The organism is Hymenobacter siberiensis (genome assembly GCF_018967845.1).
Lineage (GTDB): Bacteria > Bacteroidota > Bacteroidia > Cytophagales > Hymenobacteraceae > Hymenobacter > Hymenobacter siberiensis.
Genome location: NZ_JAHLZZ010000001.1, coordinates 3,793,699 through 3,851,369, shown reverse-complemented (window position 1 = coordinate 3,851,369; position 57,671 = coordinate 3,793,699). Strand labels below are relative to the sequence as shown.

At 61.2% G+C, this 57,671-nt stretch carries 46 protein-coding genes, 2 tRNA genes and 1 pseudogene (1 of these 49 running past the window's edge); 13 read left to right on the top strand and 36 right to left on the bottom strand.

What is annotated here, in order from left to right; translation table 11 throughout:
• Positions 1–1,086, bottom strand: the start of a protein-coding gene (locus KQ661_RS16795) for a D-alanine--D-alanine ligase family protein (protein WP_216727552.1). Its footprint begins 1,710 nt before the window's first position; the window shows 1,086 of its 2,796 coding nt (coding positions 1–1,086); its start codon is at positions 1,084–1,086; its stop codon lies off the left edge, out of view.
• Positions 1,087–1,253: 167 nt separating this feature from the next.
• Here KQ661_RS16795 and KQ661_RS16790 point away from each other — a divergent pair, with 167 nt between their 5' ends.
• Entirely contained in the window at positions 1,254–2,444 is a 1,191-nt protein-coding gene (locus KQ661_RS16790; RefSeq protein ID WP_216726533.1) for a phosphoglycerate kinase, read from the top strand.
• Between the two features lie 85 nt (positions 2,445–2,529).
• Here the strand turns inward: KQ661_RS16790 and KQ661_RS16785 are convergent, their stop codons facing one another.
• The 7 genes from KQ661_RS16785 to KQ661_RS16755 all read right to left on the bottom strand — a co-directional run bounded on the left by KQ661_RS16785 (position 2,530) and on the right by KQ661_RS16755 (position 8,942).
• The gene (locus KQ661_RS16785) at positions 2,530–3,537 is read right to left on the bottom strand and encodes a hypothetical protein (protein ID WP_216727551.1); all 1,008 of its coding nucleotides are present in this window, start codon (positions 3,535–3,537) and stop codon (positions 2,530–2,532) included.
• An 18-nt stretch (positions 3,538–3,555) separates the two neighbouring features.
• Entirely contained in the window at positions 3,556–4,599 is a 1,044-nt protein-coding gene (locus tag KQ661_RS16780; protein WP_226915618.1) for a cytochrome-c peroxidase, read from the bottom strand.
• Between the two features lie 7 nt (positions 4,600–4,606).
• Positions 4,607–5,377 (bottom strand): MbnP family protein, encoded by a 771-nt coding sequence (locus KQ661_RS16775; protein ID WP_216727550.1) that lies wholly within the window; start codon positions 5,375–5,377, stop codon positions 4,607–4,609.
• Between the two features lie 133 nt (positions 5,378–5,510).
• Positions 5,511–5,888 carry a hypothetical protein gene (locus KQ661_RS16770; RefSeq protein ID WP_216727549.1) on the bottom strand — a complete coding sequence of 126 codons (378 nt, stop codon included), beginning with the start codon at positions 5,886–5,888 and terminating at the stop codon, positions 5,511–5,513.
• A 298-nt stretch (positions 5,889–6,186) separates the two neighbouring features.
• Positions 6,187–6,825: a hypothetical protein gene (locus KQ661_RS16765; protein ID WP_168673918.1), complete on the bottom strand. Its 639-nt coding sequence runs from the start codon at positions 6,823–6,825 to the stop codon at positions 6,187–6,189.
• Between the two features lie 211 nt (positions 6,826–7,036).
• Entirely contained in the window at positions 7,037–8,320 is a 1,284-nt protein-coding gene (locus KQ661_RS16760; RefSeq protein ID WP_317196125.1) for a site-2 protease family protein, read from the bottom strand.
• Positions 8,283–8,942, bottom strand: coding sequence for an HAD family hydrolase (locus tag KQ661_RS16755; protein ID WP_216689375.1), 660 nt, complete (start codon positions 8,940–8,942; stop codon positions 8,283–8,285). Before KQ661_RS16755 ends, KQ661_RS16760 begins: the two co-directional genes overlap by 38 nt.
• 98 nt (positions 8,943–9,040) lie before the next feature.
• Between KQ661_RS16755 and KQ661_RS16750 the strand changes: the two genes are divergently transcribed.
• Positions 9,041–9,114, top strand: a tRNA-Ile gene (locus KQ661_RS16750).
• Positions 9,115–9,242: 128 nt separating this feature from the next.
• On the opposite strand, the gene KQ661_RS16745 is transcribed toward KQ661_RS16750, so the two are convergent.
• On the bottom strand, positions 9,243–9,509 hold the full coding sequence (locus KQ661_RS16745; protein WP_168673920.1) for a hypothetical protein: 267 nt from the start codon (positions 9,507–9,509) through the stop codon (positions 9,243–9,245).
• 225 nt (positions 9,510–9,734) lie between these two features.
• Between KQ661_RS16745 and KQ661_RS16740 the strand changes: the two genes are divergently transcribed.
• Both KQ661_RS16740 and KQ661_RS16735 read left to right on the top strand, forming a co-directional pair.
• A complete protein-coding gene (locus tag KQ661_RS16740) occupies positions 9,735–10,154 on the top strand; it encodes a hypothetical protein (RefSeq protein ID WP_216689374.1) in 420 nt (139 codons plus the stop codon).
• 224 nt (positions 10,155–10,378) lie between these two features.
• Positions 10,379–11,146: an SDR family oxidoreductase gene (locus tag KQ661_RS16735; protein WP_216689373.1), complete on the top strand. Its 768-nt coding sequence runs from the start codon at positions 10,379–10,381 to the stop codon at positions 11,144–11,146.
• Positions 11,147–11,200: 54 nt separating this feature from the next.
• On the opposite strand, the gene KQ661_RS16730 is transcribed toward KQ661_RS16735, so the two are convergent.
• From KQ661_RS16730 to KQ661_RS16690, 9 genes are all read right to left on the bottom strand, one after another.
• On the bottom strand, positions 11,201–11,533 hold the full coding sequence (locus tag KQ661_RS16730; protein ID WP_216726529.1) for a DMT family transporter: 333 nt from the start codon (positions 11,531–11,533) through the stop codon (positions 11,201–11,203).
• Positions 11,534–11,568: 35 nt separating this feature from the next.
• Complete coding sequence (locus tag KQ661_RS16725) at positions 11,569–12,564, bottom strand: sterol desaturase family protein (RefSeq protein WP_216727548.1); 996 nt, start codon at positions 12,562–12,564, stop codon at positions 11,569–11,571.
• Positions 12,565–12,744: 180 nt separating this feature from the next.
• The gene (locus tag KQ661_RS16720) at positions 12,745–13,635 is read right to left on the bottom strand and encodes an N-acetylneuraminate synthase family protein (protein ID WP_216689370.1); all 891 of its coding nucleotides are present in this window, start codon (positions 13,633–13,635) and stop codon (positions 12,745–12,747) included.
• Between the two features lie 106 nt (positions 13,636–13,741).
• Complete coding sequence (locus KQ661_RS16715; protein ID WP_216727547.1) at positions 13,742–14,548, bottom strand: SDR family oxidoreductase; 807 nt, start codon at positions 14,546–14,548, stop codon at positions 13,742–13,744.
• Between the two features lie 152 nt (positions 14,549–14,700).
• Positions 14,701–16,035: an aminotransferase class III-fold pyridoxal phosphate-dependent enzyme gene (locus KQ661_RS16710; RefSeq protein WP_216689368.1), complete on the bottom strand. Its 1,335-nt coding sequence runs from the start codon at positions 16,033–16,035 to the stop codon at positions 14,701–14,703.
• A 235-nt stretch (positions 16,036–16,270) separates the two neighbouring features.
• On the bottom strand, positions 16,271–17,224 hold the full coding sequence (locus KQ661_RS16705; RefSeq protein WP_216690727.1) for a transketolase family protein: 954 nt from the start codon (positions 17,222–17,224) through the stop codon (positions 16,271–16,273).
• 76 nt (positions 17,225–17,300) lie between these two features.
• Positions 17,301–18,158, bottom strand: coding sequence for a transketolase (locus KQ661_RS16700; protein WP_216689367.1), 858 nt, complete (start codon positions 18,156–18,158; stop codon positions 17,301–17,303).
• A 118-nt stretch (positions 18,159–18,276) separates the two neighbouring features.
• On the bottom strand, positions 18,277–19,083 hold the full coding sequence (locus tag KQ661_RS16695) for a cytidylyltransferase domain-containing protein (RefSeq protein ID WP_216727546.1): 807 nt from the start codon (positions 19,081–19,083) through the stop codon (positions 18,277–18,279).
• A 117-nt stretch (positions 19,084–19,200) separates the two neighbouring features.
• Positions 19,201–20,277, bottom strand: a complete 1,077-nt coding sequence (locus KQ661_RS16690) for a hypothetical protein (protein WP_216689365.1) — start codon at positions 20,275–20,277, stop codon at positions 19,201–19,203.
• Positions 20,278–20,778: 501 nt separating this feature from the next.
• Here KQ661_RS16690 and KQ661_RS16685 point away from each other — a divergent pair.
• Complete coding sequence (locus tag KQ661_RS16685) at positions 20,779–21,099, top strand: hypothetical protein (RefSeq protein WP_216689364.1); 321 nt, start codon at positions 20,779–20,781, stop codon at positions 21,097–21,099.
• Between the two features lie 27 nt (positions 21,100–21,126).
• Here KQ661_RS16685 and KQ661_RS16680 read toward each other — a convergent pair whose 3' ends face one another.
• The gene (locus tag KQ661_RS16680; RefSeq protein ID WP_216689363.1) at positions 21,127–22,614 is read right to left on the bottom strand and encodes an OmpA family protein; all 1,488 of its coding nucleotides are present in this window, start codon (positions 22,612–22,614) and stop codon (positions 21,127–21,129) included.
• A 238-nt stretch (positions 22,615–22,852) separates the two neighbouring features.
• Here KQ661_RS16680 and KQ661_RS16675 point away from each other — a divergent pair, with 238 nt between their 5' ends.
• Complete coding sequence (locus KQ661_RS16675) at positions 22,853–23,503, top strand: sce7726 family protein (protein WP_216689362.1); 651 nt, start codon at positions 22,853–22,855, stop codon at positions 23,501–23,503.
• Between the two features lie 39 nt (positions 23,504–23,542).
• Here the strand turns inward: KQ661_RS16675 and KQ661_RS16670 are convergent, their stop codons facing one another.
• The 3 genes from KQ661_RS16670 to KQ661_RS16660 form a co-directional block, all read right to left on the bottom strand.
• On the bottom strand, positions 23,543–24,322 hold the full coding sequence (locus KQ661_RS16670; protein WP_216689361.1) for a GDSL-type esterase/lipase family protein: 780 nt from the start codon (positions 24,320–24,322) through the stop codon (positions 23,543–23,545).
• A 137-nt stretch (positions 24,323–24,459) separates the two neighbouring features.
• Positions 24,460–25,944: a glycoside hydrolase family 30 protein gene (locus KQ661_RS16665; protein WP_216689360.1), complete on the bottom strand. Its 1,485-nt coding sequence runs from the start codon at positions 25,942–25,944 to the stop codon at positions 24,460–24,462.
• Between the two features lie 720 nt (positions 25,945–26,664).
• Positions 26,665–26,740, bottom strand: a tRNA-Asp gene (locus tag KQ661_RS16660).
• A 248-nt stretch (positions 26,741–26,988) separates the two neighbouring features.
• Here KQ661_RS16660 and dinB point away from each other — a divergent pair.
• On the top strand, positions 26,989–28,029 hold the full coding sequence (gene dinB, locus KQ661_RS16655; protein ID WP_235726999.1) for a DNA polymerase IV: 1,041 nt from the start codon (positions 26,989–26,991) through the stop codon (positions 28,027–28,029).
• A 228-nt stretch (positions 28,030–28,257) separates the two neighbouring features.
• Positions 28,258–30,390, top strand: coding sequence for a carboxy terminal-processing peptidase (locus tag KQ661_RS16650; protein ID WP_216689358.1), 2,133 nt, complete (start codon positions 28,258–28,260; stop codon positions 30,388–30,390).
• A 419-nt stretch (positions 30,391–30,809) separates the two neighbouring features.
• On the opposite strand, the gene KQ661_RS16645 is transcribed toward KQ661_RS16650, so the two are convergent.
• The gene (locus KQ661_RS16645) at positions 30,810–31,697 is read right to left on the bottom strand and encodes a transposase (protein WP_216727544.1); all 888 of its coding nucleotides are present in this window, start codon (positions 31,695–31,697) and stop codon (positions 30,810–30,812) included.
• A 47-nt stretch (positions 31,698–31,744) separates the two neighbouring features.
• On the bottom strand, positions 31,745–32,188 hold the full coding sequence (locus KQ661_RS16640; RefSeq protein ID WP_216727543.1) for a helix-turn-helix domain-containing protein: 444 nt from the start codon (positions 32,186–32,188) through the stop codon (positions 31,745–31,747).
• Between the two features lie 75 nt (positions 32,189–32,263).
• On the opposite strand from KQ661_RS16640, the pseudogene KQ661_RS16635 reads away from it, so the two are divergent.
• Together KQ661_RS16635 and KQ661_RS16630 are read left to right on the top strand one after the other, a co-directional pair.
• A pseudogene (locus KQ661_RS16635) lies at positions 32,264–32,449 on the top strand (ATP-binding protein); the annotation flags it as partial.
• Positions 32,450–32,569: 120 nt separating this feature from the next.
• Entirely contained in the window at positions 32,570–33,223 is a 654-nt protein-coding gene (locus KQ661_RS16630; RefSeq protein ID WP_216727542.1) for an HAD family hydrolase, read from the top strand.
• A 235-nt stretch (positions 33,224–33,458) separates the two neighbouring features.
• Here the strand turns inward: KQ661_RS16630 and KQ661_RS16625 are convergent, their stop codons facing one another.
• The 4 genes from KQ661_RS16625 to KQ661_RS16610 form a co-directional block, all read right to left on the bottom strand.
• Complete coding sequence (locus KQ661_RS16625) at positions 33,459–35,357, bottom strand: CocE/NonD family hydrolase (protein WP_216727541.1); 1,899 nt, start codon at positions 35,355–35,357, stop codon at positions 33,459–33,461.
• 173 nt (positions 35,358–35,530) lie between these two features.
• On the bottom strand, positions 35,531–38,830 hold the full coding sequence (locus KQ661_RS16620) for an AsmA-like C-terminal region-containing protein (RefSeq protein WP_216727540.1): 3,300 nt from the start codon (positions 38,828–38,830) through the stop codon (positions 35,531–35,533).
• Positions 38,831–39,068: 238 nt separating this feature from the next.
• A complete protein-coding gene (locus KQ661_RS16615; protein ID WP_216726513.1) occupies positions 39,069–39,779 on the bottom strand; it encodes a hypothetical protein in 711 nt (236 codons plus the stop codon).
• Positions 39,780–40,011: 232 nt separating this feature from the next.
• Entirely contained in the window at positions 40,012–41,460 is a 1,449-nt protein-coding gene (locus KQ661_RS16610) for a sensor histidine kinase (RefSeq protein ID WP_216727539.1), read from the bottom strand.
• 258 nt (positions 41,461–41,718) lie between these two features.
• On the opposite strand from KQ661_RS16610, the gene KQ661_RS16605 reads away from it, so the two are divergent.
• Positions 41,719–45,273: a PAS domain S-box protein gene (locus KQ661_RS16605; protein ID WP_216727538.1), complete on the top strand. Its 3,555-nt coding sequence runs from the start codon at positions 41,719–41,721 to the stop codon at positions 45,271–45,273.
• A gap of 269 nt (positions 45,274–45,542) precedes the next feature.
• On the opposite strand, the gene KQ661_RS16600 is transcribed toward KQ661_RS16605, so the two are convergent.
• Positions 45,543–46,904 (bottom strand): sigma-54-dependent transcriptional regulator, encoded by a 1,362-nt coding sequence (locus KQ661_RS16600; protein WP_216727537.1) that lies wholly within the window; start codon positions 46,902–46,904, stop codon positions 45,543–45,545.
• Between the two features lie 115 nt (positions 46,905–47,019).
• Here KQ661_RS16600 and KQ661_RS16595 point away from each other — a divergent pair, with 115 nt between their 5' ends.
• Positions 47,020–48,486 (top strand): hypothetical protein, encoded by a 1,467-nt coding sequence (locus tag KQ661_RS16595; RefSeq protein WP_216727536.1) that lies wholly within the window; start codon positions 47,020–47,022, stop codon positions 48,484–48,486.
• Here KQ661_RS16595 and KQ661_RS16590 read toward each other — a convergent pair whose 3' ends face one another.
• From KQ661_RS16590 to KQ661_RS16580, 3 genes are all read right to left on the bottom strand, one after another.
• Positions 48,487–48,852: a transposase family protein gene (locus KQ661_RS16590; protein ID WP_317196152.1), complete on the bottom strand. Its 366-nt coding sequence runs from the start codon at positions 48,850–48,852 to the stop codon at positions 48,487–48,489. It abuts the gene before it with no gap.
• Between the two features lie 41 nt (positions 48,853–48,893).
• The gene (locus KQ661_RS16585; RefSeq protein WP_216686216.1) at positions 48,894–49,385 is read right to left on the bottom strand and encodes a transposase family protein; all 492 of its coding nucleotides are present in this window, start codon (positions 49,383–49,385) and stop codon (positions 48,894–48,896) included.
• A 451-nt stretch (positions 49,386–49,836) separates the two neighbouring features.
• The gene (locus KQ661_RS16580; protein WP_216727535.1) at positions 49,837–50,667 is read right to left on the bottom strand and encodes an ATP-binding cassette domain-containing protein; all 831 of its coding nucleotides are present in this window, start codon (positions 50,665–50,667) and stop codon (positions 49,837–49,839) included.
• A gap of 102 nt (positions 50,668–50,769) precedes the next feature.
• Here KQ661_RS16580 and KQ661_RS16575 point away from each other — a divergent pair, with 102 nt between their 5' ends.
• Entirely contained in the window at positions 50,770–51,366 is a 597-nt protein-coding gene (locus KQ661_RS16575; protein WP_216727534.1) for a transposase, read from the top strand.
• Between the two features lie 68 nt (positions 51,367–51,434).
• On the opposite strand, the gene KQ661_RS16570 is transcribed toward KQ661_RS16575, so the two are convergent.
• From KQ661_RS16570 to pulA, 4 genes are all read right to left on the bottom strand, one after another.
• Positions 51,435–52,217 (bottom strand): ABC transporter permease, encoded by a 783-nt coding sequence (locus KQ661_RS16570; protein WP_216727533.1) that lies wholly within the window; start codon positions 52,215–52,217, stop codon positions 51,435–51,437.
• Between the two features lie 211 nt (positions 52,218–52,428).
• On the bottom strand, positions 52,429–54,207 hold the full coding sequence (locus KQ661_RS16565; RefSeq protein ID WP_216727532.1) for an OmpA family protein: 1,779 nt from the start codon (positions 54,205–54,207) through the stop codon (positions 52,429–52,431).
• 137 nt (positions 54,208–54,344) lie between these two features.
• Positions 54,345–55,334 (bottom strand): PspA/IM30 family protein, encoded by a 990-nt coding sequence (locus KQ661_RS16560; protein WP_216727531.1) that lies wholly within the window; start codon positions 55,332–55,334, stop codon positions 54,345–54,347.
• A gap of 296 nt (positions 55,335–55,630) precedes the next feature.
• The gene (pulA, locus tag KQ661_RS16555) at positions 55,631–57,622 is read right to left on the bottom strand and encodes a type I pullulanase (protein WP_216727530.1); all 1,992 of its coding nucleotides are present in this window, start codon (positions 57,620–57,622) and stop codon (positions 55,631–55,633) included.
• Positions 57,623–57,671 lie beyond the last annotated feature (49 nt).

The following is a 57,671-nucleotide window of genomic DNA, read 5'->3' as shown; positions in this document are numbered from 1 at the left end:
CAGGTATTTCGAGCGGTAGTCAAACATCTCCTCGCCCTTCACAATCTCGGTGGGCGGCAGGGCCAGCGGCAGGCCGTTGGGGTCTTCCACCACAATGCAGCTGAACTCGCGGCCGGCCACGAAGCTTTCCACGAGCACCTGCGTTTCGCCGTCCACGTTGGTCAGGCGGATGGTATCGGCCGTTTCAAAAGTCTGGTCGAGGGTGAAGAGCAGGGTTTCGGGGTGGTAAATGGTCGCTTCGCTTAATGAAGAATTATCGCCTTCCAATTCTTCATTAAGCGCCAGCGTCACCGGCAGGCCGATGCCGTCACGGATATCGGTGAGCTGCTGCACCCAGGCCACTTTGTCCTGCTCGCCCAGGCGCTGCCAGTCGGTGCGGGTCAGGGTTTTGCGGAACAGGCTTTTTTCGATGGCGGCCTCGAATTTGGCGAGGTCGTCGGTTTTTAGAATGCTCACGCCGATGCTGGAGCCCTGGCGCGGCGCTTTCAGCACCAGCGGCAAGCCCAGCTCGCGCACCAGGTAGGCGAGGGTGGCGGCGTGGTCGGCGCGGTCCCACTCCTCGGCCGTGATGACGCGGAAGTCGGGCGTGGGCTGGCCCAGCGCTTTCAGCAGCTTCTTCTGCGCGATTTTATCAATGCCAAATGCCGAGGGCAGAATACCGGAGCCCGAATATGGAATCCCCAGCCACTCCAGCATGCCCTGAATGGCCCCGTCCTCACCACCCGGCCCGTGCAGGGCCAGAAAGGCGAAATCCATGAGCAGCGGCAGCTGTTCGGGCTGCACCTGCCGCCCCACTTTGGCAATGGCCTCAAACTTCTCATCGTGGCTGAGCTCGCCCAGGCTTTCGATATACACCTGCAAATGGTGCAGCGACGGCGGCTGCGAGCTCACCGGCGGGTAGAAGTCGCGGATGGTACCTTTATAGATAAATTGCCAGTCGAGCAGAATGAACTGCCCCAGGCTATCGACGAAGATGGGCACGGGCTGAAACAGGGCCTTGTCCAGGTTATCAAACACGGTGCGGCCGCCGGCGAAGGAAATTTCCCGCTCGCGCGAAGTGCCTCCGAAAAAAATACCGATTTTCATAAGTGCAGCAAAGGTAAGGGAGTGCGGTAAGCTTTAGCTTGCCGTTATCGTACAAGGCAACGCCACTGTGGCCTCACGGTTCGGAGTGTACCCGCCGGGTTTACTTTGTGGTCTGATTACGTTTTCTCCACGGCAAGCTAAAGCTTACCTCACATTCCTTCATTCCCATGAACACCCTCGATACCTACAACTTCGCCGGCAAGCGCGCCGTGATGCGCGTCGATTTCAACGTGCCCCTTGATAAGGACCTGCGCATCACCGATGACACGCGCATCCGCATGGCCACCCGCTCGGTGATGAAAATCCTGAACGATGGCGGCTCCGTGGTGCTGCTTTCACACCTGGGCCGGCCCAAGGGCGGTTACGAGCAGAAGTTTTCGCTCGAAGCCCTCATGGCGCGTCTCTCGCAGGAATACGGCCGCGAAGTGCAGTTTGGTGGCGACGTGCTTGGGGCCGAAGGCGCCCAGAAAGCGGCCGCTCTGCAGCCCGGCGAAGTGCTGCTCATGGACAACGTGCGCTTCTATAAGGAGGAGGAAGCCGGCGACCCGGTCTTCGCCGCCAAGCTGGCCACCCTGGGCAATGTGTACGTGAACGATGCCTTTGGCACCGCGCACCGCGCCCACGCCTCCACGGCCGTGATGGCCAATTCCTTTGCTGCGCAGGACCGTGTGGGCGGCTACCTGCTGCAATCCGAAATCGACAACGCCCAGAAGGTGCTCGAAAATGCCGAGCGGCCCTTCACCGCCATCATGGGCGGGGCCAAGATTTCAGACAAGATTCTCATCATCGAAAAGCTGCTCGATAAGGTTGACAACCTGCTCATCGGCGGCGGTATGGCCTACACGTTTGCCGTGGCCGAGAATGGCCACGTCGGCAGCTCGCTGCTGGAAGCCGACAAAGTGGACCTGGCCCGCCAGCTCATCCAGAAGGCCAAAGACAAGGGCGTGAACCTGATGCTGCCCGCCGACTCGCTCATCGCCGATAAATTCGCCAACGATGCCAACGTGGACGTGGCCAGCAACCTCAGCATCCCCGACGGCTGGATGGGCCTCGACCTCGGTCCCGAAAGCCGCGAAGCCTTCGCCGCAGTTATTCGCAACAGCAAAACTATCCTCTGGAACGGCCCGATGGGTGTGTTCGAAATGAGCAACTTCTCGCTCGGCACCGAGTACGTGGCCCAGGCCATTGCCGAGGCCACGGCGGCCGGCGCCTACTCGCTCATCGGCGGCGGCGACTCGGCGGCGGCCGTGCAGCAGCTTGGTTTTGGCGACCAGGTGAGCTACATCAGCACCGGCGGCGGCGCGCTGCTGGAGTACATGGAAGGCAAGGCGCTGCCCGGCGTAACGGCGCTGGGTTAGGATGTAGCGAAGAACCAGTATAATAACGCAAAAAGGAGCCCCGGTCGCGCAAGCAACGGGGGCTCCTTTTTGCGTTGTGTAATCGTCAGCTTTTGCCGTGCAGCAGGTATTTGGTCTGCTTGAAGCTGTAGCCGACGGATACCACCATTCGGCCGGCGCTGGCCGGGTGGTCCGTAGTGGCGGTGTAGATGGGCAGCTGGAAGCTGGTGTTGAGCGAGAAGTTTTTGTAGTACACATCTAGCCCGGGGCCCAGCAGGGCGTTGTTCATGGCGTGCTCGCCGGTGAGCTGGCCGTCCAGCATCTCGCCCTTGGTTTTCTCGTAGAAAAACTGCGCTGAGGGGTACACCTGCCAGTTTTCGCCCAGCGGCACGCGGTAGAACAGGCTGGCGTAGGTGGCCGTGCTCGGGGCCAGGCTGTTGCGGAATGTGTTTTCCGTGGAGCGGCGGTAGCTGCTGTTCACGCTCAGCCCGAAGCTATGGAAGCTGCCGATGTAGTTGGCGTACACGAAGCCGTCGGTGGTGCCGGTGCCCACCTGGTTTAGCAGCGGGTAGCGCTGGCCCTGGGCATTCTGGCGGGTGTACTCGCCGGTGGGCAGCTTCAGGCCGCCGCCCACAATGAGCCGGCTCTGCACCCCGGCCGTTTCGATGGCCCGGATGAGGTGGTAGCCGGTAAAAACTGTCACGTCGCCCACACCGGCCGAGTTCAGCTGCCGGCCGTTTATCTGCGAGGTATTCATCATGTAGGGCACGAAGGCGTTCAGCTCCACGCGTTGCGAGAGGAAGTATTTTCCGCGCAATTCGATGACGCGGAAAGCTTCGAAATCGGTCGGTTCGCCGTGGTGGCTGTGGGCGTAGCCGTTGTCGCCGTTGAGGGGCGAGGGGAAAAACGGCCGCGCCCCGGCCGGGAAAAACTGCGGCGACTGCCCCAGCGCCTGGTAGCCGTTGAAGATGCGGTAGCGGTGCATCAGGCTGAAACCGCTCTGGTTGTCGTAGGGCGTGATGCCCATGAAGCAGCCGCAGATGTCGCAGGCCCGGCCGGGCAGCGCCAGCCCACTCAGCAGCAGGCTTATGAGAATAGATTTCTGAGAGTTCATCGAAGTAAATGCTGAAGCCTAGGGCTGCGCCGCCAGTCGCACATCGTGAATAAACGAGTCGTCGGTGAGCGTGTGCAGGAAGGCGATGATATCGGCTTCTTCTGTTGCGGTAAGGGGAATGCCCGCCGGGCGAAGGGCCGGGTCGAGAGTGGGGGAGGCCACCACGCCGTGGTCGTAGTGAGCCAGCACCTGCGCCAGCGTGGCAAAGCGGCCGTCGTGCATGTAGGGGGCTGTGAGGGCCACATTGCGCAGGCTGGGTACTTTAAAGCGGCCCACGTCGGTGGTGCGCCGGGTGATGTGGGCGCGGCCCGAATCGGCTTCGAAGGTGGCACTGAGGCCGTTGTTGCGGTAGGTTTCGTCGGTGAATAAGTCGGTGGCATGGCAGCTGGCGCATTTTTGCGCCACCAGTACCCGGCCGCGCCCTTCGCCGGCCGTGAGTACGGCCCCGGCCTCGCCGCGCACCACTTTATCGTAGCGCGAGTTGGCCGAGGTGAGTGCGGCCGTGTACTGCGCCAGCGCCCGCAGAAACTGGTAGGAATCGATGGGCCCCGCCCCGTACACCGCCGCGAAGCGCCGTGGGTAATCGGCATCGGCATTGAGCCTGGCTAGGACGCGGGGCAGTGTTTCGTCCATTTCCAGCGGATTGGTGAGCGGGGCCAGGGGCAGGGTTTCGAGGTTTTTGGGTCCGCCGTCCCAGAAAAATTCCGATTTCCAGCGCAGGTTCTGCAGGGCCGGGGCGTTGCGGGTGCCCAGGCGGTTGGCCACGCCGTGGCTCAGGCGGTGGTCGGCGTTGGCGAAGGCCACGAATTGCTGGTGGCAGCTGCCGCACGACACAGACCCGTCGCGCGAGAGCCGGACATCATAAAATAAGCTGCGGCCTAGCCCAAACGCCGCCGCCGTGGGCGGGTTGGCATCCGGGGCATACACGGGGGCGGGGAAGTTGGCCGGGAGGGTGGTGCCGGGTACCGGGGCATCCGGCTCCACCACGTCGCCGAGGCCGCAGCCCGCCAGGAGCAGCCCCGCTAGCCCACAGGCCAGCGAGGCAACCAAGGTGCGGCGCATGGCCGGACTAGTTGGCGTGGATGTGCTCGACCGAATACATGCCGGCCGCGTAGTTATTGGCCACTTTTACCGCATTGCTCCCCGGCGACTGCACGTCAGACAGCGTCGCAAATCGAATGGTGCTCGGCCCACTGAAGAGCTTGAGCAAGTCCACATTCAGGTGGATTTCGGGGCTGTGGTCGGCGCGCACCAGCAGGGTCATTCCGCTGGGAAAAGCCGGCGAAACGGTCCGGATGGTGTTGTTTGGCGCTTTAAAGCCCCCAATGTGGAACGTGAGGGCCGACGTGGTGGACTGTGCGGAGTACCCTTCGAGCTTGGTGAAGATGTAGCCCGAATTCCAGGTCCAGAACATGTTGTTGTTGGGGTCGAGCGCGCCTTTCTGCACGCCCGAAACATTGTGCACGCTATCGACCCCAATGGTGAAGGTGATGCCCTTGTAGTCGCCGGCCGGCACGCCGGTGAGGGTGAGGTGGCGGGAGTCGGGCTTGGCGGCGTCCAGCAGGTAGTAGCTGTCGGGCACGGCATACGTCGAGCCGTCGGTTTTTGTGAAGACGATGTTGGAGATGTACTGCCGGAAAATGCTGATTCTGAACTGGTCGCCGGCCAGCGTAGTATAGGTTTTGGTGTCCAGTACCAGCAGGTCGGCCCCCACGGTCTGCTCAAATTCGAGGGATACCGTGGGCGGAGCGGCCACTACTTCATCTTTCTTGCAGCCCGCAAGCGCGAGCGTAGCAAGGGTTAACGTACAGAAAAGGGTGGAAATAGAAAAGCGTTTCATCGGAAAAGCGGGGGAGGGGGAAATCAACAACTGATTGAAAAGCAGCGCGTATGCGCGCATCCGGTCCGCCGGGAAACCCGACGGAGTCACCAAGTTGGCCGGCCTTCTGCCGCGCAGAAAGCCAAAGCCACAATCAGGCTGATAACAGGGGCGGGCGAAACACGCCCCGGCTGGGCACTGCCGCACAGTGCGGCACAGGTCGGCGGGCATAGGGCCGGGCGGCCACCGGCCAGCGCCGGGGCCGGGGTAGCAGCAGGGCGGCCATGGGCAGCACTTCGTACTTCATCCTGGCCAGCATTTCGGGGGCTTTTTTGTCGCCGCCCTCGGCTTTGCGCAGCTGCTGGGCCAGGTGGCACTTGCCGTTGCAGTGCAGCTGCGGCCTGGCCTTGTTCACGCAGTACAGTTCCGTGATGCGGGCCTTATTCAGCTGATAGTCCACGACCAGCACCTCTTGCCCCAAGGTCTGGAGCAGCACGAGCGTGACGAGGAAAAAAGCCGGAATGCGGTGCATAAAGCGGGAAGCTGTCCGGGCAAAGGTAAGTCGGTAGCTTAGGATTCAACTTGTCAGAATTGTTCCGAGATAGTCGCGCGTCACGCGCCGCACGACGCGGTTTTTAGCGCCTGTTCGGATAGGCGCTAAGTATCGTTGCTCCGGTCCGACCGCTCTAGGCGGTCCGACCGGTTATCGTGAGAACGAAATCGGGGAGCTTCAACCGGTCTGACTGGTTGTCGTGAGAACGAAATTGGGGGTGCTTCAACCGGTCCGACCGCCTAGGGCGGTCGGACCGGAGTATACGATTACTGCTGGGTTAGTTGAGATAGGGCGACTCCAGCTCCTGGCCCATGCTGCGGAGTGTATCGGTGCCGCGCCGGCCGGTGAGGCGCGTGCTCAGGGCCTGGGCTTCGCGGGCGCTGAGTACGTCCAGCTCGTGCAGCCAGGCCACGCGGCGCAGCTGCGGCTCGATGAAGCCGAGGGGGTTTACCTGGCCGTACTCGTCGCGCAGGTAGGTTTTGGTGCGGCGCTCCAGCTCCGCCACTAAAGTGCGGAACTGCTTGCGCTGCCAGGGCCGGCCGGCCAGCGTGATGGCCAGATGCGCCGTGCGCAACCGGAACGTGCACCACTGCTGCTCGAAGCGCAGCCAGCTGGCCAGCACGTTTACCCCAAAAATGAGCCACCACGAGTACAGTGCCACCCCGGTATGCCCCGTGGCCAGCCACTCGCGCCACGGGCCGTAGCCCAGAAACACAAGCAGCAGCCCCGTGAGCAGCAGCTGGTTGGTGGGGATGTGGCGGTGCTCGCCGGACTTGATGGGCAGAATTTCTTCGTAAGGCACCTCGGTTTCGAGCGTGGGCACGCCCTGGGGGTTGCGCTTGCACACGTACAGGCTTTCGGCCCGCAGCTCGATGTGCGTGGTACCCAGAAAAAGCTGTTTTTGGCTAAAAATCATTCAGGGGAGGGGTGGGGAGTGGGTAGAATGAGGGGGAGCGGAGGGTGGTGTTATGAAGTGGCTGGTTGGGTTGAGTTACGAGAATTCCGGAACGATGTAGAGACGCATCTTTGCGTCTTGGCTATGAACCAATTTCAGCCACGCGGCGCGGACGCCGAGACGCAAAGATGCGTCTCTACACCGTTCACCGGCTAACTCAACTAGCCAGCCGCTAAGCAAATGGGCTGGGGGTGAAGCAGAGTACAAAAATAGCCACCATCAGCCAGCCCAGCAGCTGCCGGCCCGGGCTCAGGGGGCGCTCATCGGGTGCGGGCGGGTGATAGATGCCCGTGAAGCGCCCCAGCAGCAGCCCGAATACCAGCCAGCCGGGGTTGCCCACGATGCCCGGCAGCAGCGCGGCCCCCGCCACCTGCCCCGCCCAGATGCCCGCCGCCAGCAGCAGCCCCTGGCGCGGCCGGGGAAATACCCGCCAGAATATCAGCGCCAGATACCCCGCGTACACCGGCCCGCCATACAGCCAGGTCTGCCAGTCGTCGTGCAGCGAAAACAGCCCCAGCCCGGCATAGAAAATAAAACCTGTGAACAGCACCGGCACCATTCGATTAAAGCGCCCCGGCCCCAGCAGCCCGTACAGAATGTGGCCGCCGTCGAGCTGGCCCATGGGCAGCAGGTTGAGGGCCGTGAAAAACAGGCTGAGCGAGCCGGCCAGCAGCACGGGGTAGTGCAGCAGCTCCAGCGGGTGGGGCAGGCGGGCGTGGTCGGCAAAGGCGCTTTCCAACCATTGATAGAGCAGCGGACGGGCCAGGGTGAGGCCGTTGGCCAGCTCCTTGGCTCCATACACATGCCGCGCATAGTCGGCCCCATATTGGGCGTAGTCTGGGTGGATGGCGTACAGATACGCCAGCGGCGGCAGGTGCGTGAAGCCGTAAATCAGCAGCGGCACCGCCACCAGAAAGCCCGCCAGCGGCCCGGCCAGCCCGATATCGAAAAACTCGCGCCGCGAAAAAATCCGCTCCCGAATCCGGATGATGGCCCCAAACGTGCCCAGCCCCATCGGAAACGGAATGTAATAGGGCAGCGAAGCGCGCACCCGGTTGTAGCGCGCCGTGAAATAATGCCCGAACTCGTGCACCGTGAGTACCCCCAGAAACGGCAGCGCAAACCACAGCCCGCGCCGCAGCTCCACCCACAGGGCCGCCCCACGCAGCTGAAACACATCGAGCGGCAGGAAATCGACCGCACCGCGCGTGAGCTGAATGCCGGCCAGCGTAGTGGTAACCAGCGTGACCAGGAATAGCCCGATGTGCAGCGCCGCCGTGCGCCCAGCCGACGGCTCCGGCCGCTCGAAGCGCCGGAATAGCCCCCGCGCCCGGGCCAGGCGGCCGGGCGCATCGGTGGCCAACGGGGCGGCCACATCGGCCGGACCGTGCCCGGCAGGGAAGCCCGTAAAATCAGGTTCAGGACTGGGCAGGGGCGTATTCTCGGGGAAAGGCACGGAGGGCTTCGGGCAGGGCGGTGAGGAGGGTGAGCGGCGGGGCCAGGTGCAGCACCTGCAGCCCCAGGCGGCGGGCGGTGGCAATGTGCTGCGGGCTGTCTTCGATAAACAACACGTCTTTGGGCTGCCAGTTCATTTCGCGCAGCGCGTGCCGGAATATTTCCTCGCCCGGCTTGCGCAGGCCCATCTCCTGGGAGTAGAACACGCGGTCGAGTACGTCGGCAATGCCGTTTTGGAAGCCGTATTGGCCGGCCAGGCGCTGGTTTATTTCGGTAATGTGCAGCTTGTTGGTGTTGGAGAGCAGCGCCGTTTGGTGGCCCTGCCGGCGCAGCTCGCCAATGAGGGCGAGACGCTCGGCGGGCACGTCGAGCAACATGGCGTGCCAGGCGGCATCCAGCTCGGCATCGGTGGCATCGAGGGCGTAGGCGGCGCGCAGGCCGGCCCGGAATTCGGCGGGCGTGAGGTGGCCGGTTTCGAAGCGGTCGAACAACTCGGCCTGGCTAGCCTGCGAAAAGGCTATGGTGCTGCCCGCGCGGCTCAGCCGGCGCATGGCGGTGGGGGTGGCATCGTAATCAATGTCAATGATGACACCGCCGAAATCGAACAATAAGTGGGGAAGCATGGGCTGGCTTGTTTTTCCATCCACGAAGGTCGTACTTTTGCAGCGTTGGAGGGCTGGCAACGGCAGGGTTGAGGTGAAAGATGACTGCCTCCGGCACCGGGCCCATAGCTCAATCGGTTAGAGCAACTGACTCATAATCAGTAGGTCCTCGGTTCGATTCCGAGTGGGCCCACAAAAAAGCCTCTCACGATATTGTGAGAGGCTTTTTTGTTGATGATATGCGAAAAACGGGTGCCGCCGATGCGCGGTCGATAAAGGCTATGCGACTTATCGCCAGCTTGTGCAGCACCCCGAAAGCCGCTAGTTGAGCCACATGCGCTCAATGAACTCGAAGCGGTGCGGGGCGAAAGCGTTGAAGTACGGCGCCTCGCCCTCGAAGCCTAGTACGTGAACCAGGTCCAGGCCTTCGGTGCGGCTTTCTACCACGCGCACGGCGTAGGCTTGGCCCTGCACGGGCCAATCGCCTACGTGGTTGGCGGGCCGGTTGTCGGCATCTACACAAATGGCATAATCCAGAAACGGAGCCGCCGAAGTGGCTTCGGCAAAAGTGTGGTTAGCTATTTCCATAAAATAAAGGTATAGAAAAAGCTCAACCAACGGGGCTTGGCTTTGGTGCAATTTCGCGGGCGCTTTTCATATCGGGGCCGATACGGGAGCTAAGCCGGTTCCGGGCTGCCGCTGCCCGGTGGCTCCACCCGCCTGGCTGCATAGCGGGTGTAAAAAAGAGTAAATAAGCCTTGAATTAGGGTTTTTGGGCGCGTTTTCCATCTTGGGAGTACCTTTGTGGTCCTTATGGCTTCTGGTAAACAACGCATCCACTTTCGCAATCCTGCCGGCCAGCTGCTGGAGCAGCCTGTCGGCGAATACATTATTATCCGATACAGCCCCGGCCCGCGCCAGCTGGCCGACCTGCAAACCCTGCTCGGCTACGCCAAGCAGGTACTGGCGCTCCGTCGCTGGCACAAGGTTATTGCCGACCATAGCTGCATGGTGCCCTTCACTCCCGAAGAATCTGCCTGGGTCACCGATTACTGGCTGAGTATGCCCAGCACGCGCATGCCCGATTTCTACGGGGCTATCCTGTTGCCCGCCGATGTGCTGGCGGGCCTTTCCATCGACCAGGCCACCGGCGAAGCTACTGCCCGGGCCATGACTTACCGCCTGTTTGGGGAGGAAGCCGAGGCTGCAACCTGGCTGGCGCAGCTGGCATAGCCGCAGCAGTAGTGGTACGAGACTTAGCGGGCAATTCGGGCCACCAAAAATACAGCGCCTAATAGCCACAGGCTCAGTTGCTGAGCCGGTTGGGGGCGGAAGCCCTGCTGCGGCAAAACTGGTTCGATACGTTCCGCATGCCGGGCTTTATCCAGATTTCGCCCGGCCGGTTCGGGCGCTTTTACGTTTGGTGTGGTTATACCCATTCATCAACCAACGTGAAAATGACCAATCGCTGGAATCTAAACGGCCGCCGCGCCCTCGTGACAGGGGGCACCAAGGGCATTGGCCTGGCCATTGCCGAAGAGCTCCTGGCCCTGGGCGCCGAAGTGCTGATAGTAGCCCGCAACGAAACCGAAGTAGCCGCTGCCGTGGCCGACTGGACTGCCCGCAGCCTCCCCGCCACCGGCCTGGCCGCCGACGTGAGCACCGAGGCCGGCCGGGCCGCCATCATGGCCCAAATCCAGGCCCAATGGCAGGGGCTCGACCTGCTCATCAACAACGTGGGTACCAACATCCGCAAGGGCTTCAACGACTATACTACCGCCGAATACGAGCGGCTGTTTCAGGTGAACCTGTTCAGCATCATTGAGATGTGCCGGGCCGTCCACCCGCTCCTGAAAGCCTCCGGGCACGCGGCTATCGTGAATGTGGGCTCGGTGGCAGGCCGCTTCGACGTGGGCACCGGTGCCTACTACAGCATGACCAAAGCCGCCGAAGAGCAGCTCGGCCGCAACCTGGCCGTGGAGTGGGCCCCCGACGGCATCCGGGTGAATACGGTATCGCCGTGGTTCATCCGCACGCCGCTCACGGCGGGGCTTATGGCCCGGCCCGACTTCATGGCCAAGGTGGAGGCCCGCACGCCCATGGGCCGCGTGGGCGAGCCCGACGAAATTGCCGCCGCCGTGGCCTTCCTGTGCCTGCCCGGTGCGGCCTACATCACCGGGCAGTGCCTGCTGGTAGATGGCGGCATGAGCGCCAAAGGCATGTAAAAGCCACGGCACTGCGGGCGCAAATCGTCCTTTGGCGGGGCTGGTGGCAGAAGGCTATTCTATTCGCCGCAGGCCCAGTACGCCAATGATAATGAGGCTGGTGTAAAAAACGCTCAGCCAGGAAAACGGCTGTTTGAGGTAGAACAAATCCACCAGTTTGATGCCGACCACGGCCAGCGCCATCCAGGCCGAGTAGGCGGTGGCCGTGGGAATGCTGCGCATGGCCTGCGAGAGGAAAATGACGTTGGCCAGCCCAAAGCCTACGTAGGCCAGCAGCGGCAGCACCGGTAGCAGCAGCGCCGGCTGGCCCAGGCTGTGCGCCCAGGCTATCTCCTTGATGCGCTGCATGCTCAGTGCCTTGAGGCTATACGTCCAGCAAACTTCCATGAAGGAAGCCAGAAACAGGGAAAACCAGGGATTAATCAACGAGACGAGGCGGCCGTGGTGGGCGGATGAGATGAAGCGGCCGGGGCCGGATTTTGGCCGAAATTACCGCCTGGCCGCTGCGCGGGAATGGTTTCGGAATAAGCCTCGGGCACGGGCCAGCCGTGCAGCGGGCGCAGGGCCGGCACGCGGTCGGTCAGGCGCTTTAACACCCGCAGCCGCACGCCGTGGTAGGCGCGAAACAACGGCGAGCGCTGGGCTAACTCGTCTTCATCGAAGCGGGCCACGGAAAAGACGTGCTGGCTGAAATAATCCTTCGGGAAAGCGTAGGGCAGGCCCCATTTCAGGGGCTTGTGGTCGGGGCGGTAGGCAGTGCCAAAAATCCAGTCCCAGAAAGCAAATTTGGTCGAAAAGTTGGCGTAGAATACTTCCTCGTGGTCGGCGTGGTGCCAGAGGTGCATCTCGGGGCCGTTGATGACGTATTGCAGGCGGCCCGAGCGCACATCAATGTTGCAGTGAATCCAGATGCCCCACACGGCATCGATGCAGGCCTTGATGGGCACCACCATGGGGTCGGCTCCCAGCAGAATAATGGGGGCAAACTCAATGGTCTGGTTGATAATAATTTCCAGGGCGTGCGAGCGGGAACCGGCCAGCCAGTCGACCTGCTTGCCGGAGTGGTGCGCCTCGTGGGTGCGCCAGAACAGCGGGCTGCTGTGCTGAAACCGATGAAACCAGTAGATGTAGAAATCGTGGGTAACCACGAAAAACAGCACCTGCGCCCAGATGGGCCAGCCCGTCACAAAATGCAGCTTCGAGAACCCAAAATGCTGGTCGAGCGGCAGAATGATGTAGTCGAAAATGATGATTTTCAGCGCGAAGCTCTGCACGAAGGTGTAGAGCACGAGGTCGGTCCAGAAGCCCTCGCGGAAAAACGGCAGGCCCTTGCGGTACGGGATGATACGCTCCAGTGTAATCACGATGGCCACCCAAACGAGCAGAATGGCCGTGGTGATGAGTTCGACGTGATGCATGGTGTGGAGGATTCTGGGTTATTAAAAGAACGTCATACCATCCAACGTCATGCAGAGCGCAGCGAAGCATCTTTACCGCAGCAGTAAGCTAAATTACTATTGCGGTAAAGATGCTTCGCTGCGCTCTGCATGACGTTCTGCTATTTTCGTTCAGCAGTTCAGCAGTTCAACCGAAACGCCCTACTCCTGGTTCGGCGTTAGCTCGCGGCGCAGGCGGGCGCGGGGCTCCAGCTCGGAGTCGTACACGCGCTTCACGCCATCGCCGAGGCCTTCCTCCACGTCGCGGATGTCGCGCACGAGCTTGGCCATGCCGCCCGGCTCCACCGAGGCGGCGTGGTCGGAGCCCCACATGGCGCGGTCGAGGGTGAAGTGGCGCTCCACGAAGGCGGCTCCCAGCGCAACAGCGGCTACGGTGGTAGCCAGGCCGGTTTCGTGGCCCGAGTAGCCGATGGGCGTGGCCGGGAACATGCCTTGCAGTACGGGCACCATGCGTAAGTTCAGCTCGGCGGGCGGGCAGGGGTAGGAGGAGGTGGAGTGCGCAATCATCAGCTTATCCAGCCCCACCCATTTCACGGCCTGGTGGATTTCGTCCATGGTGCTCATGCCGGTGCTCAGCATCAGCGGGCGGCCGGTGGCGCGCACGCGGTCGAGCAGGGGCTTGTCGGTGAGGGAGGCGGAGGCCATTTTATAGAGCACGGGCGCAAACTGCTCCATGAAATCCACCGACGGCTCATCCCAGCACGAGGCAAACCAGTCGATGCCCAGGGCGCGGCAATAGTCGTCGATGGCGGTGTATTCGGCCTGGCTGAACTCGGTTTTGCGCTTGTAGTCGATGTAGCTCATCCGGCCCCAGGGGGTGTCGCGCTGCTTTTCCCACTGGTCTTTGGGCACGCACAGCTCGGGCGTACGCTTCTGAAATTTTACGGCATCGCAACCGGCCTTGGCGGCTTCCGAAATCAGTTGCTTGGCCAGGTCGAGGGAGCCGTTGTGGTTGATGCCGATTTCGGCAATGATGTAGGCCGGGTGGCCCGCGCCGATAAACCGGTTTTTACGGATTTCAATAGCTTGCATAGGTCTAGGGTATGAGGGTACAAGGGTCTGAGGGTAGGAGGGAAATAGTTAAAAGTTGAGAGTTAAAAGGTAAAAGGGAACCTACCGTATTTTAACTTTTAACTGCTTAGATGGCCGTCCAGCCGCCATCCACGACCAGGTTGGCCCCGGTCATATAGGCCGAGGCATCCGAAGCCAGAAATACGACCGCGCCCTGGTAGTCGGTGGGCGTGGCCATGCGGCCCAGCGGGGTTTTGGCACTGTATTGTTTGATGAAAAACTCGTCCTGGCTATTTTCCACGCCGCCGGGCGAAAGCGTGTTCACGCGCACGCCGGCTGCGCCCCAGTAGGCCGCCAGGTAGCGGGTGAAATTCACCACCGCGCCCTTGGTCATGGGGTAGGAGGGCGACTTGTAAAACGTCTGTTCGCCGGCCTCGTTGCGGTAGATGCTCTGGTCGGGGCCAACCATGCCATAAGTGCTGGCCACGTTGATGATGGAGCCGTGGCCCTGCTGCGCCATGGGGGTGCCGAACACCTGCGCCGCCAGAAACACGCCCGTCACGTTCACCTCCAGCACTTTCTGGAAAGTGGCCAGCGGGAAGTTTTCAAACTTGCTCAAATCGGCCGCCAGCGCGGGGTTCTCAAACATGTCGTTGATGGCGGCATTGTTCACCAGCACATCAATGTGGCCGAAGCGCGCCAGAATCTGGTCGCGCGCGGCAGCCAACGACTCCGGGCTGGTCACGTCAACGGCCAGGGCCAGGTGCGGGCCGCCGCCCAACCCGAAGGCCACAGCGGTAGCGGCTTCGGCATTCAGGTCGGCTACTACCACATTGGCCCCGGCCTCGGCCAATGCGGCGCAGTGCTTCTGGCCGATGAGCCCGCAGGCCCCGGTGACGATGGCAGTTTTACTGGTGAGTGAGAAGAGGTTCAAAGGGGGGAGAAGTAGGGTAAAATATTGAACGTCATGCTGAGCGCAGCCGAATCGACTCGCGTGCCACAACTAATCCGTGCAATCTGAGTTGCTACCACACGCGAGAGGCTTTGGTTGCGCTCAGCATGACGTACTTTTTACAACGTTCTGTCTTACTTCGCCTTCGCCGGCGCAGCATTGGTCACTTTGCGGAACACAGCTTCCACCGGCTCGCCCAGCAGGCGCGCGGCTACGTCGCCGGCTTCGATGGCTTCCTTCAGCAGCGGCAGCACCTCGCGGTAGGTGGCCAGTGTATAGGCCACGTCCTCATCCGAGTGCGAGAAGCACATGTTGTGGAAGCCGCCCCACATGATGCCGCGCTTGAATAGCTCCTGCTGCATGAAGGCCTTCAGCTCCATGCCGTTGCCAGCCGAGGGGTCGAAGGTCACGATGCTGCGGCAGTCGTAGCCGTAGCATTTCGTGTAGCTGGTCAGGCCCAGCTCTGCGGCGATTTCGTTGTAGCCATCCTTGAGTTTTTTGCCCTGCTCGGCGAGGCGGGCGGGCACGTTCTTTTCGCGCATCTCGGCGATGGTCGCCACGGCGGCGGCCATGCTCAGCGCCTCGCCGCCAAAGGTGGTGAAGAAGAAGACATCCTGCTCAAATAGCTCCATCACATCGCGCCGGCCGGTGAGCAGGGCAATGGGCATGCCGTTGGCAAATGCCTTGGAATACACCGCCAAATCGGGCGTGATGCCGAAATACTCCTGCGCGCCGCCCACGGCCACCCGGAAGCCGGTCCACATCTCATCGAAGATGAGCAGGGTGCCGTTTTCCTTGCAGAGTCGTTCCACTTCGTGGAGGAAGTTGTCCTTGGGCGCATCGAAAATAAACGGCTCCAGAATCACGCAGGCCACGTTTTCATCGAGCAAGGCTTTGAGTGAGTCGATGTTGTTGTACTCAAAAGCAGCGGTCAGGTCCTTGGTTTCCTGCGGGATGCCCTTGTCGCGGCTGGTGGTGCCGATGTACCAGTCGTGCCAGCCGTGGTAGCCACAGCACAGCACCTTGTCGCGGCCGGTGAAGGCCCGGGCCACGCGTACCGCCGCCGAGCACACATCCGCGCCGGTCTTGCTGATGCGGATGCTCTCGGCGTTCGGGATAATCTCATGAATCAGCTCCGAGAGCTCCACTTCCAGCTCGTGCATCATCGAGAAGGTGATGCCGTCTTCGAGTTGGGCCCGGATGGCATTATCAACCCGCTCGTAAGCATAGCCCAGCGAAATGGGGCCGATACCCATCTGAAAATCAAGGTACTCGTTGCCGTCCACATCCCAGATATGGGAGCCTTTGGCGCGCTTCACGTACTTGGGGCTCACGCCTTTGGTGTACTGGCCGGGGCCTTTGGCGAGGGTCTGCGTCACCGGCGTCATGATTTTCTGCGCCCGGGCGTACAGCTCATCCGATTTGGTGATGTCGGGGTAGTTTTCGTTGGAGGAAACGGTGTTTGGCATGGGGTGGGTTGTTGTTAAGTGGGGTTAGCGAAGTACTCCAGCCGCTCCGCCCAGGCGTCAACCTCACCCCCTGCCCCCCTCTCCAAAAAAGAGGGAGCACCGGCTCGTGAGGACGATTCATGTGCTGGGTTTAGCATCTGCGATTAATACGCTTTATAAAGGCAAATCCGGTGCCCCCTCTTTTTTGGAGAGGGGGGCAGGGGGTGAGGTTGACGCCTGGGCGGAGCAGCTGAAGCTACTCGGCAAACTGGTTTTCCAGCACGGCCGGGCCGGCGGCAATACTCGCGCCCGACTCGCCCAGATGCTCCGTAATACGCCGGGCAATGTGGTGGCCGGTGAAGCCTTCGTACTCCAGCACCGCGCTCAGGCGGCCGGGGCGGTACCAGCGCTCCTCCAGCGCCAGCGGCAGTACGCGGGCCGTGAGCTGGTGGCGCAGCAGCACTTCGGCCAGAATGGAAAAGAGGCCGCCGGTTACAAAATGGTCCTCCACCGTTACCAGGAGGCCGCCGCGCCGTGCCACGGCCAGCAGCGCTTCCTCATCGATGGGCTTGAGGCTGCGCAGGTTAATCAGGCCCACCGACTTACTCTGCTGCATCAGCAGCTCGCGTGCCACCAGCGTTTGTTCGAAGAGCATGCCGTAGGTGAGGATGGTGATGTCGGTGCCCTCGGCCACGATTTCGGCCTTGCCCATCTCGAAAGGGGTGTGCTCATAGGTGGCGGGGCGGGTGTTGATGCGCACGTAGGCCGGCGCGGGCGAGGCCCAGATGGCGGGCAGCATGGCCAGCATGTCGGCCTCGTCGGCGGGGGCAAAAACCGTCATGCCGGGGATGCCGCGCATCAAACTCACGTCCTCAATGGCCTGGTGGGTGGGGCCGTTGCCGTCGGAAAGGAAGCCGGGCACGAAGCCGCTTAGTTTCACCGGCAGCTGGCCGATGCCCACATCGGTGCGGATGAACTCAAAGGCCCGTAGCGTGAGGAAGGTGGCCAGCGCGTGCAGAATCGGCACGCGGCCGCGCAGGGCCAGGCCGGCGGCCGCGCCAATAAGGGTTTGCTCGGTGATGCCCGTATCGATGAAGCGCGGGCCGAGCACGGCCGGGAGGTTGCGGATGAGGGCGCGGTTTTCGGCGGTCATCACCACGATGCGCTCATCGGCGAGGGCGGTTTCTTTAATTAGCTCTTCGTAGGTCATGGTCATCGTGCGGCAAGTTTTAGCTTGCCGTAAATGGGTTGGTTCGATGGAAGGCGAAAAGACGGCAAGCTAAAGCTTACCGCACAGTTAACGTTTCGCTGGTCAGGCGGGTGGCTTCTTGGGTGTGCAGCTCCTTCAGCAGCTCTGTCACTTCCTCCGAAGAGAAGTTGCAGAACCAGCGGTCGGCCCGGGCCTCAATGCTGGGCAGGCCGCGCCCGCGCACCGTGTCGCAGATGATGACTGAGGGCTTGGTATCGGAGAAGGGGAGGGCAGCAAACGCTTCTTCCAGCTGCGCGAAATCGTGCCCGTCGATGCGCCGCACTTCGCAGCCGAAGGCTTCGAACTTGGGGGCCAGCGGCTCCAGCGGAATCAGGTCTTCGGTGGCCACGTTGGCTTGGAAGTGGTTGCGGTCGACCACCAGGGTCAGGTTATTGACTTTGTGGGCGCTGGCCACCAGCAGGCTTTCCCAGACGGTGCCCTCGTTCAGCTCGCCATCGCCGGTGATGACGATGACTTTGTTGTCCTGGCCGCGCATGCGGCAGTCCATCGCCACGCCCAGGGCTACGCTGGGCAGGTGGCCCAGCGAGCCCGAGTGGAATTCCACGCCCGGCACATTGCGGTTGGGGTGCCAGTAAATGTGGTCGTCGGTGCTCAGGTGCTGGTCGAGGCGGGCTTTGTCGATGAAGCCGAGCTCTACGAAAGTGCCATAGAGGGCGGGCACATCGTGGCCCTTGCTCAGGAACAGGTAGTCGCGGGTAGGGTCGGTGAGGTTGTCGGGCCGCACGTTCAGGCAGTCGGCGTAGAGGTACACCAGCAGGTCGGCGCAGCTCAGCGACGCGCCGGTGAAGCAGCCGCCATCGGTGCTCAGGCGCACGATGTGCTCGCGCACACGCAGGGCCAGGGCTTCTAGTTTCTGTTGTTTTTCAGACGTCATAAGTAGGGTGCGGGGTCCAACCCGGCAGGGCTTGTTCCCGCCCGTCGTTGAACGAAGGAGGGCAATAATGTGCAAAAGCAAATCGGGCAGGCGTTCGGGTGGGGGCTGACCCCCGCCCCTACACCGTTCTTGTTTGCGAGGAGTCCACGGTTTTCAAGTCAGCCAAATGGTTGCGGTACCAATTCACGCCGGCCAGGTGAGCGTTGAGTTGAGCAATATCCGGGCGCTTATTCAGCAACTGCAGAATATCATCAAGGCCAAAGGTTGGGTTGGTCGGGTACAGCGCGTCATAAACGGCCTTTATGAAATTGTAGTCTTCCGGGTAGTCGATGGTCCAGCGGTGGCTCATTGAGAAGTCCTGACCCGTATCCCACTTCACATTGGCCAGCCGGAACCGGTCGGTGTTTTCCCAGAAAAAGGGCGTGGTGTGCTCGCGCTCCAAGGGCCGTTGGGCCTCGCGCCAGGCGGTTTCCAGCGCGGCGATGGGCATCACTTCTACATCATTGCCATCGGGGAAAGTAGCGGGGTGCAGGTTGCTCACAAAGTCGTAGCGGTCGGCAAAGTGCAGGTAGAAACCCACTACTTCGTCAATCACGGCCGGGTCGATGAGCGGGCAGTCGGACGGGATTTTCAGCACCACATCGGCCTGGTAGTGGCGGGCGGCCTGGTAGTGGCGGTCGAGCAAATCGAGGGCATCACCCCGGAAATATTCGAGGCCGTGGGTGGCGCACAGCGCGGCAATGGCGTCGTCGGCGGCCTCCGTGGTGGTGGCTACTACCACGGTGCCGGCCAGGTGGGCGCGTTGCACCCGCTCCACCATGCGCACCAGCAGGGGCTGGCCGGCCAGCGGCAGCAGCACCTTGCCCGGCAGGCGCGATGAGCCCATGCGGGCCTGCATAACGGTCAGAATCTTGGGAACGGACATAGGCAGCAAAGTCAGCTAACGGGTAGTCGCCCCTTCAACGTGAATACTCTAAAAAGTCAGGTGAAATCAGCCAAAAATCAGGTAGCAGCCTGAGGCTTAAATAAATAAAAAAATGGATTAATGAACGGCCAATGAACCATTGGCGGCCGGTGGTGCGGCAAAGGCCCCGGCATCGAGCTGCCGCAGAAAGGCCGGCCCGCTGCCCTCGAAGTGGCTAAAAACTCGGCAAATGGTCGCGATGCGCTGGGCCGAGGTACCGTCGTTCTGCCAGGGCAGCTTGCGGCGCAGGTCGTCCACGTCGAAGTAGGAGTGTACGGGCTTGCCCAGGGCCAGGCCCACGTACACGACAGTCGAGTACTGGGTGATGAGCTCCACGCAGTTGGCAATCATATGGTCGGTATTGCCTTCGGTGAAAATCATGGTGCCGGCCGGGGCATTGGCGTTGATTTCGTCCACGGCGCGGGGCAACTCCTCGTTGGGGTGCAGCTTGAAGGCCAACGGCCGGCCGGCCGCAATGCGAACGCACTCGCGGATGAACTTGGGGCGGTTTTCGGGCGTGAAGGTTTCGCGCAGGTCGGAGGTGGCCACCAGCACGTAGCCGTGGTGCGGGAAGTTGTTGTGCCGCACCTGCTCGATGTGGTCGAAATTGGGAATGCCCGTCACGATGAGCTTGTCAGCATCCACGCCCACACGCTCAAAGTGCTGCTGATAGCCTGCCGACGCCACGCAGTAGATGTCGCAGCAATTATTCATGCCATTCAGGGCCGTGCCAATGGCCAGTATGGGGTAGCGGGTGAAGCGCTTCACCAGCCGCGCCCAATAGTTGAGCGGGTCGGTCATTCCTTCCTGCACGAAAATGGTTTTGGTGCGGCGCATCAGCGGCCAGGGCACCACCACGTCGGAACAGCACACGATGAGGTCGTAGCTGTTGCCGTATACCCGGGCCTCGAAGTCATTTCGCAAGTCATGCTCAGCCAAGTACTTATCGGCCTTGGCTTTTATTTTTCCGGTGACGATGGTTTTGTCTAGCCCGCCGCTCCAGAGTAGGAATTTGTAGAAGGGCCGCTGCCAGCCATCGTAGTAGAGCTGGCTGAAGTAGGGCTCAAACTCGTTGGCCAGCAGCTGCGCAATCTGGTGCATCTGCGTGGTCTGGTTGGGCGAGCCGATGAGAAAAAGAACCTTTTTTCGGGACATGCAGGACGAAAAATTGAGGCAACCGAACTGCCGGCGGGCTGCCCCACGGCAGGGCCGGCATACTGCCAAGGTACTGTATGAGGGGCGAAATACCACCCCCGCCCATCGTTTGCGCTACTGCAGCCGGTGCCAGATGGCGACGGTTGGCCCTGGCGCATTTCACCACGGCCGGCACCGGCCGAAAACGCCCGGCCCGGCCGCCGTAAGGGTACCGCGTACGCAGCTTCAACTAAATCAATTCCAACAGTTTTTCAATGGTTGACCTTAACCGGGGCCGTGCCGAAAGACTCCTGCATATCAACTGCATTAAGAATCCAAAAGCGCCGTAAGTAGCTAAAACGACGCTACATTTAAGGGCTTTTATTCCCTGAATAGCTTAGCCACTAACTACTTACTTCTGCCATAATTCTGAGCTTTCTTCCCGATGCCGATGGCAGTCGGTGCGCCCTCTCGCAAGAGCCCGGCGGCTGGCTGCGGGCTACCTGGCGCGGCTTCGTCGACATGCAGGAAGCCCTGCGCAGGGCCGACAACTACCTGCACATCCTGCAAGGGCTTCGCAACCCCTGCCTGCTCAACTACAACGTGGCGCTGATGGGGCCGTGGTTTGACTCCATTGAGTGGCTGGAGCGCGTGTGGATGCCGCAAGCCACCGCCATGTGCCTGCGCTACGTAGCCCATGTAGTGCAGGCCGACTCGCTGTCCGATATTCTCACCGTGCATTTCGACCACGGGGCGGGCGGCCCGCTGGAGCTTTTTCAGGACGTGGCCCAGGCCGAAGCCTGGCTGCGCGCCTGCCAGCAGGAGCGGCACGCCCGGGTGTAAGCCCCCTCCGGCAGGGCCCAAGGGGGCCTACTTGCGCAGCACCCGAATACTGACGCGCCGGTTCAGGGCGCGGTTGGCGGGGGTGTTGTTGGGCCGCACGAAGTATTTGGGGCCGTAGCCCTTGGCTTGCAGGCGGTCGGCGCTCACGCCCATGCTGGCCAGCGTGAGCATGGCCGCGCGGGCGCGGTCTTCGCTGAGCTGGTAGTTCACCAGGGCCTCGCCGGTGCTGTCGGTATAGCCACCTATTTTCACCACAGACTGCGGAAACGTGGTGAGAATGCTGGCAATGTTGCCCAGCTGCAGCGCCGACTCGGGCGTGAGCTGGGCCTTGCCGGTTTCGAAGTTGATGCGGTCGAGATTAATCCAGCCCTTGGTCCGGTTCACCGAATCGACCTGGAAGGCGGGCGACGAAAGGAAGGTGTAAAGCCGGTTTTCGGTCGAGTTGGCCCCCACTTTCTGGGTGGTGCCGTCGGCCAGCGTCAGCACAATGGGCCGGCCGGTGTCGTAGATGTAGGTGTCCCGGTCCTGGTCGTAGCGGCCGTTGGGCTCGTTGCCGCCGGCCGCCGGGCGGGCCGTGGCCAGCCGGTAGGCCCCACTGGCCGGGGCACGGCTGGGCAGGGGCTCCACGAGCCGGCTCCCCAGGGCGGGCGCGGGCGAGACTGCCATGGCTGCGGCTTCGGGGGTCGGGCCGGGGGCCTCGGCCGGGGCCGTTTCGGAGAGGGGAATATCGGCTGCCGTAGATGCGGCGGGTGGAGATTGCGGGTTTGTTTCTGCCACCAGGTTGGTTGCCACCAGTGGCTGGTCCTGGCGCGGGGTGCTATGACCAAAGAAGTAGCCCAGGCACACGGCCAGCAGCAGCAGCCCGCCCCACTGCCAATACGGCGAAATAGCCCAGCCGTCTGCGGTTTCCGGGTTTGGCTCTGCCCAGGCGGCGGGGGTGGGGGCCAGCTGCACAGGTTGTACGGGCTGGTAGCGCAGGCTCAGCTCAGGGGGCAGGGGCGGTACGAGGCCAGGTTCCGAAGCCGGCAGCATGGCCGTGGCAATGGCCGCTTTCTCGGTGTGCAGCCAATAAACGAAGTCGGTGGGCGACAGGCTTTTCTCGGTGGCGGCGTGGCCCAGCACGCCCAGCACGGCCGTGGCGGCTATTTGCAGGAGCGTGTCGCTGGCCGATGGCCGGATGGCTGCCCCGGCGGCAATGCGGCTCACGGTGCTGCGGTAGGCACCGTCCAGCAGGTCGAGGAGCAGGTTCACGCCCCGCTCGTAGCGGGCGGCCGGGTGTAGGTCGGCCAGCGGCTGGAGCACCTGGGCCGAGTCGGCTTCGCGGACCAGCTCCAGCAGGCCCTCGGGCGTGAGTCCGTGCCCCACCCGGTCCGACAACTCGTTCAGCACCAGGTGCAACGCCTGGCGTAACGCATACTCAACGCTGGGCGCGGCTTCATCGAGCCGGGTACCGAGGCGGGCAATGGTTTCGCGGGTGAAGCAGTAGCTAACTGATTCGTTTACAGTATTTTTCATAATGTGACAATTGTTCGGAAATACTTTTTAGAATCGCACGTGGCCCAGCTGCCACGCAACACCCTGCCTTGCCCGCGCACGCGGCTGCTGGAGTATGCTGATTGTCAATCTTATGCAACTATTTCATGGCTAAACAAAAATAACAAAATTTATTCATAATAAACATTATAAATATTAATTATAATAATACATTTAATTCGAAGCTGCTCTCCGCCGGGAAGCTACTTTTGGGGTTGCCATGAACGACCCAGAAATTCGCGTCCTGCTCTACCCGCTGCTGGTGGGCGGCGTACGCATCGATGAGCTGCCCACCGGCACCACCCGCGCCGATGTGGTGCACATCACCGAGCACTTCATGCACGGCTACGAGGTGAAGGGCGACGGCGACACCCTGCAACGGGTGGCCAACCAGCTGCGCTGCTACGGCGAGGTCTACGACTTTGTCACCTTCATTGTGACCGCAAAGCACCTGCCCAAGCTGCTGCCGCTGCTGCCCGCGTGGGTGGGCGTGTTGGTAGCTTCGGCCGAGGGGCTGCATCCGCACCGCGCCGCCGGCTACAACGCCACCGTGGAGCGTGCGCCGCTGGCCAAGCTCCTGCTATTGGAAGAAGTGAAGCAGTTTTTGCTAGCGCGGGGCCTCACGGGCGTGAGTACGCTGCGGAGCCGCGAAGTGAGCAATTTTCTGCGCACCACGCAGCTGGTGCCGCTTTCCAGCCTGGCGCAGTTCGTGCGCGAGCGCCTCATTGCCCGCCTGCCCGAACGCCTGCTCATGCGGGCTGAGCGCAAGGCCGAGCGCGAGCGCCTGCCACCCCGCCGCAAAAAAGCCCGACCCAAAGCCAAAAAGAAGAAGCCGGCCGGGCGCAAAAAGCCCGTGCCGCCTAGCCGCTGAGAGCGGCCGGGCGGCACGGGCGCAGGGGCGGCCAAGCGGTTATTTCTGCTTCAGGGCAGCGGCTACGGCTTGGTCGAGCAGGGGCTCCATCACGCGGTAGCCGGCCAGGTTGGGGTGCACCCCGTCTTCGCCGTAGGCTTTTTTCAGGCCGTTCAGGTCGTCTTTCAGGGCGGTGTGAAGGTCGTAGTACAGGAGGTAGCGCTGGCCGGCGTAGGCTTTGATTTGCTGGTTAAGGGCCAGGATTTTGGGGGCCGGCTCCAGGCCCTTGCGCCACCAGAAGTCCGAAGCCGGCGCCACCGCGCCCAGCACCACCCGTAGGCCGTGGGCCTGGGCCAGCTCGGTCATCGTCATGATGTTGTTCATCGTGGTTTGCGGGTTGTAGGGGCCGTTATTTTCGGCCACATCGTTGGTGCCCACCAGGATGACGACCACGGCCGGGTGCAGGTCAATCACATCGGCCCGGAAGCGCACCACTGTCTGGCCCGTGGCCTGGCCGCTGATGCCCCGGCCCACGTAGTCGTACGTTTTACCCTTGAAAAAGGCCGAATCCTGCTTCACCCAACCCTCGGTGATGGAATTGCCGATGATGACCACGCGGGGCCGGCCGGGCGTGGGCGCGGGCAGGCGCTGGTTGGCCGCCGCATAGCGCTGGAGGTTGGGCCAGTCGTTATGCAGCAGGTATTCCTGCCGCTGATGGTAGGCTTCGTCGTCGGCTTTTTTAGTGGTGGCCGCGTCGGCGGGCTGCTGGGCGCGGGCGGGCGCGGCGGCTAGTGCGGCAGCAAGCAGGAGGGCTACGGGGAGGCGTTTGGGGAAAGGCATATTGAATGATAAATAAAACGGTCATGCTGAGCGCAGTCGAAGCATCTCTACCGCAGTAGTAATCATTTACTATTACGGTAGAGATGCTTCGACTGCGCTCAGCATGACCGCCAGGGCTTTAAGCAAGCAGCACCGTTCTAATTAACCACCAGCGTCATAATGGAGTGCGCGGCGGCCGTGGTATTGGTGCCTTGGCCGTGCATCCAGAGCTGGAATGCCTCGGGCTTGTCGGTCTGGTTCATCACCACCACGGCTACGCTGCCATCGGGGTTGCGGTAGGCGGTGGTTTGCAGGGTGTCGCGGTTAGACGATGCGCTGATGCGCTTCGCGCCGGGGCGGATGAACTTCGAGAAGTGGCCGATATAGTAGTAGGCGTTGGTGTAGATGAGCTTGCCGGTTCTGGTGTCGGCAATGACCGGGGCAAAGCAGAAGTTGCCGACGTGGTTCGGCCCGCCGGTTTCGTCCAGCAGCACGTTCCAGTCGGTCCAGCCCACGGTGCCGGCGTTGAAGTCGCCAATCAGCGAGTGGCCATACTTCTCGCCCAGCGCCCAGTCATCGACTTTGGCCAGGTCGAATTTCTCCTGGCAGCCTTCCGTGAAAATCAGGTTGGTGTTGGGGAAAGCCTCTTTCACGCGCCGCTCGTTCTCAAACAGCATGCTGCTGCCGGTCCAGGTTTCGTACCAGTGGTAGCCGATGCCCCACACGTATTTGGCGGCCTCGGGGTCGTTGAGCACGGTGCTGGCGCGCTGAAACAGCAGGTCGCGGTTGTGGTCCCAGGCAATGAGCTTTTTCGAACCCAGTCCGCCTTTGGCCAGCGTGGGGCCGAGGTAGCCCTTGATGAAATCCCGCTCGTCCTCGCCGGTAAAAATGCACGACTCCCACTTCTGGGTGGCCATGGGCTCGTTCTGCACCGTGAGGCCCCAGATGGGGATGCCCAGCTGCTCGTAGGTCTTGATGAACTTCACGTAGTAATCGGCCCAGGCCTGGCGGTATTGGGGCAGGAGCTTGCCGCCGTGCAGCATTTCGCCGTTGGTTTTCATCCAGCCGGGCGGGCTCCAGGGACTCACAAATAAGGTCAGTTTACCGCCGGCCGCCGCCATCACCTGCTTGATGAAGGGGATGCGAAACTGCTCATCATGCTGCACGCTAAAGGTTTTCAGCGCCTCGTCCTTGTCGGCCACGTAGGTGTAGCTGCCGCTCGAAAAGTCGGAGCTGTGAATGCTGGTGCGCCCCAGCGTGTAACCGATGCCACTCGTGGGGCTGTAATACGCGTTGAGAAACTCCTGCTGCTGGGGTTTGGGCAGCTTGGCGAAGGTTTCGGCTGAGGCATCGGTGAGCGCCCCGCCGATGCCGAGCATGGTTTGGAACGAGTGGCCGGGGTCGACAAACACGCAGACCTGGGTTTCCAGGGGCTGGGCGGCGGGCGCAAAGCTGAGGTTGCCGCCGGCCGCCAGGCGCTGGCTGGTACCCTGCACGGTAGCAAATACGTGGGCCGTCTTGCCAGCCGCCGAGTAGGTGGCCGGTGCGGGCCGGGTAGCGACTGGTTTTGTCTTGATTTGCTGAGCGTTGGCATTGAGGCCAAGCACGGAAAGCAGCAGCAGGGGTGGGAGTTTGGCAAGCATGGTGGAAGGGCTAAGGATGAGGGTGGCAGGGCCGGGAATGCAGCCGTGTGCGTAAGCGACAGCCCAAGGGCTTTTGCATTGCCTGGCCGCCCGGCCGCCCAGGCAAATGTAGCCGCCTGTACCGAAGCTGTTGGGGTGAAAAAAGCGACTGGCTGGCTTGTAAAGCATTTTCAGTAATTGCTGATACACCTACAGCACACGTCGAGACCCGAGGGCTGGGCTGGCAGGTGCCGCGCTGGTCCCTAATCAGCCCGGCCGCCATGCGCTTAAAAAACAAGCGAAAAAAGTAGCGGCCAGGCCTACCAGAACTTGTCCATACCCAAATCCGGAGTCATTGCGCCGGTCTGACCGCCCTAGGCGGTCAGACCGGTAGTCGTCCGGGCGGAATCGTGCTCACGTCAACCAGTCAGACCGCCTGGGGAGGTTGCGCCGGTCCGACCGGTAGTCGTCCGGGCAGAATCGTGCTCACTTCAACCGGTCAGACCGCCTAGGGTAAGCGCAAGGCGTACAAGAAGGCACTTTCGGATGTGCCGATGAGTCGCACGAAGCAATTGTGTTGGCGGTTGCGGGGCCGGCAGACGGTTGGGTGGCGCAGGCTGCGGCGTTGTGGCCGGGCTGCATCTTTTGGCTGGCCACGGCGGGGTACGCCTGCGGTTGGGCATCATGAGAAAAACCCCCAGACGCAAAAAATCCCGGCCGTTGCTGCGACCGGGATTGTTGCTGTAGAGAGAGGACTCGAACCTCTAATTTTACTAGCGAGATAGGCTAGCGCGTCTGCCAGTTCCGCCACCCCACAAGGTTCAGTAATTCAAAAGTAGGTAAAATAATTATTAATAAAAATATAAATTTTTAAGATTATTTTATTGTTAAATTTTGATAATCAGGCAAATATCTTTTAAGGGAATAATATTTCCCCAATTGGAAACCCGACATACTCGCTGGAAACAAAGATTCCGCCTTCCGCGGCCGCCCTTTTATTTTTTGTTGGAATAAACAGTAAAAATAGTGACTGCCAGCTCTATTCGCAAAATTATTCATTTGGATATGGATGCATTTTATGCTTCGGTGGAGCAGCGCGACCACCCCGAGCTGCGCGGCCGGCCCGTGGCGGTGGGCGGTGCGCGGGAGCGGGGCGTGGTAGCGGCGGCCAGCTATGAGGCCCGGCAATTTGGGGTGCGCTCGGCCATGCCGAGCGCCACGGCGCTGCGCAAATGCCCGGAACTGGTGTTCGTGCCGCCGCGCTTCGCGGCGTATAAGGAAGTGTCGCGGCAGATTCGGGCCATCTTCGCCGAGTACACGCCATTGATTGAGCCCGTGTCGCTCGACGAGGCCTACCTCGATGTGACGCTCAACCTAAAGCAGATGGATTCGGCTACCCAGATTGCGCGGGAAATCCGGGCCAAAATTCTGGCCGAAACCGGGCTCACGGCCTCGGCGGGTATTTCGTATAATAAATTTCTGGCCAAGCTGGCCTCCGACTACCGCAAGCCCAATGGGCAGTTTGTGGTGCGGCCCGCGCAGGGGTTGGCCTTTGTGGCAGGGCTGGCGGTGGGCCAGTTCCACGGCGTGGGCCCCGTGACGGCGGCCCGCATGAACGAGCTGGGCATCTTCACCGGGGCCGACTTGCGGGCGCAGACGGTGGCCTTTCTGCATCAGTACTTTGGCAAGGTGGGGCGCTACTACTTTGCCATTGCGCGGGGCGAGGACGAGCGGCCCGTGGTGGCCGACCGCCTGCGCAAATCTATGGGCTCGGAAACTACTTTTGGGCAGGATTTGCACGAATTTGCCGACCTGCTGGAGGCTCTGCAGCCGCTGTTGGAAGACGTGTGGGAGTATTGCCAGCGCAGCGGCATCCGGGGCCGGACGGTGACGCTGAAGGTGAAATTCGGCGACTTCCAGCAAATCACGCGCAGCCGCAGCGGCGTGGGCCTGGTGCCAGGGCCGGAGGTGCTGGCCCGCATTTGCCGCGAGCTGGTGGAAGGGCTGTTTCCGCTGGAAAAGGGCGTGCGGCTGCTGGGCGTCACGCTCTCCAACCTGAGCAATGCGCAGGAGGGGGCCGGCCGGCAGCTCACGCTGAGCTTCTGAGGGCTTCCGCACTGCTGCCGGCATGCGTCGCAGACGCGCGCCAGCAATCCGTCCAGCAATCCGTTCCGCGTCCGCATTTCGCAACCTTTGTCGGTTCTTTTTCGACTTTGGGAGCAATTATTGGTGCGATTCTGGTTAGGGAAGCAGCATCTTTACCCTTTGGCCCGTCAGGGCGCAGGTATCGGCCCCGGCCAAACCCACTTTCCTTTCTTCATCAGCCCTTTTCGCATGCAATTCCCCCGCTTCAAACTGGGATTATATTCCACCTCCGTGCTGGCCCTGCTGGGGCTGGCTTCCTATTCCGTGTACCAGGGCACACCGACGCGTGACCAGGTAGTGCTCGGCGTGATGATGCAGGGCCTGAACCAGCTTCATTACCAGCCCGAAAAGATTGACGACCAGTTTTCGCAACGTGTGTACGACTTGTATATCAAGCGCATAGATGTGAACAAGCAGCTGCTGCTGGTGCCGGAAGTGGCCCAGCTCAGCCAGTTCAAAACCAAAATTGACGATGAGATACGCGGCGGCAGCCACGAGTTTCTGGATGCTACGAGCCAGCTGCTGGCCAAGCGCATGCCCGAGATTCAGGTGCTTTACCGCCAGCTGCTGGCCCAGCCCTTCGATTTTTCGGTGCAGGAAAGCTGGGAAACCGACCCCACCAAGGCCACCTACGCCGCCAATGCCGCCGAGCAGCGCGAGCAGTGGCGCAAGATGCTGAAGTACCAGACCCTGGCCCGCCTCTCGGAAATGATGGACGAGGAGGCCAAGAAGAAGGACAAACCACTGGCTGCCAACAAAGTTGGTGCCTCGCCAGCCACCACCACCGACAAAACCCGCACGCCCGCCGAGATGGAGGCCGAGGCCCGCAAGCGCGTGCTGAAATACTACGACGACGTATTTATCGACCAGCTGCAAACCGATGCTAACGACCGCCTGGCCGTCTTCGCCGAGGCCATTGCCAATAGCTACGACCCGCACACGGACTATTTCGCACCCATTGCCCGCGAAAACTTCGACATCACTATGAGCGGCCGTCTGGAGGGCACGGGCGCGCAGTTGCAGGAAGACGGCGGCAAGCTGAAAGTGGTCGACATCGTGGCCGGCTCGGCTTCGTCGCGGCAGGGCGAGCTGAAAGTGGGCGACCTCATCCTACGCGTGGCGCAGGGGGCCGCCGAGCCCGTGAGCGTGGAAGGCATGCGCTTCGATAAGGCCGTGAAGCTCATTCGCGGGCCGAAGGGCACGGAGGTGCGCCTCACGGTGCGCAAGCCCGACGGGGCTACCCAGGTCATCCCTATCATCCGGGATGTGGTGGTAATTGAGGAAACCTACGCCCAGTCGGCCCTCATCAAGCAGGGCGGCCGCACGTATGGCTACCTCAACCTGCCCGGTTTCTACGCCGATTTCAGCGGCAAGGGCGGCCGCAGCAGCGCCGCCGACGTGAAGGCTGAGCTGGCCAAGCTCAGCAAGGAAAACGTGGCCGGCGTGGTGCTCGACCTGCGCTACAACGGCGGCGGCTCGCTGCGCGACGCCGTGGACATGGGCGGCCTGTTTGTGCCCACCGGCCCCATGGTGCAGGTGAAAACCAGCCGTGGCCCGGCCCAGCCCGTGGCCGATACCGACCCCGCCGTGCAGTATGCCGGCCCACTGGTGGTGCTGGTGAACAAGTACAGCGCCTCGGCTTCCGAGATTCTGGCGGCCGCCATGCAGGACTACCAACGCGCCATCATCTTGGGCAGCACTACCTATGGCAAAGGCACGGTGCAGCAGGTATTTGACCTGGACAATGCCGTGAACGCGCAGGCCAGCGGCCTCAAGCCCCTGGGCTCGCTCAAGCTCACCATCCAGAAATTCTACCGCGTGAATGGCGGCTCGACCCAGTTTAAGGGCGTGACGCCCGACATTACGGTGCCCGATGCCCTGGCTTCCTTCGCCAAGGGCGAGCAGGAATCGGAATACCCGCTGCCCTGGGATGAGATTGCGCCCGCCGCGTTTCAGCCTACCAATACCCTGCCGGCCCTGGCCACGCTGAAGGCCAACAGCGCCGCCCGCGTGGCCGCCAGCCCCGGCTTCAAGCTCATTACCGAGGCCGCCCAGCGCGCCACCGCCCGCCAGAAGCAAACCATGCTGTCGCTGAACCTGGCCGCTTACCGCACCCAGCAGGTGGAGGCTCGGGCCATCAACAAGCAGCAAACGGCCGCCCAGAATGCCCTAGCCGTGCTCGACGTGGCCGCTCTGCCCGCCGATGCCCGCCCGGCATCCGACTCCACGGCCGCCAAGCGCCTCGCCCGCTTCCTCAAGCCCCTGCGCAAAGACCCCGCCCTGGCCGAAGCCGTGGCCGTGATTGGCGACGAGCTGAAGTAGGCTGAAAAGTAAATCTCACGAAAAAGCCCCCGCTGCGGAATCGCAACGGGGGCTTTTTCGTGGAGCGCTACCGAGAACCCGCTAGTAAGTAGTCACGCAAAAGTAACCGTAGCCAAAAAAGGTGGTCATGCTTCGACTGCGCTCAGCATGACGTTCTCGATTCCGTACGCTTACTCCTGCACGACTACAGTCTGCTGCGAAGCAGCAGTCAGTAACTCACGTCGCTGAATGTGCCGGTGATGGTTTTGCTGTCCGAAGAGATGGCGGCTCTGCCCGTGAAGCTGAAAGTGCCGGAAGCATAGCGGGGGTATGGGGGCGTGCTGAAGACGGAGGTGATGGTGAGGGTGCCGCTGGCCGGAGCCGGGGGCGTACTCAGGCGAGATGCAGGCAGTTTTTCATGGCGTGGAAAGGGTCGGGAGTTAAATGTGGCAACGACCAACGAAAAATCCTAACGTCCTGATATGCAAGGGGACGTGCTCAGCGCAGCTGAAATGGCCGCAGTATTTTCCCGTTGGGATTTCCTTTAAGACTGACGCCGTTATACTCATCACGAAGTGGTTTGCAAAACGCAGTATGGTGCGGGGCAAGCCCTGTTGCGTGACGGGTACAACAAATGCATCGAGCCGCAACGCGGCGATACGTTGGTAGATAATGAAATAGTGTTCTACCGACTTAGTTTTGCTGGTTATTTTCGTTAATTCTGCGTACCTGTTTTTCAATTTATCCCGGGCTTTTTCGGTCGTGAAAGACCAATTGACTTTGACGGCGGCCGCATTGCGTTTAGCCTCCCAACAGAGGGCTTCCTCTTCGAGGCGTTGCTGGGTGCCGATGCGGCGGTCGAGGCACTGGCGGGATAAGGCCGAAAACTCGATTTTGGCCATGTTGAGCCAAGACCCGTGCTTGGGGGTGAAGTGGAATTCGAGCCGGTGGCGCAGGTCGCGGGCCGTATCCAAGGGCAGGTGTTCGTAGAAAGCCCCGTAGGAATGGGTCGCGTAGTTGTCCTGGATGAGCTTGATTTTGGGGGCGTCGGGGTAGTGGGTTTGCACGAGCCAGTCCATAAATTGCGCGTAATCGGCCTTGGTTTTGGTCGTCGTGACCTGCAAATAGCGTTGGCCCGTGTCGATGTTGTAGGCCAACAGGACGTTGTAAACGCCTTTGCGCAGGTATTCCTGGTGTTCTTTGGCGTTGGGTTTGGATGGTATCGGGGTTAGCACCTGGTCGAGCAGTTGGCAGGGGCGCTCATCGAAGCACAGGCGCACCACGCCCGCTTCGGCCGGTTGCTGGTACACGTCGGGCACGTCCTCCATGTTGGCTAGGTATTCGCCCGTGATGGTGCCAATGCACCACATTTGTTTCAGCCAGGGTTTGAGTTTCCTTTTTTTAAAACTTGTCGAATCGATTCATTCGAAATCTTGTCAATGCAGTCGAGCGAAATCAGCTTTTCGTTAAGTAGGGACAAGGTCCAACGGGCCGCGCCAGTCGGTAACTCACTGCAAGACAAGCTTGTAATACGGGCCTCCAGGGTGGCCGTCACCTTTCGGGGCTGCCCGCTGCGGGGGCGCTCTTCCAGCGCCCTGTCCAGTCCTTCGGCCAGGTAACGCCGCTTGATACGGTGATACTGGCTGTCGGAAATGCCCGCGCTGGCTTGCACCTGCGCCGCACTTTGTCCCTCCCCCATCAACAGCAGCGCCCGCGCCCGGGTGATTTTGCGGCTCTTGTGAGTGCCTTTTTTGACGATAGCCCGCAGTCGAGATACGTCAGAGGCAGGTAAACAAACCGGTTTTGCGAGGCGAGCCATCAGGGGAGCGTAAAATGAAAAATAACTAACAATTGGCATCGCAATTAAGTTGGCAGAACACTAGTAGAGGATAATGGCTTGGGATTCAATATGCATTGGCATCAGGATGAACTGTTTCAGCTCTTCCGTCGCTTCCACACCCACACCGAGGGTACGGGCGTGGGCCTCTACCTCATCAACTGCATTACGCAGGGCAACGGCGGGCGCATCGAAGTAGAGAGCGAAGTGGGCGAGGGCACCTCGTTTCGGGTGTATCTGTAGGAAGAAGGAACTTCCAGCCCGTCATGCTGCGCTGCATGACTGTCATTGTGCCCGCTGTATGACGGCTTTTATAGCATTGCGTGCCGTTCTTTGCGCCTATCAAAGACCCCGAATTCTCCTATGAAAGCCTTTATCTTCGACCTCAACGGCACCATGGTGCACGACATGGAGTACCACACCCGCGCCTGGCAGCAGCTCTTCAACGAAGACCTGGGCGGCCGTTTCAGCTGGGACGAGGTGAAGCCCCAGATGTACGGCAAAAACCGCGAAGTGCTGGTGCGCATGTTCGGCCCCGACCGCTTCACGGGCGAGGAGATGGACCGGGTTTCGCTCGAAAAAGAGCGGCGCTACCAGCGTGAGTTTCTGCCGCACCTGGCGCTGCTGCCGGGTCTGATGGAGCTGCTGGAGCAGGCCCATCAGCAGGGCATTCCCATGGCCATCGGCTCGGCTGCCATCCCGTTCAATATTGATTTTGTGCTCGATAACCTCCAAATCCGGCACTACTTCCAAGCCATCGTGAGTGCCGATGACGTGACAGTGAGCAAGCCCAATCCCGAAGTTTTCCTGCGCTGCGCCGAGCTGCTCGGCGTGCCGCCCGCCAGTTGTATCGTGTTCGAAGACGTGCCCAAAGGGGCCGAAGCCGCCCACAATGCCGGGATGCAGGCCGTGGTGCTCACCACTACCCACTCCGAAGCCGAGTTCGCGCACCTGCCCAACGTGCGGCACTGTGCTCCGGACTATACCGATGCCTTCATGCGCGGGCTGGTGGCGTAGGCAGTGCTGGATAGGTTGGGGCTGGCAGTGTGCTGGCGCGAGTTTAGCGCAGCGTAACTCGTGACTTATTATTCGGGGGAGGCTGGGTCTCCCATAGAACGGCCCGCTGGAACGGGGCGGCCGGCTTGCCGCTGGCGCGGCAGGGGAGGCCCAGCCTCCCCGTCATGGCGGGCACGAGTTACGCTACGCTAAACTCGCGCCAGTGACGCGCGGACTCGCAGCCTCCACGGTACAGCTACGGCAGCACCGAAACCTGCACGGCCGAGGGGTGCCCCGCGTCGTGGTACAGCCGGATGGTGGCTTTCTGAAAATCCTTCGCATCGGCCGTGGCAATGGGCACGAAGGTTTGCGGGTTGCGGTCGACGAGCGGGAACCAGGTGCTTTGCACCTGCACCATCATGCGGTGGCCTTTGGCGAAGGTGTGGAGCACGTCGGGCAGCTCGTATTTCACCTTGGTGGGCTGGTTGGGTTTGAAGGCTTCGGGCCGGGAGAAGCTGTTGCGGAAGCGGCCGCGCATCACCTCGGCGCGCACCAGGCGCTGGGTGCCATCGGGCTGCTCGTCAATTACTTTCACGACGAAGTCGGCATCGGTGCCGGAGGTGCTCACCCACAGGTCGGCGGTGAGGGGGCCGGCCAGGGTGAGGGCATCGGGCAGGGTTTCGGTTCGGAAGGTGAGCACGTCGGGGCGCTTGGCAGCGAAGCGCTGGTCCTCAATCATGTACTCGGTGTTGCGCTCGCCGTGGATGCCGTCGGTGTAGGGCACGGGGTTGGCCGGGTCGCTAAGGTATTGGGTGTACTCTGAGGCAGGAGTTATTTTCATGTCCTTCAAGCGGCGGGCTTCAGCTTGGCTCTTAAGGTCCGTTTCGGTAGCAAAAGCCAACCCTCCAGCCTTCTTGAAATATAGCTTCCCCTCCGTAGCCGCTGGCGGCCAGGCCGGGTAGGTTTTCCACTCGTTGGTGCCGGTGTTGAACACTGTGGCTTCAGCCGGATTAAAGCTGCCTTTGTCTTTCAGGTAGAAGTTGAAAAATGGCGTTTCCAGCGTTTTGCGGAAGGTATCGGCGGTGTTGGAGCCGAAGCTGAGCGGGCCGAACTTGCTCCAGTCGGGCCGGGCCCAGGCACCGTGGGTCCAGGGGCCCATCACGAGGCGGTTGGTAGCGCCGGGGTTCTGCTTTTTGATGGCCTTGTAGGTGTTCAGCGCGCCGTATAAGTCCTCGGCATCGAACCAGCCGCCTACCACCAGCACAGCCGGTTTCACGCCCGTGAGGGCGGTGCGAATGTTGCGAGCTTGCCAGTAGGCGTCGTAGGTTTCGTGCTGCTGGTACTCGTTCCAGATGCGGGCGCGGTTGTTGAAATACTTCGGGCCGTTGGCGTTTTTGATGGGTCCGAGGTCGAGAAAAAACCTATAGGCGTCTTTCGTCTCAAACTTGAATAGCGGCTTATACTCCGCCACCGGCTGGGGGCGCGGCACGTCGAAATAATTCGTGAATTCGAAGTTGTCGAGCAGGAAAAACGCGCCTTTGTGCCGGGCATCATCGCCGATAAACTCATCCGTGACCGGGGCCTGGGGCGACACGGCTTTCAGGGCCGGGTGGGCGTTGGGCAGCGCCGCCGAGGCGTAGAAACCGGGGTAGCTGATGCCCATCATGCCCACGCGGCCGTTGTTGTTGGGCACGTTCTTCAGCAGCCACTCGATGGTGTCGAAGGTGTCGGTGCTTTCGTCGTGCCGCACGGTGTTGCCGCGCGCAGTGGTGCCCGCCGGTATAGCCGGGGTCATTTCCTCAAACTTGCCCTCGCTCATGTACCGCCCGCGCACATCCTGATACACAAAAATGTACTTCTCGGCCGACAGTTCCCGGCTGGGGCCAGGACCGCGCGGGCGGTACTTCTGCTCCCCATACGGCCCGGCCGAGTAGGGCGTGCGCGTCATCAGAAACGGGTAAGGCGTGGCCGTGGAAGCATCTTTCGGCACGTAGATGATGGTGTAGAGCTTCACGCCGTCGCGCATGGTAAGCTGGCGGTCGAGCTTGGTGTAGTTGTCTCTGACGAAAGCAGAATCCTGGGCGCGGGGTGCGGTTTGGGCCCGGGCGGCAGGAGCGGCGGCCAGCAGCAGAAAGGCGAGAAGCAGGCGAGACATAAGGGGGGAGCTGTATGAGAAGTTGAGCACGGAACAAAGAACGGTACGGCGGAGCGCAGAATACCGGTCTGCCCGGCCGAAGTCGGCACGTTATGGGTAACCTGAAGCCAACTCGTTCCGGTAAACAACGACAACCGGTCATACCGCTTAGGACGGTCAGACCGGGTGCCCCCTCAGCGCAGCATCTGCACCGTGGTGTCGAGGCGCTGGGTGCGCAGGAAGCTGCGGTACTGCTCCTGCAGGCGGGTCATGGCGTTGCGGTGCTCGTCGCGCTGAAACAGGCGCACCTTGTACTTCTCACCGGGGGCCGTGCGGCGCAGGCTCACGTAGGTGAGCTTGCCGGTTGATTTGCTCACCCTGGACCCGTTTTGGATACGCTCCACGCGCTTGCCGTTGTTGCCGAACAGGGCTTGCAGGGGCTTGAGGCCGATGAAAAGGCTGGTGGCCCCCTCCAGGCCGTAGTGCCCGCTCACTTCGAGGTTGCTCAGGTTGCTGTTCAGGTGCAGGCCGGGGATGATGACCTGGCCCTGCGCCAGCACGAACTCGGCCCGCACGGGCTCGAAATACAAGTGGCCGGTGCGCTCGGATTTCATGAATTTCAGGGCCTCCATCAGGGCTTCCACGTTGATGAGCTCCAGGTCGCGGATGTCGGTTTTGAGGTAGCCGGCGGTTTGGGCCAGGGCGGGCAGAAAGGTGGGGCCGAGGTCGGTGTGGATGTCGGCCATGCCCCGCAGGCTGCCCTGGATATTGCTGCCGCCCAACACGCTCAGGCCCATGCTGGTAGCGGTGGCAAACAGGGCCGGCAGCTGAATGTCTTCCAGGCGCACCTGTAGCTGGGTGGGGTGGTGGGCCCGGTTGGCGGTGCTGCGCATGTAGCCGCTCAGGCTGAGGTGGCCCTGCAAGCCATCGAAGGAGCAGTTGTCGAGCCGGGCCTCGCCATCGAGCAGGTGCGATACCAGCCGGAACCGGCCGCCGCTCAGCACCCCATAGTGCACGTTATCAGCCTCCACGCGCAGCACGGCGCTCAGCACGCCGTTGGAAAACAGGGAGGGGTTGCCGGGCAGGCGCTGCCGCTGGGCGCGGCGCTCGGCCCGGCGCTCGGCCCGGGCCAGGGTGCGGGCGGTGGGCACCGTATCGGTATGCGCGGTGAGGCTGGCAATGAGGCCCAGCAGGCGCTGCACGTCGAGGGTGGTGTAGCGCAGGGTCAGGTCGGTATCGGCGGCGGTGAGGTGCAGGCCCTCCACCTGGGCCGTGCCCGAAGCCTCGCCGTGACCGCCCTCGGGCGTGAGGAAGCGCAGGTAGGGCATGCGCAGCGTGGGGCCGCTTTTTTCGAGCTGCAGGCTCACCTGGCGCATGCTTTCATCCTCGGGCAGGTCTACCCGGTCAATTTCGAGGGTGAGCTGGCCGTTGGCCGACAGCAGCAGGTCGCGCAGGGCCGGGCTGGCCCCGCCGGGCTTGCGGCGGCTGGCGCGGTCGGGGGCCGGCCGGGGCGTGGGGCGGTTCAGGCGGGTGAGAAACTGCAAGTAGTTGATGGCCGCGAAGTGCACGCCCACATGGTACTGCACGGGGGCCACACGGTTGTCGGGGTCGGTGGGCCACTGCACGTCGCCGCGCACGTCGCCGCCCCACATGCGGCCCGCCAGGTGCTGAAGCTGCACCCGCTGGCCATCGTGCCGGATGGTCACGGCCAGGTTGCTCAGGGTATCGGTGGCCAGCAGCAGGCGCTGGCAGCGCAGGCTCACATCGAGCAGCAGGCCCGGCGGAATAAGGGCGCTGCCCAGGGTGGCGGCCAGCTGCGCCTTGTCGCGCGGCCGGCGGCTGGGCTTGGGCAGGCTGGTGGGCGCAAAGTCCTCGCTGCCAGCGCGGGGCACGGGCTGCATGAGGGCCCGCAGCTGGGGCACCCGCAGCTCATCCACGGCAAACCGGCCGCTGATGCTGGCCGTGGGCAGCTTGCCATTGAGGTAGCCCAGCAGGTTGACCGTGGTGGCCGAAGCCTGAAACCGTATGTCGTTGAGCACGCCGGAGGCATTGGTCAGGTGCCAGAGGCTGTCGCGCAGGCCCACCTGCACATCCAGGCCCGAGATGTCAGCCCCGCGCGCCGGCAGCACCAGCGAGGCCTGGTGCAGCGCAACCGTGCCGCGCAGCGACAGCGGCCGCTGCGGCACAGCAGGGGCGGGGCGGTCGGCGCGGGGCGGAAGCAGGCCGCGCAGGCGCACGTCTACATCGGCGGTGCCGCCCCGGGCCTGCCAGCGGTCGGAGGCCAGCAGGGCGGCCAGCTCGGTGAGCTCGGTGCGACCCCGGAAGCGGCCGTCCAGGAAGGGGCGGCGGAAGTTGCGCAGGGTGAGGGCTACGTCGAGCTGGCCGGCGGCCGAATACACCCGGCAGCGCCGCAGCGTGAGCACCGTGGAGCGGATATTGTGCTGCGGGCCATTATCGTAGGTGCCCATCAAATCCCAGCGTCGGATGTGGCGGGCGGGCTCGGGCCATTGCAGGCTGGCCCCGCGCAGGCTGAAGGTGAGTACGTTGCGCGGCGTCACCTTCGGCCCGCTCAGGCCCGTGATGGTGTAGTGAATGTGGGCCTTGCTGGGGCTGGTGGTGCCGGTGAGGTAGGGCTCGAGGCGGGGCGGCAGGGCGGCGTGCAGCACGTCCACGAGGGGCTGATTGCCCACGAAGCGCAGCGCCATCGTGGTGCCGGTGGGCTGGTCGGCGGCCACAGTGTGGGTGCCGCTCACTGTAATGGTGTCGCCGTTGAGGGTGGCGCGGGTGTGGTAAATGAGGCCCTGGCGGTTGGCAAAGGTGTATTTGTAGTTCACCCAGGCCATCACGGGCTCGCGCTCAAACAGGGTGCCGGCACGGGTGCGCAGGTAGCTCAGCTCGCCGTCGAGGGTGCCGCCCACGCGCAGCACTCCGTCGCGCAGCCGCGCCTTTAGTTTGGCCTGCCGCACCTGCACCCCAAAGGCCCCCCGCGAATACCCGTTGTGCGAGCTGAAGCGGAAGTTGTTCACCAACAGCTCGTCCAGCTTCAGGTTGAGGGTGGGCGTGGCGCCGGTGCCCTTGCGGCGCTTGCCGCGCAGGCCCCAGGCACGGCCCAGCGAATCGACCCGCTCCTGAAAATCAATGTCGCTGATTTCGACCCGCGCCACATCGACCCGGCCGCGCAGCAGGCTGAGCAGCTCCACCCGCAAATCGGCGCGCCCGATGCTGAGCACCGGCACCGATTTTTGAAACGAAGTATCCGTGAGGGCGAGGTGCTGGATGGAGGCTGTGAGGTGCGGAAAATCGCGCCAGGGCGATAGCTCGACCCGAAATGGAGCCAGCACCAGCTCCGAATTTTGCGTGAGGCCCTGCCGCACTTTTTGGGTCACCAGGCGGCGGGCATATTCACTGCCCCGCAGCCACACGGCCAGTCCCGCGCCCAGCACGGCCAGCAGCAGCACCAGTGCCAATACTCGTCGTAGGGTGAAGAATCTCATAAAATACCGGGTGCGCGGCGGGGCTGCCACGAGCTAAAGGAGCCAATGTAGGGCAGCTTATGCGAAAGTTTCTGGTTGCTGGGTTAGGACTTACGCAGTTGACGATTTTTTCCAGCCGCGAAGCGGCGACACGTTGGTCGTAAAGAATTGCAGAACCGAACAGAGCCGCAAAGCGGCGGCATCCTGTTCCGGCAATATGTGCCGCCGCTTTGCGGCTGTTCGCCTACGCAAGTTCTGGCTATTCTTCGGCCGGTACGGCGGCGTCGGCGTGGGTGGTGGCCTCGTAGGTGTCGGCGTACTTAAAATCTTCCAGCCAGTAGGCCGAGCTCACTACGTCGAAGGTGATGGAGTTATCCGTTTTTTCCTTCGTGCTCAATTGCCAGAGCATCGATTTCGCTTCCTCGAACTTGTCGCCTTCCACCTGCGACGAGAACAGGCGGTTAATCAGCGCATTGGCTGGCAGGCCGGGCGCGAGCAGGCGCACCAGCGGCGCGGCCGGCTCATCAGCAAATAGGGCCAGGTCGGCGGGGTTTTCGGCGGTGCATTTCACCTGGAACTCCACGGCCTTGGTGGCCGGGAAGGTGCCGTTGTAGGCATCGTGCAGCAGCTGCGTGGCCTGGTAAAAGCCCTTGTGCAGCGGCAATTCGGGGTTTTCTTCCCAGAGCTTCTCGGTGAGCATCTGGTGGCTCAGGTTTTCAATCTGGCCGGCATTCAGCTCTTCCGGATACAAGTAGCCCAGCACCACTTCGGCCGCCTCGCGGGGCTCCAAATCGGTGAAGGACATGAGGCACATTTCCTTCAATTCGGCCTCGCTGATGGCGTCCGGATTGTCGTAGTTCATCTTCACCAACAAGGCTTTGTAATCTGAATTCTGCCAGGTATTGGGCAGCTCGGTGAGGGTGGCGAAGGTGAGGCGCTCAACGGTGAATTTGGGGGCGGGGGTCAGCATATATTAAAAAAGGGAAAGGCGGCGCGGGGCCGCCGGTACGGTTGGGTTTACGCATGCCGGCGGCAAACGGCCGGAAATGGTACCATAGAGACGTTATGCCGAGCGCAGCACAGGCATAACGCGTGCTGCCACTATTCCTTTTCCTAGCGATTGGAATACTACTGCACGCGTCATGCCGAGCGCAGCCGAGGCATGACGTCCCTGTTTAGCCTCTCAACCCAGCCTTAACCCCTTAGCCCACCACCGGCAGCGTAAACAGAAACCGGCTGCCCGCTGCCGGCTGGCTTTCCACCCACAGCTGCCCGCCCTGCGCCCCAATAAACTCGCGTGAAATGCTGAGGCCCAGCCCCGAGCTGCCGTGCCCGCCCTGGCCCGGCACGCCCGCAAAGCGCTGGAAGATGCGCTTGTGGTGCTCGGCCGCAATGCCGGGGCCCTGGTCCTCCACGCTCACGCGCACCATCTCGCCCCACTGCATGGCTCGGATGATGAGCGGGGCCGCCGTGGGCGAGTAGCGGATGGCGTTGGAAAGCAGGTTGATGAGCACCCAGGTGGTTTTTTCCACGTCGCCGTGCACTTCGGGCAGGGCCTCGGGCAGCTGCAGGTCGAGCCGAATCTGCTTGTCGTGCAGCTGCGGGTGCACCGTTTGGGTGGCGTAGCGGATAACGTCGGCCAGGTGCATGGGCTGCACGTTGAGCTTGATGCCCGCGCCCGCGTCGAGGCGCGATACTTCGATGAGCTGGCCCACCATGTTCAGCAGGCGCTGGGTTTCCTCGCCGATGCCGGTGGCCAGCACCTGGCGCTCGGCATCGGTGGTGCGCGGGTTCTGCAACAGCATCAGGCTGAGTTTGATGCTGGCCAGCGGTGTTTTCAGCTCGTGCGAAATCGTGGCCAAAAAGGTGGATTTCAGCTCGTCCAGCTTCTTAAAGTCGGACACGTTGCGCAGGCACAGGATGTGGCCGGCGGCGGTGCGTCGGCTGGCCTGGTCCACGGTTTCAATGGGGCTTATTTTGAGCTGGTAGTGCGGCGCGTCGCCCTTGTGCGGAAACATGAACACGGGGTCGGGCGTCTCATCGCCGGCCATGTTGGCTTCGGCCAGGGGCACCAGCAGGTCGCGCAGCAGCTCGTTGGTGGCGGCCACGGCGGTGGCGGGCAGGTCCAGCAGCTCCGACTGCGGCAGGCCCAGCAGGTCGCAGGCCACGGGGTTGGCCAGCACAATGGTGCCGCGCTCATCGAGGAGGAGCAGGCCCTCATCGAGGCTGCGCACGAGGCTTTCCATGCGGTTGCGCTCGGTGAAGAGCTCGGCCAGGGTGGCGCGGCGCTCGTCCTGGGCCTGGCTCAGCACCCGGTTCACGGCGGCGGCCACGGTGCCCACCTCGTCGCGCTTGCCCACGGCCACGCGGGTGGCGGGGCCGGGGCCAGCCACCCGCTCCATGTCGGCGGTGAGGCGGTGCAGGGGGCGCACCACGATGCGCGGCAGCCGCACCATCATGGTGATGCCCACCGCCGTGCCGGCCGCCAGAAATGCCAGCACCGCAAAGCGGGCCGTGTTGAAATCAGCCTGCTCGATGCCGTGCGCGCCATTTTCGAGAAAGCGGATGGTGAGGAAGGCGTAGCCGCCCAGCCCCAGCAGCAGCAGCAGTAGCAGAAAGACGCTGAGGCGGATTTTTAGTTTGAGGGACATGACGCAACGAATGCCGCCCCGGCCCCCGACCAGGCGGCCGGCCGGTTTCGGCACCCAAATAAATTGAGAATAAAGGGCGGATGAGCCCGTAAATCGGTTAAAGCTATAACGTCGGTCCCAGACGGCGGCTCTGGCAGGTCCGTAATGAAGCGGCGGGCCTTGTTTGCCACCCGCCCGGCCGTATCGCCGTATCTTGGGCCGCCGCCCGGGCCACTGCTACCACCAGCGGCTCTGGCCTTATGCCACCTTTTCCTTTCCATGGCCATGTTCCCCGCTGCTCCCCACTCCGATATTGATTGGGCCGCACTCGTTGCTACCGAGCGTGCCCGCCGCGAGCAGGCCGAAACTGCCCTGGCTACCGCCCAGGCCCAGGCCGCTACCCTGGAAAGACAGCTGGCCGCCGTGGCCGTCAGCGCCCAGCACTATCACACCCAGCTCACGACCCTGGTGCAGCACCTGCCGGCTGCCCTGGTGCTGGTGGACCACTCCAATCAGATTCAGTTTGTTAATCAGGCATTTTGGGAGATGTTTGGCTTGCCGCCGGTGGCCGGTCCCCTGGAGGGCAAGCCGCCGATTCCGCACGAGGCCGTTGCTATCGGTAATGCGTTTGCCGACGCCGCGGCCTTTGCGGCGCGGGCCCGTGCCCTGCATGCGGCGGGGCAAACCGTGCTGCGGGAGGAGTTCCGGCTGGCCGATGGGCGGGTGGTTGAGCTTGACTACCTGGTGCTGGATACCGTGTGCGCCGGCCGCCTGATTTGCTACCGCGACGTGACCAAGCGGCATCAGCGCGATGCCGAGATTCGGACGCTTTCCTTCATTGCCCAGCAAAACCCCAACGCCACCCTGCGCCTAACGGCCACCGGCGAGGTGATTTATGCCAACCCTGCTGCCCAACCCCTGCTGCAAGCCCTGGCGGCCGGCACGCAGGGTGATTTCCAGCAGCAGCTGCACGCGCTGGTGCAGGCTGCGCTGCGCACCCCCACGCAGCAGCAGCAGGCCCTGGAAGTGGCCGGGCAGCACTACCTGTGCCGGGCCGTGGCCGGGCCGGGCCAGGATACGGTTACCCTCTACCTCACTGACATCACGGCCCGGCACCTGGCCGAGCAGCAGCTGGCCGCGCAGCGTACCTTTTACGAGAGCATTCTGGAGCAGACACCTACGGCCATGGCCGTGTTCGACGCCCAGCACCGCTACTTGTTTCTCAACCCGGTGGTGGAGCCCGACCCTGCCGTTCGCGCCTGGATGCTGGGCCAGACCAGCACGGTGGCCGGTGTGCAGCGCGGGCTGCCGGCCGCCGTCATCGAGCAGCGAGCGGCTGCCTTCACCAAAGCCCTGCGCACCGGGGCCGAGGTAACTTGGGAGGAAACTTACCCGGGACCGCGGTATTTGCAGCGGAGCTACCGGTCCGTGCGGGGGCACAATGGCATGCTGCTGGTCATTGGCTCGGGCAGCGACATCACGGCCAGCAAGCAGGCCGAGCAGGAAATAGCCCGGCAGCAGGAGTTCTACGAGTCCATCCTGGACTTGCTGCCCGTGGACGTGGCCGTGTTCGATGCCAACCACCGCTTTCTGTTCGTCAATCCGTCGTCGGTGGCCGACCCGGTGGTGCGTCGGCAAATCATCGGCCTCACCAGCGACGAATATTTTGCCCTTCACCACCAGCAGCACCCCGCCGGCCTGCACCAACAGCGAAACCAGTACTTCGACCTGGCCGTGCGTACCGGCGAGGACGTGACCTGGGAGGAAATGCGTACCAGCCGCCACCAGCGCCCCCAGCTGATAATGCGCCACTTGCGGCCCGTGTTTGGGGCCGATGGGGCCCTGCGCCTGGTAGTGGGTTCGGGTATCGACATTACGGCGCGCTACCAGGCTGAAAAGCTGCAGCACGAGGTGCAGGCCATGTTGCAGGAGCAGCAGGATTTTATCCGGCAGATTGTGGACTCCCTGCCCAATGTTATTTGTCTGATGAATGCCGAAGGGCGGATATCGTTTTTTAACAAGGCCTACGATGAAGCCGTGCAACGCGCCCAGCATCAGCATGCCGAAATCACGAGCCCCGTGGTGCAGCAGGAGCGGGACCTGGTGCGCGCCCTGAACCAGCAGGTGCAGAACACGCACCAATCCCTGACGGTAGAGCTGCCCTTCACCCAGCTTTCGGGCGAAATACTCCATTTTCACATGCACAAGCGGCCCATGCTCCGGGCCGATGGCCAGGTCAATATCCTCACCATCGGCACCGACATCACGGCCATGAAGCAGGCCCGCCAGGAGCTGGAGCGCCGCGAAAAACAGTACCACGACCTGGTGTACTACTCGCAGGCCCTGATTTGTACCCACAACCAGCAGGGCATAATCCTTTCCGTGAACCCGGCCATTGAGCGGCTCATGGGCATGCCGGCGGTGCAGCTGGTGGGCCTTCACCTGCGCGAAGCCCTGACCCCGGAACACCATGCCACCCTGCAAGCCTATCTCGACGGCTACGAGTCGGTCCTGCCGCAGCCCCGCGTCGTCAGCATCCGCAACAAGGCCGGCGAGTTGCGCTACCTCAACTACTACACCTATAAGGTGACCGAGGAAGGCTACTCGCCCTACGTGGTGGCCTCTGGCTACGACGTGACGCTCGGCGTGCTGGCCCAGCGCGCCCTGCAGCATGCCAAGCAGGAAGCCGAAGAAAATGCCCGCGGCAAGGAAGCCTTTCTGGCCCGCATGAGCCACGAAATCCGGACGCCCCTCAACGGCATGCTGGGCATGGCCGCCCTCCTGCGCAAAACGGCCCTCACCGCGCCGCAGCTCGATTACCTGGGCACCATGCAGGAAGCCGGCCAGCACCTGCTGGCCCTCGTGAACGACGTGCTGGACATGGCCAAAATTACCACCCGCCACCTGGAGCTCAACCACGAGCCTTTCGATGTGGCCGTGGCCATGCAGGGGGCCGGCCAGATGGTGGCCACTCTGGCCGCCCAAAAAGGGCTGACTCTGCACGTTGAGCCGCCGCATTCGGCCGAGCTCCGGGTGGTGGGCGATGCTTACCGCCTGCACCAGGTGCTGCTCAACTTGTTGTCGAACGCCATTAAGTTCACCGAGCAGGGCCATATTCGGCTGGGGGCCGAAGTGCGCCACGATACGCCGCAGGAGCTCGTGCTGCGCTTTTGGGTGGCGGATACCGGCATCGGCATCGCTCCTGGGGAGCAAGCCCACATCTTCGACGCCTTCAGCCAGGCCAGTGCCGAAACTAGCATGCGCTTCGGCGGCACGGGCCTGGGCCTGGCCATCAGCCAGCAGCTGGTGGAGCAGATGGGTGGTACCCTGCGCCTGTGCAGCGCGCCCGGCGTGGGTACCACGTTCTCGTTTCAGCTGGTGCTGCCCCGCGCCCCGGAGCCGGCCGTCCCGCTGGCCCCCGCCCCGTCCGATGATTCTTACGAAGCCCTGCGCGGCCTGCGCGTGCTGCTGGCCGAAGACAACCTGGTAAACCAGCGCATTGTCGTGGTCGTGCTCGAATACTGGGGCGTGCAGGTGCGGGCCGTGGGCAATGGCCTCGATGCCCTGGCCGAGCTGCAGGCGCACGCCTTCGATGTGGCCCTGCTCGATATCCGCATGCCGGGCCTGAGTGGGGTGGAGGTGACCCAGGCCATCCGCCGGCACCCCGACCCGGCCCGCGCCACCCTGCCCATCATCGCCCTCACCGCCAATGCCTTCGCCGCCGACCGCGCCACCTACCTGGCCGCTGGCATGAATGCCTGCCTCACCAAGCCCTACGAAGAAACCGCTCTCTGCCAGCTGCTGCTGGATTTGACTAGCTCAAAGCGACCGTAGCCCTGGCGCGAGTTTAGGCGCAGCCGTAACTCGTGCCCGCCATTCGGGCGAGGCTGTGCCTCGCAATAGAACGGCGCAATAGGCAGTACTGGCGCGAGTTTAGGCGCAGCCGTAACTCGTGCCTGCCGTTCGGGTGAGGCTGTGCCTCGCAGCAGAACGGCGCAGTGGGCGCGGTACTACATTGCCGCTGGCGCAGCAGGGGAGGCGCAGCCTCCCCGTCATTTTCGGCACGAGTTACGCTGCGCTAAACTCGCGCCAGTTAACGCACCCTACCCCAATCCGTATTCCTCCAGCTTCCGGTACAGCGTGGTGAGGCCAATTCCCAGGCGCTTAGCTACGTCCGGCTTGTTGCCGTCCAGCTCGCCCATCAGCTTGCTGATGTGGCGGGCTTCCACGGCCCGCATGCTGTCGTCGGCCGCGTCGGCACCGGGCTTCGCAGGGCGACCCAGGGCGTGGAACTCATCGGGCAGAAAATCAGCCGATAACAGCTCGCCCGGCGGGGCCAGAATAGCGGCGCGCTCGAGCACATTTTTCAGCTCGCGCACATTACCGGGCCAGGGGTAGCGCTGCAGCAGGGCCAACGCCTCGTCCGAAAGGCCGGGTAGGCGCTTGGCGAGGCGGGCGGCGAAGTGCTGGAGGAAGTAGTTGGCCAGCGGCGGCACGTCGGTGGGGCGCTCCTTGAGGGAAGGCACGTTGATGACGAACACCGAGAGGCGGTAGTACAGGTCGGGGCGGAAGCGGCCTTCGGCGGCTTCCTGCCTGAGGTTGCGGTTGGTGGCGGCCACCAGGCGCACGTTCACCTTGGTGGGCTTGGTGTCGCCGAGCTTGGTGAAGCTCTGGCTTTCGAGTACGCGCAGGAACTTGGCCTGCACGTTGAGCTCCAGCTCGCCGATTTCGTCCAGAAATAGGGTGCCGCCGTTGGCTTCTTCCAGCAGGCCCTTCTTGTCGGAGAGCGCGCCAGTGAAGGCCCCTTTCTTGTAGCCAAACAACTCGGATTCGAGCAAATCCTTGGGGAAGGCGCTGCAATTGACGGCCACGAAGGCCTTGCCCTGCCGCCCGCTGGCCTGGTGAATGGCCTGGGCAAAAAGCTCCTTGCCGCTGCCGGTGGGGCCTTCGAGCAGCACGGTGCTGTCGGTGGGCGCTACCTGGCGGGCCAGCTGCTGCACGCGCCGCAGCTCGGGTGAGTCGCCAATCATTGACTCGAAGCGGTACTGCTGGCCCACGCGGCGCTCCAGCTCGGTGACGCGCTGGCGGAGGCGGGCTTTTTCGGCGGCGCGGTCGACCACCACCACCAGCTGCTGCTCAAAATCGCCCTTGGTGAGGTAGTCGAACGCGCCGAGCTTCATGGCCTTCACACCATCGGGGATGGTGCCGAAGGCGGTGAGCAGCACCACTTCGGCATCGGGGGCGGCGGCTTTGAAGCGGGGCAGCAGGTCGACGCCGTTGGCATCGGGCAGCTTCACGTCGGAGAGCACGAGCAGGATGTCGGCGGCGTGTTGCTGGAGCAGCTCCAGGCCGCGGTGGGCGTCGGGGGCTTGCAGCACGGTGTAGCCTTCCAGCTCCAGCACCTGGGCCAGCAGCTGGCGCAAGCGCGCTTCGTCGTCGATGATGAGCAGGGTACCGGTGGGCATAGACTATAAGAAGTGAGATTTTTAGAACTAGGAATGTAGGTGAACTCCAAGTTGTTTTTTCTTAGTCAATAAGAATAATACCTTTGATGCCTACCAACAAATCACAGAGATGGACTTGATAAAACTATCTTACAAAGATGATGTAACCAGCCAGCATCAGCCCAATATTACCGCAAGGGTAGAATTCTTCTTTCATTACTGGAAATTTGCATTAACAAATCAAAGGGCGAATTTTGACATTTTTTTTCTAAAATCACATCGTACAATAATCGAAAAATTGCTTTTGCAGATAGAGGGGAATTTTCGATATGCTAAACCGAGATTTGTCTTTTTCTTTCAAAATGATTCGCTTTTTAATAAGAAAAATTTTATTGTAAAGAATATTCAACAACGTAATGTTAAAAGGGCGATTGGAAAGCTAAGGGCTTATTGTAGATTAAGTAATTCCGGCTGGACGGCTTCCTCGCCTGAGAAAATTGTTCGAACGATAAAAACTATCGATAGTTGGCTTGATACGGAGTACTCTACACTCTTGGTGAGGGAAGTCATTGCTGTGTTGGAGAAAGATGAACCAGTTGATAATGATGTAATTGCTTCTCTAAAGCAAATGGCTAACTGTTTAATAGTTGAGCTGCTTCATAAAGGTTTTGGTGTTAATTATATTAAAAACATACCAGATGCCTTGCACGATTATAGAAATTTTCCATATGAAAGAATGCGTGGCGAATTTGACTCTGACAATGAATACGATACTTACAAAAAAGATATATTCTTGAACCTAACTCTTAAAAACCAAATTGAGGGAATAATTAATCTGCTTAATAGGCCGCAAAGGACGTTCAATGTATTGTTTAAAGTGTATAATATTAATTGGGCTATGGAGCCTAAAATAATTTTAGGCGTTGAATTTTATAATCCGAAGACTCACCCGAAAATATTGCATAAATTAGATACGCATTTTTTTGAAGAGACATTTGTGTTTGATGTAGAAAAAGATGAAAATCCTTCGCAATGCAACGCTATTGTTAAGGTAGTAGGTACTCAAGAAGAACAGGTGTCTCTCAAAGGGTTTTACCAGGCTCGGCACTCCCTAGCTATTCTTAACAAGGAGATTGATGCGAATGGCGAAATATATATACGTAATTGCTTTATATCCAATGCAAACTTGGATATACTGTGGGGTTCATCGGATGCCCTTCATAGGGGAGTTGTACGCGTCGATAGTTTAGAGGACTACCAAATTGAAAATATAAAATTTATTAATAATTTAAACCCCAATGACCAGCAAGATAAGAAAATTATAAATCTGCTGTCAGTTGTTACTGCTTCTGCAAGCAAGAGTTCCTACGCTCCTGAAAAGCTGTGGATGGCATTAGAAGCTGCCTTTGGCAGTGAAGATGCAATTAAAGAATTGACTAAAAGTCTTTTAAAGCTATACTTAAAACATAATTTTATGTATGAATGGAAGGTGTTTCTAATTAATACCTTGAATGATAATAAGCCATTTGCCTCTAATGAAGACAATTATTCATTGTCCCAAAGTGAAGTTGTTGCGTATAATAGACTTGTTGCGAGCTATTAATCACAGATTTAAGCTGAAATTCCACAAGCCCGCACACACTCCCAGCACGTCATTGTACAGGTTCAAATTATGCAAACGTAATCGGTCTTCCAAAATTCGATAACGTTTCAATCCGCCAATGCTATGCTCTACGGTAATTCGTTCACTTGCTTGTTTTGTATTTATTTCTCGTTGTTCATCGGTGAGTTCTTTCCCTTTCGGCTTTTTGATAGGAATAAAAACTTTCCGGCAAACGTAGTCTTTCGCGAAGCCCAAAAACCCCAGGTCCAACCGCACCTTGAACTTTTTAAACCACTCTTTATCAACTGGTAAAATGCTTTTTAGCACACTGTAGTCGTGGTGTCTTCCGCCGTAACAACGGCTGATAAAACCAATCCAGCGAATGGTCGTTGAAATAACTATCTCTTTTACGGCGTGTATTTTTTTTTACCGCTATAGTAGTCTTTTTGCATCTCTTTATTTCCTGGTCGTTGCTTGCGTTGCTCTGTTCCATCGACCAATAACGTCTCGTGTTCCTGAAAATAGGCTTCAAATTCGGCCACTGTCGCAAATTCCCGCTTTGGCGCATGCCCGGTTTGCTCCAGCGCTTCTTGGAGCACCGTAATGCCTAATTCCTGGTTGCGTTTCGCGTTGGAACCGTCCATCCCACTGACCAATCCCAACAAATCATACGTCAAGTTTGCTTTGAAGCTGAATAGGGTGAAAAGCAGTAATTCTTCTTCTGTTTTAAGGGCTACTTCATACGGCGCAAAAGCCCCACGTTCAATCATATCTGTTCCATTTAACCGAAAATACGCCTGCTTAAAATGCGCCAAAAGCTGCGCAAAACGCTCCGCCGTGAGTCCCGTGGCAGCACGCCATTTACGCGAAGTAGTGAGGTTTTTTACGGAAAAGTTCATGTTCTAAATTTAAGTACAGTTTGTCGAAAATTCCGCACTTCACTCACTTCGCAACAAGTCTAATCTTACGGCTGACTTTACAAAAAAAGGTTTTGATAAAACAAGGTCCACTCTTAGTCTAATATCTTCAAAAATCCCAACCCCATTTATGTCTGATATTATTACACGGATTGAGGATTATTACTCAAATAAAAGTGGGTTATATTCGAGGGTTGATTATTGGGTAGAGTACCTATTGACTGAGCTTTATACTCAGAGAAACTTGAGTGTACATAGAAATATGAGCGATGAGCTATTCTTGCTTAAGAGAGCGGAAATTTCTACTTTGGTTAATACCACTGTTGGAAGATTTTTACACTATTATATGAAAAGGAGTGTAAGGAGAGATATCTCTAAGACCATAGAAACTATAAATAAGTTAGCGTCCACTGTCTGACAACTAAATATAGTTTTAACTCCCCCGAATCTCATTCTTGATGTGCTCGACAAACTGGGCGAATTCTGGTTCGGCTTCGACGTTTTCGTGCCAGGCGAGGCCCATTTCGGCCAGGTTGTATTGGTGCTGGGGGCTGATGGTGGCGCCCGGCACGAGGGCCCCGGCCGCGTCGTGCTCGTAGCCGAGCAGCCAGAGGCGGTCGGCCAGGGCGGTGGTGGTCACGATGTCGTGCGAGACGATGATGACGGTGTTCAGCTCGTCCATGGTGGTGACTTCGACGATGATTTTCTTCACTTCGTCAATCATGGCCACGTCGAGGCCGGAGAAGGGCTCATCGAGCAGGATGAGGTGGTCGGAGCAGAGCAGCTGCTGGGCGATGGCCGCCCGCTGGCGCTGTCCGCCCGAGAGCAGGGCCGGGTACTTGCGCCGGTGCGGGGCCAGGCCGAAGCGTTCGAGGTAGGCCTCGACGTGCTGGCGGGCGTCGGCGGGGGCGTGCTTGCGCTGGGCGGCCACCAGCAGGTTGTCGTGCAGGGTGCGGTGCTCGAAGAGGGGGTAGCGCTGCTGCACGAAGCCCACCATGCCGGGCGTCACGGCCTGCTGGGCGAGGCCCACTTCCACGGTGCCGGTGCCGGGCGCCATGAGGCCCGCCATGATGCGGCACAGCACCGACTTGCCGATGCCCGAGCGGCCGTAGAAGCCCACGACCTGGCCCTGGCGCATGTTGGGCCGCGTCACGTCGAGGACCTGGGCGTTGATGTCGCGCAGGATGGATTCGCCGTGGAAGGCGATGGAGACGTTGTTGAGCGTCAGGATGGGGTCGCGGTAGGCGTGGGTGTGGATGGTCATGGGAAGTAGCGCGGACTTTTAGTCCGCGAGTGAGAGCGGTGGAAAAGGATGTTTTGAGGGACTTTGTGGGTCGCGGACTAAAAGTCCGCGCTACATTGCAGGGTGTCCGACCTGATTTATTATGAGCGCAACCTGCCGCACCGGCTGCCACCGGGCGAGCTCATTTTCATTACATTTCGGCTGGCGGGCAGCCTGCCGCAGGAGGTGCTGGAGCGGCTGCAGACCGAAGCGCGATTGCTGCAGGAAAGCTGCGGGCCAGACCCCGCCGCGCAGTATGCCGAGCGGAAGAAATACTTCGGGCGTTTCGATGATTTGCTGGCGGGTAGCAGCTACGGTCCCACTTGGCTGCGGCAGCCCGACGTTGCGGCCATCGTGGCACAGGCCCTGCATTATCCCGATGGAAAAGGCTACCACCTGCGATGTTACTGCATCATGCCCAACCACGCTCATCTGGTAGTAGAACTGCCCGAAGGAGCGCCGTCGCTGGTAAAAACACTACAATCGCTCAAAGGCTATTCCAGCAAGCAGGCGAATCAGTTGCTGGGTCGGAGCGGCAGTTTCTGGCAGGCCGAGAGCTACGACCACGTGGTGCGGCCAGGAGAGCTGGACCGGATTATCCGCTACGTGTTGGACAATCCGGTGAAAGCCGGGCTGGTCGATGACTGGGAAAAGTGGCCGTATAGCTTCCTGGCGCAGTAACGCGGACTTTTAGTCCGCGAGTTGAAGCAATTGGGTGGAAACGTTCAGGCGTACCGTTCGCTCGCGGACTAAAAGTCCGCGCTACTGCCCAGCGCCGAGTAAGGAAAAAACACCCTCCGCAGCAGTACAAACACGTAGTCCTGCGCCGCGCCCGTGGCCAGAATCACCAGCTGAATGGCCAGCACCCCATCGAGGTGCAGGTACCGGTTCTGCTTATACAGCAGCAGCCCGATGCCGCCTTCGGATTGGTAGAGCGTTTCCACCAGCGTAATCATCGTCCAGATGATGGCGAAATTCTGGCGCACTACTTCGAGCATCTCATCCAATTTCCCCAGCACTACCACTTCGTAGAAGCTGCGCCATTCGCTCATGCCCAGGGTGCGGGCGTGGTCCATTTCCTCCTGCGTGGTGGTCAGAATTACGCTCGTCATGCCCGTGACCAGGTATACGGTGGCCCCGAAAATGAGCACCGATAACTTCACCTGATGGCCGGAGCTGACCATGAGGGCCATGAAAAACGTGAGGCCGGTGAGGGTGAGGTAGCGCATCTTGGAGGCCGCGTAGGCGATGGGCCGGAAAAAGGGTAGCGCCGTGAGGTAGGAAATGCCCAGCGCCAGCACCGTGGCCACGGCCAGTGCCTCGATGGCGGTGGTCATGCTGGCCCACAGCTCCGGGATGAGGCCCTGCGTGGTGATGAGGTCGCCGAGGGAGCGGATGACTTCGCCCAGGCTGGGGAAGAGCTGCATGGGGTAAAAGAGCCACAGCAGCAGCAACAGGGCCACCTGGGCCACCACCATGGTGGTGAAGATGAGCGGGCGCGGCTGGGCGTTGGGGGAGAAGAGGGTTTTCATGGTGGGAGAACGGAAATGGCGGTCAAACTCCCCTCCTTACCAAGTAGGGAACGTTGAGCCGCAGGCTCAACTGGGGTGGTTGAATCGTTGAACGACTCGCGTGAGGTTCTGTAAGGGTTTCGTTCGGGTGTCGTTCAACGAGGCCAACCACCCCCATTCGCGCCTCTTCGGCGCTCACATCCCCTCCTCAGCTGAGGAGGGGAGTGTCGTTCTAGTTGCCCAGCACCACCTCGACCCGGCGGTTCTTCGCTTTGCCATCGGGCGTGGTGTTGCTGGCTACCGGCTCGGTGGCGCCGTGGGCGTACACCTGGATGCGGCCATCGGGGAAGGCGCTGTGGCTCTTGGTTTCGAGCCAGTGCTGCACGGCCATGGCGCGGTCTTCCGAGAGCTGCTGGTTTTTGCCGGGGTCGCCGGCGTTGTCGGTGTGGCCGTGCACGGCTACTTTGAGGCGGCCGGCTACTACCAGGTCATCGAAAAGCTGGGTTAGCTCGCGGGTGGTCTGGGGGGTGAAGCTGCTCTGGCCGCTGTTGAACTCGATGTTCCAGGCGCGCTTGCTCACACTCTGGCGGATTTCGTCGCCGGCGGCAAACTGCTGGGTTTCGGCCGGGGCTACGGCTTTGCCTTTGTACTGAGCCTGCAGCTTTTGCAGGGGCGCGAGGTCCAGCATTTCGGTGAGTGGCACGTAGATGGGCAGCTCCTTCGGATAGAGCTTCTTCTGCACGTCGCCGAAGGTTTTGTACACCGAGGCGTAGATGTTGGTGCCGCCTTCATCAAGGCCGAACAGGGTCAAGTTGTCGCTGAAATTGAAGGCTTTGCTGCCGCCCAGCTCCACTACTTCGCCGTTGCGGTCGGCTTCGCTCACGCCTTTGTAATACTTCAGCCAGTAGGCCCCGGGCTTATCCTGGTCGCCGTACACGGTGGCCGAAATATCGGCGGCGCGGGTCAGGGCTTCGGGGTGGCTTTTCACCTGGTCGCCGGCCACGGCGAAGGCCGTCATCAGGCCCAGTACCTCTTTGGGGTGGGCGTCGTACCAGCGCTTGGTCGTTACCATGATGTTGGGCATCTGGTTGGAGTAGTCCTTGGTGCTCACGATGTTCACGAGGCCGCCGCGCTGCTTGGCGATGTTCACGTCGCCGGGCGTCCAGGTGGCCACGGCATCGGCTACCACGTCCACCTTCACGCCCGTGTTCTTGCCGTTCACTACCTTGGTGCGGGCTTCGGGCTTGCCGAGGATGTATTTCTCGGCGGCCACCAGGAAGTCGCTGGCGGCCATGAAGTTCACGGCTTCGGGGTCGTAGGTGGTTTCGTCGGGGTTCACCTTCAGGCCGTTGTCGGCGCACCATTTTAGGGCAATGTTCTGGTCGCCGTCGCGCAGATAGCAGGCCACGGTTTTGCCCAGGGCCAGCTTGGGGTTATCCAGCCACTCCTTGGGGCCCATCAGCTTGTCTTCGCCGAAGGATTTGCCCACTGAGTAGGGGATGATTTGCAGCTGCGTACCGGTTTTTTTTAGCTCGTTCTGCACCGCCGAGAAAGCCGGCAGGCCGTCGCCCATGATGCTCACAATCAGGCCGGGAGTGGCCGGGTTGCTTTGCAGGTCGAGGGCGTTTTTCACCAGGTCGGCCTGCATCTTGCTCACGTCGTCCTGACGCACAATCTGCATGTCGAGCCCGTTGGCGGCGGCCGCCGAGCCCATCGTGGAGCGTGGGCCGCCGTTGGCCAGCATGCCGGCCATCTGGCTGTTCCAGGCCATCACTTCCCAGGTGAGGGGCGTGCCTTTGTCGGCCGGGGCGGTGCCGGGCATGGGGGCCAGCGGCACCACGATGTTGGCGTGGTTGCCGCCGGTGGTCGTGGGCAGCTCAATCGAGTTCAAAAGCACCGACTGCGTGTCGGCCTTTTTAAATACGGCACCGCTGGTAACCAGCTTGTTGATGCCGAAGTACAGGAGGCCAAAAAGAAGGAGGCCAATAATGAATTTACCGCGTGTTGTCATCGGAGTAGTAGCGTGGACTTTTAGTCCGCGAATGGGGTGGTTGAATGGAAATAGAGTGGGCTGGCTGGGTGACTCGCGGACTAAAAGTCCGCGCTACAAAGTCTGCGCTGCTCAAGCAGGCCCAGGCCAGCAAAAAGCTAATCAAGCAGGCTAGAGTAGGCATCATCGGAGGCTTTTTTAGTGGTGAGAATGTTCTGGGGAGCTTGCGGTTTTTCGTTGAGCACGGCGTTGAATTCGCCTTTCTGGTATTGGTCGAGCAGGCGCTGGCCCTTCTCGCTCATCACCCCGTTCTGGATGTCCATCTCCTTCACGAACTCCTGCGAGTAGCGCATGGCCTGCTTAATCTGGCCCAGCTGCTGGGCCATGTCTTCGGCCACGCGGTCCGTGGCCAGGTCGAAGAAGTACTTCTTGTCGGGGTCGCCGCGCAGGATGTTCATGGCCGCGCGCATGCCCGAGCTGGTGCGTTTCACCAGCTGATATTCATCCTTCAAAAGGTTGACTTTGAACTTGCTGCCATCAATCTGGCGCAGGGCGGCTTTCAGAATCTGGCGCATTACTACCGTCACGTTGGCCGTGGTGGTGGCCATGGGCTGCAGGCGCTGGTTGTAGTCCTGCACCTGGGCGGCGCGCATGGCGTAGCTCTCGGCGGCGTCCTTTTCGCCCTGGCGGGTGGCCGAGTCGGCCAGCGCCAGGTACTCCTTTATCTGGGCGGCGTTGGCGGCCAGCTTGCGCTTCACTAGCTCGTGTGCGCCTTCGATGTTGGTGACTTCGGCGTCCATCTTGCGGGCTTCCTTCTCGGTGTTCGAGATGTAGTCTTCCATGATACCGATGGGGTTGGTGTTGACGAAGATGCCCGCCATCGAGCGCAGTACGCGCTGCCCGGCGTACCACAGTCCGGCGTGAATCCGCTTGTTGGTGGCCAGCAGAAACAGCACGAACAGCGTGCCCAGCCCGATGCCTAGCTTCACGGTGTCGAACACCATATCTACGAGGAAGGGCAGGATGCTGCCCCAGAAATACACCGCCGTGCCTACCAGCCCGATAAGGACCACGCGGCCGGCTACTTTTTCCGGCTGCTGCCACTTGGGGAGGCCGGGGGCGGAATCGAAAGAAGGAAGTGCGTTCATGGCGTTGGTATTGGGGGGAGGGAGGTGGTGGCCGGTGCGGCCGTTAATTGGTTGCCTCCACCATATGCCAATACCAATGCCGGATTGGTGATGCCTGGGTTCGAGCCGAACTACCTGTTGATTACCAATTGAATAATAAAAAATCCCCGCCGGGCACGGGGCCCAACGGGGATGAATTTTTCCAAAATGGAAAGCGAATTTTTTCAAATCAGCAAGGGAAGAGACGCATAATTGCGTCTCTTCGTCCGCATCGTCTGTACGATTACCGTTCAACGACGAGACGCAATTATGCGTCTCTACCGCACCAGAATCAGGGCGGAGTTGCCGGGGACCTGCACGCCGCTGGTTACCTCCAGCACGTCGAGGCCTTCTTCCTGGATTTGGTTGCCGCGCAGCACTACTTTGTAGGTTTCGCGGGGCAGGGGCACGCTCCAGGCCCCCCGGTTGCCGTTGAAAATGACGGTGATGGTGTTCCAGGCATCGCCGCCGGCGTGGTCCTTCAGTTGGTAGGCGATGATGCCGGGGGCCATGTTGGGCAGGAATTCGAGGTGCTGCTGAATGAGCTCGGTGGTGGGCAGGCGGAAGGCGGGGTGGTTGCGGCGCAGGGCCAGCAGCTTGCGGTAGAACTCGTACACGCCCACGTATTTGGCCTTGCGGCCCCAGTCAATCTGGTTCACGCTGTCGGGCTGGTTGTAGGAGTTGGAGGAGCCGCCCTTGGTGCGCAGGAACTCATCGCCGACCGGCAAAAACGGTACGCCCTGCGAGGTGAACACGATGGTGTTGCTCAGCAAATCCATCTTGATGAGCGTGTCTTCCGAGGTGTTGGGATTCGATGCCTTGAGCTTGTCCCAGAGTACCCGGTCGTCGTGGCAGGCCACGTAGTTGATGGCCTGCGACGGTGCACCGGCCCACGGCGCTTTCGAGTAGTTAACCTTCGTATAATCGAGCTGCGGGTGCCGGGTGGCGGCCACGATGCCGAATTTCACGCTTTCCTCCAGGCCGGGTTGGCCGCTGGCGAAGCCGGGCTCGGTCTGGTGGGCGTAGTGGCCCTTCACGCCATCGCGCAGCTCATCGCCGAAGGCGGCAATGCGGTCCAGCTTCATCATATTGCCTTTGAGGGCGCGTTTGGCGTCGGGCAGGGGTGAGGGGCCGGCGGTCCAGCCCTCGCCGTAGATGAAAATGCTGTGGTCCTGCTGGTCGAGGGTCACGCGCACGGCGCGCATGGTTTCAATGTCGAGCACGCCCATGAGGTCGAAACGGAAGCCGTCGACGTGGTACTGCTGCGCCCAATACGCCACCGATTCCACGATGAGCTTGCGGACCATGGGCCGCTCCGAGGCTACTTCGTTGCCGCAGGCGGTGGCGTTGCTCAGGCTCCCGTCGGGGTTGTGGCGGTAGTAGTAGCCGGGCACCAGCTGCTCGAAATTGCTGCGGCGGGCATCGGCGGTGTGGTTGTACACCACATCGAGCACCACGCGCAGGCCGGCCCCGTGCAGGTTTTCCACCAGCTGCTTGAACTCGCGGATGCGGGCGGCCGGGTTGGTGGCATCGGTGGAGTAGGTGCCTTCGGGCACGGAGTAGTTCAGCGGGTCATAGCCCCAGTTGTAGCGGTTGGCGCTGGCGGGCGCGGCTTCGTCGATGCTGGCGAAATCGGTGGTGGGCAGCAGGTGGACGTGGGTCAGGCCCAATTCAACCAAATGGTCGAGACCGGTGCTCACGCCGTCCGGGCCCCGGGTGCCCACCTGCGCGGCCCCCAGAAACTTGCCCTTGTGCCGCACACCCGACTGCGGGTGCATGGTGAGGTCGCGTACGTGTACTTCGCCGATTACAATGTCGGTGGCTTGTTTCAGGGCGGGGCGCAGGTCGTCTTTCCAGCCCGGCGGCTCGGCGATGATGGGGTTGAACACGGCCCCGCGTTGGCCGTTCACGCCCACGGCGTGGGCGTAGGGGTCGGCTACTTCGGCCAGGGTTTTGCCGGCGATGGTGGCCTGTACTGTGTAGAAGCCGGTGGTGCCGGCGGGCAGGGTGTAGGTCCAGGTGCCGCCTTCGGCTTTGGCCATCACAAAGTCGGCACGGGCCGGGCCGCCGCTGCCGGCGGCGTAGAGGCGCATGTGCAGGGCCGAGGCGGTGGGGGCCCACACGCGCAGCGTGGCCTGGCCCCCGCGCCAGGTTAGCCCAAGGTCGGGGCCGAGGTAGGTGGGGTAAGTTGCATAGTCGGGAAGGGATGGTGCTGAGATTGCGGGAGCAGGGGAGAGCAGCACAAGCAGTAGTAGAAGCGGGCGAATCATGGGGGCAAAGGTCGGGAGTCCGGCCGGAAGTGTAACCTCCCCAAACTCC

Bases quoted from the DNA above. Each gene is read 5' to 3' on its own strand.
- KQ661_RS16790 (WP_216726533.1), top strand. From the start codon at position 1,254: ATGAACACCCTCGATACCTACAACTTCGCCGGCAAGCGCGCCGTGATG.
- KQ661_RS16785 (WP_216727551.1), bottom strand. From the start codon at position 3,537: ATGAACTCTCAGAAATCTATTCTCATAAGCCTGCTGCTGAGTGGGCTG.
- KQ661_RS16780 (WP_226915618.1), bottom strand. From the start codon at position 4,599: ATGCGCCGCACCTTGGTTGCCTCGCTGGCCTGTGGGCTAGCGGGGCTG.
- KQ661_RS16775 (WP_216727550.1), bottom strand. From the start codon at position 5,377: ATGAAACGCTTTTCTATTTCCACCCTTTTCTGTACGTTAACCCTTGCT.
- KQ661_RS16770 (WP_216727549.1), bottom strand. From the start codon at position 5,888: ATGCACCGCATTCCGGCTTTTTTCCTCGTCACGCTCGTGCTGCTCCAG.
- KQ661_RS16765 (WP_168673918.1), bottom strand. From the start codon at position 6,825: ATGATTTTTAGCCAAAAACAGCTTTTTCTGGGTACCACGCACATCGAG.
- KQ661_RS16755 (WP_216689375.1), bottom strand. From the start codon at position 8,942: ATGCTTCCCCACTTATTGTTCGATTTCGGCGGTGTCATCATTGACATT.
- KQ661_RS16745 (WP_168673920.1), bottom strand. From the start codon at position 9,509: ATGGAAATAGCTAACCACACTTTTGCCGAAGCCACTTCGGCGGCTCCG.
- KQ661_RS16740 (WP_216689374.1), top strand. From the start codon at position 9,735: ATGGCTTCTGGTAAACAACGCATCCACTTTCGCAATCCTGCCGGCCAG.
- KQ661_RS16735 (WP_216689373.1), top strand. From the start codon at position 10,379: ATGACCAATCGCTGGAATCTAAACGGCCGCCGCGCCCTCGTGACAGGG.
- KQ661_RS16730 (WP_216726529.1), bottom strand. From the start codon at position 11,533: ATGGAAGTTTGCTGGACGTATAGCCTCAAGGCACTGAGCATGCAGCGC.
- KQ661_RS16725 (WP_216727548.1), bottom strand. From the start codon at position 12,564: ATGCATCACGTCGAACTCATCACCACGGCCATTCTGCTCGTTTGGGTG.
- KQ661_RS16720 (WP_216689370.1), bottom strand. From the start codon at position 13,635: ATGCAAGCTATTGAAATCCGTAAAAACCGGTTTATCGGCGCGGGCCAC.
- KQ661_RS16710 (WP_216689368.1), bottom strand. From the start codon at position 16,035: ATGCCAAACACCGTTTCCTCCAACGAAAACTACCCCGACATCACCAAA.
- KQ661_RS16705 (WP_216690727.1), bottom strand. From the start codon at position 17,224: ATGACCTACGAAGAGCTAATTAAAGAAACCGCCCTCGCCGATGAGCGC.
- KQ661_RS16700 (WP_216689367.1), bottom strand. From the start codon at position 18,158: ATGACGTCTGAAAAACAACAGAAACTAGAAGCCCTGGCCCTGCGTGTG.
- KQ661_RS16695 (WP_216727546.1), bottom strand. From the start codon at position 19,083: ATGTCCGTTCCCAAGATTCTGACCGTTATGCAGGCCCGCATGGGCTCA.
- KQ661_RS16690 (WP_216689365.1), bottom strand. From the start codon at position 20,277: ATGTCCCGAAAAAAGGTTCTTTTTCTCATCGGCTCGCCCAACCAGACC.
- KQ661_RS16685 (WP_216689364.1), top strand. From the start codon at position 20,779: ATGCAGGAAGCCCTGCGCAGGGCCGACAACTACCTGCACATCCTGCAA.
- KQ661_RS16680 (WP_216689363.1), bottom strand. From the start codon at position 22,614: ATGAAAAATACTGTAAACGAATCAGTTAGCTACTGCTTCACCCGCGAA.
- KQ661_RS16675 (WP_216689362.1), top strand. From the start codon at position 22,853: ATGAACGACCCAGAAATTCGCGTCCTGCTCTACCCGCTGCTGGTGGGC.
- KQ661_RS16670 (WP_216689361.1), bottom strand. From the start codon at position 24,322: ATGCCTTTCCCCAAACGCCTCCCCGTAGCCCTCCTGCTTGCTGCCGCA.
- KQ661_RS16665 (WP_216689360.1), bottom strand. From the start codon at position 25,944: ATGCTTGCCAAACTCCCACCCCTGCTGCTGCTTTCCGTGCTTGGCCTC.
- dinB (WP_235726999.1), top strand. From the start codon at position 26,989: ATGGATGCATTTTATGCTTCGGTGGAGCAGCGCGACCACCCCGAGCTG.
- KQ661_RS16650 (WP_216689358.1), top strand. From the start codon at position 28,258: ATGCAATTCCCCCGCTTCAAACTGGGATTATATTCCACCTCCGTGCTG.
- KQ661_RS16645 (WP_216727544.1), bottom strand. From the start codon at position 31,697: ATGGAGGACGTGCCCGACGTGTACCAGCAACCGGCCGAAGCGGGCGTG.
- KQ661_RS16640 (WP_216727543.1), bottom strand. From the start codon at position 32,188: ATGGCTCGCCTCGCAAAACCGGTTTGTTTACCTGCCTCTGACGTATCT.
- KQ661_RS16630 (WP_216727542.1), top strand. From the start codon at position 32,570: ATGAAAGCCTTTATCTTCGACCTCAACGGCACCATGGTGCACGACATG.
- KQ661_RS16625 (WP_216727541.1), bottom strand. From the start codon at position 35,357: ATGTCTCGCCTGCTTCTCGCCTTTCTGCTGCTGGCCGCCGCTCCTGCC.
- KQ661_RS16620 (WP_216727540.1), bottom strand. From the start codon at position 38,830: ATGAGATTCTTCACCCTACGACGAGTATTGGCACTGGTGCTGCTGCTG.
- KQ661_RS16615 (WP_216726513.1), bottom strand. From the start codon at position 39,779: ATGCTGACCCCCGCCCCCAAATTCACCGTTGAGCGCCTCACCTTCGCC.
- KQ661_RS16610 (WP_216727539.1), bottom strand. From the start codon at position 41,460: ATGTCCCTCAAACTAAAAATCCGCCTCAGCGTCTTTCTGCTACTGCTG.
- KQ661_RS16605 (WP_216727538.1), top strand. From the start codon at position 41,719: ATGGCCATGTTCCCCGCTGCTCCCCACTCCGATATTGATTGGGCCGCA.
- KQ661_RS16600 (WP_216727537.1), bottom strand. From the start codon at position 46,904: ATGCCCACCGGTACCCTGCTCATCATCGACGACGAAGCGCGCTTGCGC.
- KQ661_RS16585 (WP_216686216.1), bottom strand. From the start codon at position 49,385: ATGAACTTTTCCGTAAAAAACCTCACTACTTCGCGTAAATGGCGTGCT.
- KQ661_RS16580 (WP_216727535.1), bottom strand. From the start codon at position 50,667: ATGACCATCCACACCCACGCCTACCGCGACCCCATCCTGACGCTCAAC.
- KQ661_RS16570 (WP_216727533.1), bottom strand. From the start codon at position 52,217: ATGAAAACCCTCTTCTCCCCCAACGCCCAGCCGCGCCCGCTCATCTTC.
- KQ661_RS16565 (WP_216727532.1), bottom strand. From the start codon at position 54,207: ATGACAACACGCGGTAAATTCATTATTGGCCTCCTTCTTTTTGGCCTC.
- KQ661_RS16560 (WP_216727531.1), bottom strand. From the start codon at position 55,334: ATGAACGCACTTCCTTCTTTCGATTCCGCCCCCGGCCTCCCCAAGTGG.
- pulA (WP_216727530.1), bottom strand. From the start codon at position 57,622: ATGATTCGCCCGCTTCTACTACTGCTTGTGCTGCTCTCCCCTGCTCCC.